This window comes from Mesorhizobium sp. M7A.F.Ca.MR.245.00.0.0 (genome assembly GCF_003997415.1).
Taxonomy (GTDB): domain Bacteria; phylum Pseudomonadota; class Alphaproteobacteria; order Rhizobiales; family Rhizobiaceae; genus Mesorhizobium.
In genome coordinates, this window is the sequence record NZ_RZTE01000045.1 from 1 (window position 1) to 50553 (window position 50553).

Below are 50553 nucleotides of genomic sequence, written 5' to 3' on the forward strand. Positions count from 1 at the left end.
TACGCGAGACGACCCCCTCTGGCCTGCCGGCCATTTCCCCCTCAAGGAGGGAGATCGCAGCTACCCCACAAACCCCACCTTCTTGTGCGTCCCATCGCAGAACGGTTTGTTGGCGGAATGGCCGCAGCGGCAGAGGAAGGCGCGTTGCGTACGGTCGACCGTATGGCCGGTTCCGGTGACGATCTCGAAATTGCCCTCAAGCTTGAGCGGGCCATTGGTGGTCGGCGTCACTTTCAGCGGACCATTCCTCGTTTCGAGCGCCGGCGTGTCCTTCAGCGGCGGCTCGCCGGTGGCGGCAAAACCGGACTTGTTGTGGCTGCCGTCGCAAAACGGCTTGCTTTCCGAAGCGCCGCAGCGGCAGAGCGTGGCACGATAAGAAGTCTCGCCGTCGAGCACGATCTCGGCGTGTACCGCCAGCGGGCCGTTTTCCCGCAGCCGCACCGTGTTGACCACCGGTGATTGCTCCTGCGGCCCGCCATCCTTCCTGACATAGGTGATGGCGCCCGACGGGCAGCTTTCGGCGATGGCGACGATCTTCTCGACGCTGGCCGCTTCGGGATGGATCCATTGGCCCGGCGCGTTGGGCACGAAGACATGCGGATCGCCGAGCACGCAGTTGCGCGAATGGATGCAGCGCTTGCCGGAAAACCCGACGTCGATCTTGTCGCTTTCGACCATGCCGGCCATAGCTGGGCTCCTTTTGCCTGAAGCACGTCGCGTCTGAACAGTTCGAGGCGGCGCGCGCTGGGTATTTGCACAGGCTATGGCTCCGGCCCGAAGACCGTCAAGCTGGCAAACCGTCAGGGGACCAGTTCGATCTCCTCGGTCTCGCCGCCGCTACACGTGTAGCAGCAATCCTCGCATTTTTCCGTGTTGCCGGGACCGACGCCCCAATAGGTGCCCTCGTCGCCATCGACCCAGGCGCCGTAGCAGATCGATTCGCCCGCGTTGCAGGATATCGGCAGCTGCTTGGTCTCGCCGTCGTCGAGGAAATAGTCCTTGTCCTCGCCCGGCCAGACATAGTCGCGATCCTGGCTGTAGAGCTCGACGCGCATGGCGTTCGGGTGGCTGTTCTTGATGGCGAAGGTGACATCGTCGGCTTGCGCCGCCGACGCAACCAGCATGACGAAGGACAGCGCGGCCAGCATTCGGCGCGCATAGGCATGAAACATGATAACCCCCCGAATAAGCGGCCCACCCGGCCGCGGGGCGACCATTGCATGCAGCGCTGAATCGCGGAAGTGGACCGGACGAAGCGATCCCTGACTTAATTTGGGTCCAACGACACTTCCGCGCTCTAGGGCACCAGATCGATCGTCTCGGTCGAGTGTTCCACGCAGATGAAGCAGCAGGTGTCGCAGGGCTGGTCATTGTCCGGCCCGACGCCGGCCGAGAGGCTGTCATTGCCGTCGGCCCAGGCGCCATAGCAGATATGTTCGCCCTGATTGCAGGACAGCGGCACGGATTTCTGCGACTCGGGCTCGATCAGGAACACCTTGTCATTGCCCGGCCAGACCGTCTCACGGTCGCGGCTGAACAGCTCGACCGCGACAGATTCCTTGCGCAGGTTCTTCACGAAGAAGGCCATGTCGGCGGCCTGCGCAGAGGCGGTGAAGACAAGCGCCGCCAGTGCAACCATACGAAACAGCGTCACGGCCTGGATCTCCCGAATCATCGCGGCAGAATCGCATGCCTGCCCGTAACTAGGAAGGCGCGGAACCCTGCGTTGCGATGTCTTGCCCCAGCCGCACCGTTTCATGCACCAGAAGGTCTAGATCCTCGCGCCGTGTGCGATGATTGGTGATCGCCACGCGCAACCAGTGCTCGCCATGCACCGTGGTGTCCGAAAGGGCCGCAATGCCCTGTTCCTGCAGCCGCAGCATGATCTCCGTGTTGAGCGCCTTAAGAGCCTCGCCTGTCAGACCGGGCTGATAGCGGAAGCAGACGATGTTGACGGTCGGCGATGCCGCCAGCTGCAACTGTGGCGCGGCCTCGATCAAGCCGGCAAGGTAGACAGCCTGGGCAATGTTCTGGTCGATCAGGCGGCCGAATTTCTCGACACCGTGCTCCTTCAGCGCCATCCACACCTTCAGCGCGCGAAAACCGCGCGACGTCTGCAGGCCGTAATCATGCAGCCATTCGCCGGAGGCGAGGCCGCGCGGCGTCGATTCCAGATATTCCGGCGTCACAGCGAAGGTTCCGCGATGCGCGGCGGCATCCCTGACCAGGGCGCAGCCGACCTCGAACGGCGCGTGCAGCCATTTGTGCGGATCGAGCGCGACCGAATCCGCCCGTTCGATGCCGGCGACGCGATGCGCGTTTTCAGGCGCAATGGCGATCAGTGCACCGATGCAGCCGTCGACATGGAACCAGAGGCCTTCCTCATGTGCCAGCTTCGCAAGCGCCTGCAAATCGTCGATCGCCCCGGTGTTGACGGTGCCGGCCGTACCGATGACGCAGGCCGGCTTGAACCCTGCCGCGCGGTCTTCGGTGATCGCCGCACGCAAGGCAGCGATATCGATGCGCAGCCCGGCATCGGTCGGGATGCGGCGCAGTGCCCGGTTGCCGAGGCCGAGTGCCTCCATCGCCTTGCGGTGGCACGAGTGTATCTGCTCCGAGCCGTAGAAGCGCAGCGGCTTCTCGATGGCAGCAACGCCATGCTCGCGCACGTCGATGCCGGCCTTGACGTTGCGCGCCACGGTCAGCCCTATGATGTTGGCCATCGAGCCGCCGCTGACCAGCGTGCCGCCGGCAGAAGCCGGAAAGCCCAGCATCTCCTTGCACCAGTTCACCACCTGGCTGTCCATCAGCCCGGCGGCGTGGTTGCCGCCGCCGAGGTTCGAGCCCTGGATGGCCGCGAGGAAGTCGCCGAGCGCGCCGGTGAAGTTGCTCGACCCCATATACCAGGACCAGAAGCGCGGATGGATGTTGCCCATCGGATAGGACATCACCGTGCGCGAGACCTCGCCATAGACGGCGGCAAGCGGCGCCGGCGAGCGCGGCAGCGGCGCCGAGAAGGCCTCTCTCACATCGGCCGGCATCTCCCGCCAGACCGGGCGGTCGCGCACATCGCGGAGATAATCGACCGCATCGTCGATGACGCGGTGCGACAGGGCCTGCACATCGGCCCAGTCCAGGGGATCGAGCGTTTCCTCGGCCACCAGGCCGAGGTTTTCTTGCATGGCGTCCATACCAGATCTCCCGTCAAGCCGCGGGAAACTGACAGCCGGGCGTCGAGCGCGACAGGGCGATCTCGTCGGCGTCCATCTCGGCCTCGATGCCGTCGAACAGCGGCGTCGACATGTAGCGCTCGCCGGTGTCGGGCAGCATGCACAGGATCACCGCGCCGGCCGGCGCCTTCTCCGCGACCTGCCGTGCCACGGCGAAGGTGGCGCCGCCGGAAATGCCGGTGAAGATGCCCTCTTTCCGCGCCAATTCCCTGGCCCATTTGATGCCCTCGGGTCCGGCGATCGGCATCACCTCGTCATAGAGGCTGGTGTCGATCGCCTCCTGCAGCACGTTGGGGATGAAATCCGGCGTCCAGCCTTGGATCGGGTGCGGCTCGAAGGCCGGATGGCTGGCGGCCGGGGCACCATCGGCGCCGCGCTGCTGGACCTTGCCGCTGCCGATGAGCTGCGCGTTGGCCGGCTCGGAGAGCACGATGCGGGTTTCCGGACGCTCGCGGCGCAGCACGCGCGCCACGCCTACCACCGTGCCGCCGGTGCCATAGCCGGTGACGAAGCAATCGAGCCGCGAGCCGGCGAAATCATTGACGATCTCGCGCGCCGTCGTCGCCTCGTGGATGGCGGCATTGGCGGCCGTCTCGAACTGGCGGGCGAGGAACCAGCCATTGGCCTCGGCCAGTTCCACCGCCTTCTTGTACATGCCGAAACCTTTTTCGGCGCGCGGCGTCAGCACCACCTTGGCGCCCAGCATGCGCATCAGCTTGCGGCGCTCGACCGAAAAACTGTCGGCCATGGTGACGACCAGCGGATAGCCCTTCTGCGCGCAGACCATGGCGAGGCCAATGCCGGTGTTGCCGCTGGTCGCCTCGACAACTGTCTGGCCCGGCTTCAGCGCACCGCTGCGCTCGCCCTCCTCGATGATGTTGAGCGCCAGCCGGTCCTTCACCGAAGCGCCGGGATTGAAGTACTCGGCCTTGACGTAGATCGTCGCGTGGGCCGGTCCGAGATTGTTGATGCGCACCACCGGCGTGTCGCCGACGGTGTCGAGAATGCTGTCGAACAAGCGGCCGCGCCCGGCCGTGGTTCTGATCTTCTGCTGCTGCAACATCTTGGTCTCCTTGATTGTCATCGCGTTTTGTCTTCACGGGCCGGTTACAAACCGGCGGGTTGGGCGACGAGGTTTGGTGACCTTGCCGCGCTAGGACTGACATGCCGCACAGCGGCAATGGTGCATCCGGCGCTGAAATCCGCTGCCGGATGCGCCGTGTCGTGTTTGGTGATACAGGAGAGGCCGACAGGCCAGCGTGGGAGCAGGCGTGGAAACGCACGTGGAATCCAGCCGATCGAGGCCGGACGGCGACATGCCGGTCCTTTCCGTGCGCCTGCTCGGAACTCTGGCGATCTCCCGCAATGATGTGCCGGTTACGTTGCCGTCGTCACGCAAGCTGCGCGCTCTGTTGGCCTATCTGGCGCTGGCGCCGCATCCTGTCAGCCGCAGCCGTCTGTGCGAGTTGCTGTGGGATGTGCCGAACGATCCAAGGGGCGAGCTGCGCTGGTGCCTGAGCAAGCTGCGCGGCGCACTCGACGCGCCGGGCCGACACCGGGTCGTGACACAGGGCGACACGGTAGCACTCGATCTGAGCGACTGCCTGGTCGATGCGCTGGAGGTGAGCAAGGCCGCCTCGCAAGGGCTGGGCAGCCTTGATGTCGACCGCTTGCGGGCGCTGGCCAAACTGTTTGCCGGCGATTTCCTCGACGGGCTGGAGCTCGAGCGCAGCCCGCATTTCAACAGCTGGCTGATCGCGCAGCGCCGCCGCTTCAGCGCTTGCCATGCCGCCGTGCTGGAACGGCTTGTCGCGAGCCTGCCGGCGCATAGTGACGAGGCGATCGCCCATCTCGACACATGGGTGGAACTGGCGCCGTTCGACACGCGCGGACATCTGGCGTTGCTGTCCAATCTGGCCGGGCGCGGCGAGGTCGCCACGGCAGAGCAGCACCTGGCTTCGGCGGAGCGATTGTTCCGGTCGGAGGAGCTCGATTTCGCACCGCTTCGCGCGGCCTGGCAGGCGATCCGTGAACAACGGCCCGGAGCCTCGCTACGGACACAGCCGGCCGGCCTGTCCACGCTATCGCCACTGGTGGCCACCACGCCCACCGCACCCGGCCCGGTCGAGCCCAGCCACGCTTCGCTGGCGGTGATGCCGTTTGTCGAGGAGAGTGGCGGCACGCGCGGCGGATTGGCCGACGGTTTCACCCACGACATCATCACCCGCCTGGCCAAGCTCAGGGATTTCTTCGTCATCGCGCGCGGATCGGTGTTTGCGCTGGCAGAGCAGAACATCGCGCCCGAGGATGCCGGCCGCCGGCTGAATGTCGACTATGTCGCCACCGGCACCGTGCGCAGCCCGTCCGGCCGCCTCATCGTCAGCGTCGAACTGATCGAGGTGCGCAGCGCCAGGATCATCTGGGCCGAGACCTTCGAGCGCAGGCCCGATGACATCTTTTCCGTGCTCGACGACATCGGCAACAGCATCGTCTCCTCGATCTCGGCCGAGATCGAAACCGTCGAGCGCAACCGCGCCATGCTGAAGGCGCCCAGCTCGCTCAACGCCTGGGAGGCCTACCATCGCGGCCTCTGGCACATGTACCGCTTCACCCAGGCGGAAAACGAACAGGCGCGGCATTTCTTTGCCCAGGCCTTGCAGCTCGACCCGACCTTTGCCCGCGCCTATGCCGGCCTGTCCTTCACCCACTGGCAGAACGCCTTCCAGCGCTGGGGCGACCGCGACCGCGAAAGCGCGCTGGCCTTCGAGAGCGCCGGACACAGCCTGCTGGTCGACGACCACAATCCGGCCGCGCATTGGGCGATGGGCCGGGCGCTGTGGCTGCGCGGCGAGCAGGACGGCTCGCTGCTCGAACTCGAGCGGGCTGTCGATCTCAGCCCCAACTTCGCGCTTGGCCACTACGCGCTGTCCTTCGTGCATTCGCAGTCGGGCGACCCGCGAGCGGCGATAGGCTCTTCGGATCATTCGCGCCATCTCAGCCCGTTCGACCCGCTGCTGTTCGGCATGCTGGGCGCACGCGCCATGGCGCATGTCCGGCTCGGCCAGTTCGAGGAAGCGGCCGAGTGGGCGCTGAAGGCGGCGGCGCGGCCCAACGCCCACGCCATCATACTGGCGATCGCCGCGCACTGCCTGGCGCTGGCCGGACGGCTCGACGAGGCGCGCGGCTTCGCCGCCGCCATCCGCAAGACAAGGCCGGACTATTGCGCCGACGATTTCATCGGCACCTTCCGCTTCGAGCCCGACGCCGTGGCGCTGTTCCGGCAGGGCGCCAGGCTTATCGGGCTGAACTGAAGCCTGGCATCGCCATCTCTGGGATCGCCTGGGAATTTCGCCTCAAATCCGCCGGGTTAACGAAGTCGGAAGGAGTTGTTTAACCGTTCGCGGCTATGTCACCGCGTGGGGGACCGACAAAGTGAGTATGATGAGCAACAGCCCCGACAAGCGCAATGAATGGCGCGCCATCTTTTACGTGCAAGCTCGCGTTGCCATCCTGTTTGTCCCGGTGGTTGCCAGCCTGCTGATCATAGCGGCGCTTGCCGGCAACGAACGCAAATCCGTTCCCAGCATGATCGACCCGACCGTCACCGGCTCCGTGCGGTAGACCGGCGGTCATCGGCTCTTCGAGATGCTGTCGGAGGCGGGCGCCTGGCGTGCGCTATCGGCGGTTTTCATTTGGCGCTAAAATCATCCGATGGCACTGAATGAGTGGGCCCGAACGATCAAGCGCGATGTGCATGCGCTCTACCTCGCCGCTCGCGATCCCCGAACGCCCTGGTACGCCAAGGCGCTTGCCGTGTGTGTTGCAAGCTATGCCTTGTCGCCAATCGACCTGATCCCCGATTTCATTCCGGTGATCGGCTATCTCGACGACGTCATCCTTGTCCCTTTGGGCGTCCTTGCCGTGGTCAGGATGATACCGCCCGAGGTGATGGCGGAACACAGAAAGACCGCCGCGCTGGCCGCCGACAGGCCGGTGAGCCGCTACGCGGCGGTGATCATTGTTTGTATCTGGACTGCCTCGATCGTGCTGGCCGGGTGGCTGGGATATCTGTATTTCGCCGACTGACTGCCAGGCCGTTCAGCAGGGGAAACCGCCGCCAATGAAGCCCGGACGGATCGCGCTTTTCTCGGGATTCCGTCGCCATGCGGCGCCGCTCAAACAAAGCGCGGGATCGGGCCGTTCTGCGGGGTCACGTCGTCGCCGAGGTCGACAAACACCTCGTCGACATAGCACCATGCCCAGCCTTCCGGCGGATCGTAGCCCTCGATGATCGGATGCTTGGTGGCGTGGAAATGCTTGGTGGCGTGACGGTTGGGCGAGTCGTCGCAGCAGCCGACATGGCCGCAGGTGCGGCAGAGCCGCAGATGCACCCATTGCGACCCGCTCTTCAGGCACTCCTCGCAGCCGAGGGCGCTCGGCGTCACCTTCCTGATGTCGCGCGTATGCCTGCATTCATCCATCATGGTCTCCCTGCTGTTTGAGGTGCGTCCGCGCGCGCGAGATAGGCGTGCAATGCCGCGACCACCTGGGCGCCTTCGCCGACAGCCGCCGCGACGCGTTTGACCGAACCGGAACGGACATCGCCGATGGCGAACACGCCGCTGCGGCTGGTCTCCATCTGCGCCGATCCCAACTCCGATCCGGTGCGCACGAACCCCCTGGCGTCCAGCGCCACATCGCAATTCGCCAGCCAATCGGTATTCGGGTCGGCGCCGATGAAGAGAAAGAGATGGCGGATCGGGCGCGTCGTTTCCGCGCCGCTGGCGCGGTTGCGCCATCGCACCGAGCCAAGATTGCCCTCTTCGCCGTCCAGCGCCTCGATTTGGGTCCCGGTCAGCACCTCGATGTTAGGCTGCGCCTTGATGCGTTCGACCAGGTAGCGCGACATGCTGGCATCGAGACTGCCGCCGCGCGCCAGCAGCGCCACTTTGCGCGCATGACTGGCCAAGTAGACAGCCGCCTGCCCGGCCGAATTGCCGGCGCCGACCAGCGCCACTTCCTGGTCCGCGCAAAGCCGCCCTTCGATGGGCGACGCCCAGTAATGCACGCACGTTCCCTCGAACCGCGCCAGATTGGCGATGTCGAGGCGGCGATAGCGCGCGCCGCTGGCGATCACCACGCTGCGCGTGCGCACGGTCTCGCCATCGCCGACATCGAGCAGATAGCGGGCGCCTGACGCGTCGGAGGCGGCGCTCAAAAGCTTCGCCTCGTCCGGGATGACCATTTCGACGCCGAATTTCTGCGCCTGGTTGTAGGCGCGCGCCATCAGCGCCATGCCGGTAATGCCTGTGGGGAAACCAAGATAGTTCTCGATGCGCGAGGAGGCGCCGGCCTGTCCGCCGAAGGCACGGCAGTCGAGCACGATCGTCGATAGGCCTTCGGAGGCCGCATAGACCGCCGCCGCCAGCCCCGCCGGGCCGGCGCCGACGATGGCCACGTCATAGACCGTCTCGGCATCGATCGGCCGCAGCAGGCCGATGCAGCGGGCGAGGTCCTTTTCGCCGGGGTTCATCAGCAGCCTGCCGTTTGGACAGAGCACGATCGGCAGGTGGTGCGGATCGACCTCGAAGCGTTCTACCAGGGTTTTGGCGCAGGGATCGCTGCCGGAATCGAGCACGCGATGCGGCTGGCCGCTGCGGGCGAGGAAGCCCTGCAGGCGCAACACGTCGGCATTGTCCTGGGGTCCGATGATGATCGGCCCGCTGGTGGCGCTCTCCAAAAGCCCGACGCGGCGCAGGATCAGCGCCCGCATGATGCGCTCGCCGAGATTGGCCTCCTGCACCATCAGGTCGCGCAGTCGCTGCGAGGCGATGACGAATGCCTCCACCGGTTCGGCGGCCTGCGCATTGACCAGCGAGGGCCGGGCCGAAAGCTGCGCCAGCTCGCCGACAAAGCTGCCTGGGCCATGCGTGACGATCGTCTCGCGCCGGCCGAGCCCGCCGTCCTGGGTGATGTCCACGCTGCCCGACAGCACGACGATCAGACCGGGCGCCACATCGCCTGCTTCGATGATGTGCTCGCCGGCGGCATAGGCGCTGGCCTCGCCGAACCGGCGCATGCGGTCGATATCCACCTCGGCCAGCGTGGGGAACGCCTGGTCGCGGCGGGCACCGAAGATCTGGGTGGTGGATTGAGCCATGGCTTTGAGCGTAGCGAAGCGGGCGCGGAGTTTGAAGCGGTTTGTGAGGGGACTGGCCGGAAGGGGAGGTTGGCTGAAGAGAAAAAGCCCGGACGAGCCGGGCTTTTTCTCTAAGTTTCTGAACCGGCGAATGGTTCGAAACGGGAATTTGGTGCCCAGAAGAGGCGAGACAGGGCAGTATCGAACCGCCTGCCGATCTGGCGCAAAGCCTTACGTGCCAAGGGATTGAGGCGTCCTAGCGTCTCCGGGGGTCCGGGTTGGGGTGGACCTCCAAGATGGCTGATCGGTGGACCTCGGTCAAGCCTGCCCTCGCATGTCCTCAACGTACCACTGGAGGGCCTGCCACGGGTCATCGTCGAGCAACCTTACCGCCTCGGCATAGGCCTCGCCCTCGCCGCAGTATTCCTTGACGCGCTCAACGTGGCTCTTGATCCACTCGGCCACGTCCGCTTCAAGGGTGCTGTAGTCGATGCTCCTCATTGGTCCCTCTCCTCTGGTCGTCTCGCCCGCCCGGCGTGACTGAGGATCGGATAGCGGGCAGCCGCCAAACTCGTCAAATCAAATAAATTCAATGCATTAGCGGAACTGCTCCGCTGGAGGAGACGTCTCCCCAGTGGGGGTGATTTCTGCCCGCTGAAGGACCGCCCCTCGACGCACCTCTTGGGGCGATGCATCGAGGGTGGTCAGGGTCTCAGTCGCTGCTGTACGCGGAACCGTTCTTCCGGGCGGCAGCTATCGCTTGGGCATGCCCATGGAAGACGTGCCACTCACCCTTTGCCGCAGCCCTGCGCAGCGCCGGGAGGTCAGCCTCGTCGACGTGCTCAAAATACGTCTGAAGGTTCAGCCCATGCTGCCGAAGCACATTGCGGTCCAGATGCTGCTCGAAAGCAACCATGACCACAGCCGCCTCAACCTCTTCGATGCCGAAGGCTTCACCGGTCGGTATCTCTCCGGTCTCGACGTAGGCGTCCACAATGAATTGTTGTTGGGCCTCGCTGTGGGTGTCTCTGAAGCGGTCAAGGCTCTGGTCGGCCATACGCACAAACTCGGCATGCTGCTTCTCTTCCTTCTCATCGTCGGTCTCGGTCTCATCTTCCCCGGCGGGCAACTCAGGGGCCGAAGCCCCCTCGTCACTCTCGGCCCCCGAGGCTACCCGAAAGACTTCGGCGCGGCGTAACCGCGTGCCGCCAGCCCGTCGACCACAGCCTTGTTGAACTCGGCCTGTGTGATCTGCCCGACCTCGGCCATGTCCCTGGCTTGGGCGTAGCTGACCTCGATACCGCCGAGAACCCTGACCGTGGTCTTCTCGACCTCAGCCATGGGCGGGACAACCCCGACCTCCTGAGACCGGATCGCCCCTTGGGTCTTCACACCCATGCGCTGAGCCTGAAGCTGGGCATTGTTCCGAACAGAAAGCTCGACGGCGCGCGCAATCTCTTCCTGCTTTGCTCGCTCCGTCGCCTCGGCGGCAAGCGCATCGTGCTTGGCCCTGTCAGCTTCGGCCTGTGCAGCCTGAGCCCGCATCATGGCCTGCCCGAGGGCGGTCTGGTCGGTCTGGTACTTGTTCGGGTTGTCGATGTAGTCGGTCATTTCGTTTCGTTCCTTCATTGTTGGTGTGAACCCCCGGAGCGGCATTGCTCCGAGGCTTGGTCTGCTTGGGATGGTATGGTGGTGGTGATGGACGCGGTCAGCGACGAGGCGTGAACCCATAGGTGGCCATCTGGGGGCCTTCAGGACGCGCGCTAGGGGTTGCTGGCGTAGATGGTTCGGAAAGGCCGCCGCTGCCTCCGGCAGACTCTGTACGAGGCGCTGTGGGTCTCATCGACACCTCAGCAAGTCGCCTTCCCCACGCAGCGGCATCCAACTCAGGATAGCCATAGACTTCGAAACATCGCGCTACTGCCGCGTTGAAGCTGGTCGTCCACGTGATGCCGATCCCTTCGAGGCGCTTGTCGAGTTCGTAGGTGGTCTGCCAGTCGTCGGCCTTGATCCAATCGACCAAGGCAAGGGCCGCTTCCCGCGTCGGGTAGGTCGCAACCCAATCCCGCCGCCTGATCTCGTCCCACCTCATGCCCGGTCGCCCTTTGAGGTCATCCGACCCATGCGATAGAGATATGCAATGGGTGATCCCTCGGGGTTCTCGACCTCATCGACCGCGAACGGATCGAGGGTCCCCATCGTCACCAGCCGGTCTATGGTCTGGTGATACTCCCTGACCTGTTCAGGGCTCATCGCGCGCCACTCTGCTTTGCGCGGCTGGACTACGATTGGCTCCGCTGTCTTTCGTCTCAAGTTCCTTCTCTCATGTGCTGCCTTCAGTGACTTCGTTCGGCGCATCTTCGCGCGCTGTGGAAGGGCCTCGTCGGGGATCACCCGCTGACCCGGTATGTGGTCGAGCGTCAGCCGCTCTCGGCCTCCCCGCTCGGCTCTGTCGTCGAGGTCGAGCTTATGCCGCTTGCTTCGCCGCTCTTCGTCCTGGCGGACCTTGGCTGCGAGCCTCTTGCCCTCAACCATCTGGTCCCAGTCGTCTGCGGTGTAGCTCTCGTTGTCGGTCGACGTCATCACCAGATGCACCACCTGTATGGGCGTAAGGCGACGGGCTTCGGCCACGGTGTCAAGGATTGCCCATAGCGACGGGAGGTAGGTCTGGTCGCCGGCTGCGTTCCTTGGCCCCTGCCACGGGGCAACCGGGCTGCTCTTCTGGTACATCGGTCGCCCATCTGGGTGCCGATCGAGGTATTGCGCCATGAACGCCGCGACGGCCTCATGGGTGACGTAGTTATCAACGTGGTCGTTCGGGTCCCATCTGGGCGACCTCAGCGTGACCAACGCTTTCTCATCTGGGCTCATCGTCTCCTTTCGTGCCTCTGAAATGGAAAGAGCGCCCCGGCTGGAACGCTCTGCCTCCCTAAAGTAGGGAGCGTAGTGATTAGGGAGGTCAGGCCTCAGAACTCGTCATTGTCGACCTCAATGGCCGTTCTGTCGTACTCGCTCAGATGCTCCCTGAGGAACCCGTAGACCTCGGGCAGCTTCCGCCCGAAGTAGCTCGCCAGGGCCATAGCAGCGACTTCAGGGTTAAGTGCCAGCTTGGTCGAGAACTTCTTGGTCAGCTCATCAGCGTACCTGTCCGCGAGTTGTTCCATCCATTCGTCCTTCTCGTTGGGGTCAATCACAAGGTCCTTTCCGTTGGCCGCAAGGCGGGCCCTGAACCACGTCGCATGGTCCCCCGCCTGTTCCCCCAAGGTCTTCTTAGCGCGTCGCATGATGGTCACTTGAGCTGCCGAGATGCCTGAAGCTCTGGCCACCTTCGCAATGCTATGCCGGTCGATCAGCACCAGCCGCCACGCGAAGTTCTGACGGTCGGTGTTGTCCATCGGCAGCTTGGCCTTGGAGTTGGCCTCTCCAGCCGCCAGAACGGCCTCTTCAGGGGTCCCCTCGAAATACCTGACGGGAACGGGTCGGACCCATTGAGCGGCCCCGTAAGCTTCCATGCGGTGGTGCCCGTCGATCAGGACGAACCTTGATCCGACCATCAAGACGGTCACCGGGTCGAGGGCTCCAACTGCTTTGATTGCCTTGACCAGTTCCGACACATGCCGCTCGCTGATCCCGCCTCTCGGTTGGAACAACGCGGGCATTGTCTCGATGTCCTGTAGGTGCAACTCCGGGGGACCTGTGACGGCTCCTGTGAACTGATCTGTCAATTCCTGGAGGTCATCTCCAGCACTCATTCTCGCTCCTTCTGTTGTGGTCGTCGACCCACCTGTCCACCGGGAAAGACACGGATAGGCAGACACGCGCCGAGACATTTCTAAGCTCGCACCTCACCAAGACCGACCAACCCAAACGCGCAGCGAGAACGCTTTGCGGCGACACCTCCAAGCGCCCCCGGAAGGAGCAACGGGGTGCCCGTCGGGTCTGCACAGGGTCGGTCGGTCTGGGGGAGGAGCGTTGCGTAGTCCTAGTAGGGGGGTTATGCCCCTGCGTAGGTCCAAGTGGGATATGAAGTCGCCTTGGTAGTGCCAGTGGAGGGGGAAGTCGCCTCCGTAGCTCTAGTGGTGTGGCTTGTCGTCAGCCAGCGGCTGAGAGGACCTTCTGGACCGCTGAAGGTGAACACCCGGCCTCCTTAGCAATCTGCCTCACAGACCGTCCCTCGGCCTTCAAGGCCTTTATCAGGTCATGGTCGAGCGTCACGGGCCTGCCGGTCTTCCACGGCTCGCCTTGGGCCTCTGCCTTGGCCTTCGCCTTGGCAATGCCTTCCATCTGGCGTTCCTTCCGAAGAGCGGTCTCAAACTCGGCGATGCTGGCGAGGATGCCGAACACCAGCTTGCCTGTCCGGGTGGTCGTGTCCAGTGAGGCGTCGTCCAGCACCTTGAAGCCGACCGCCTTCGTATCGAGGTCCTTGACGATCTGGTGAAGGTGCGCCGCTGAGCGGGCCAAGCGGTCCACTTTGGTGACCACGAACACATCACCCTCGCGGGCAAACTCCAGCGCCTTCTCAAGCTCGGGCCTCGTCTCGTCCAAACCAGACCGCTTCTCGCTGAAGACCTTCTCGGCCCCGGCAGCCGTGAGCTTCTCAAGCTGGGTGTCGAGGTCTTGGCCGGTGGAGCTAACGCGGGCATAGCCGATGATCATGGTGTTCACTTTCCTCTAAGAGCGTTGGTGGACGACACTTAGTGGACGATTAGTGTACATGTCAAGCGGCATGTTCACGAACGTATAGGTTTGTGCACAGCGCGTTCCAAGTGGCGGCAGACGCGCGGAGCTAAGGACCGAACAAGCGTGGCCTGAGAGCGAGACCTAGGCGCACATGGTGCCGGCGCGCGGCGTCGTCCCTCACTTGCATGCGAATTTCAGCAAGAGCGGCGCGCGCTCGAACCATGTCGACGCGGGTTTGAATGAGAGTGTGGCGAAGCACGCCAGATAGGACGATGTGGACGCATGGGTCGTCAATCATGGATCACCCTACACGGTTTGCCAGACAAAACCATCTCGCGCCAAGCGTGGCGACAAAGGGGGCAGGGGGGACAGCGCGCAGGCCTGTTATCCGATCACCCGCGCGAAGATTTTTCCGAAACATTTCCCGACCTCTCGCGGTAAGCTGACGCTGAGCGAACGGGGGCCACCATGCCGAACTTCTTCTTTCCGTGTATCGGAATAACCAAGGGTCCGCTCATCGAAGACACTGCCGCGAGCCCCCCTTACCTGCTGAAACGTAAGTGGGAGACCACCACCTTTGACATTGCAACGCTTGCCGCCAAGCACAGCCTTAACTTCTCTTGGCACCTGATGGACGCGTTCCTGTCCCACGTTAACTATGAGTTGGTGGTGATGGCCGGTGATCGCACTCAGGCCTGTGAGCAAGCAGACCTATGTCAGGCGATGCTATACGTCGATGGCGCTTCCCCGTTCATCATGGCGTTGGTCTGTACGCATTCGGTCAACGAATACTCGGGCATTAACTCCCGTGACAGCATCTCCGGCGGGGCCAAGCTCCCAGAGGAACTGCGCGTCGGCCTGACCAGCAACGATGGCAAGGTCGAGGCGTGGCTGCACCAACCTGCCTTGGCATGTCTCACGCTACCCGACGGACGCATACCAGACGGTGGGGCAGCGGGGGCAATGAACGCCGCCTCCCTTTGGCCAAGTCTGGAGAAGAAGCAGCCCCGTCTGAAGACCGCTCGGGTGGCCCTTCAGACGGCGCCAATGATCATGCATAGGGGATCGTCGCTCCTCCACATCTGGCAGGGCATAGAGGCCTTGTTCCCCGATGTCCGGACCGAACTCTCGTTCCGGCTAGCCCTGCTGATAGCACAGCTTGCGAAGGACATAACGCCGCGCCGAGAGACCTATCAGCGGTCCCGCAAGAGCTACGACCAGCGATCAAAAGCGGCCCACGGCGGGGAACTTCAGAACGGCCCCGAAGCTTGGGTGGAGGGGTGGAACCTCCTATGCCTGTGCATGAAGGCGATCATGGCCCGTGGTGGTCTTCCCGACGAACAAGACCTGATCGGCGAAGCTCTCACCTGATCGAAGGTGGGTTTGATGGTTCGCCCTCGCTGGTGGGCTAGGGTCCCCGAAGGGCCTGTGTCACCGACAGAGGGTCCGGGTTGCCTCGCTCAAGGCGTCTCTACGTTCCATCATCGGTCATATCTGCGGGTTTTGTGACCCAGACCTTGTTCCCCTGATCGGAGAGTGGCCCTCAAACATTTGCAGACCGTCAGCCTACCAGAGCCTTCGGCACATTTCGACCTTAACCCGGCCCCCGTTAGAGACACCTCAAGCAGCTGGTACAGCCTGCCTTGAGAGTGGGGGCTTCAAAAAAGCTTCCAACACGGAAACTCTCCCTTCTGCCCCCTCGGATGAGGGCTCCCCGACATGTGGTGAGAGTCGCGTCCTGCGTCAAGCCGCCGCATCAAGTTTTGCCCAGCGCCTTCCGCAGCGCTTTCGTTGCCACCTCAAGCCGGGCCTCGGGTCCACCGTAGGCCTCACTCACAGCCCCTGACGAGTGCCCAAGGATCATGTTCTGCACTGCTTCAGGCACGTCAGCCCTGACCAGCCTGTCCTTAAGCGTGTGCCTCAACGAATGCACCGTGACCTTCGGATCAGACACCACCTTGCGGACATGCTTCATGAGAACCTGTGAGGCCGCCGTAGCGCCACCCTCACGGGCGTAGGTCGGGAACAATAGGGTTCGATCTCCCGCCGCCTCGTGGGCTTCCTGAGCGGCCTTTAGCGCATCCTCGACCAGCGGCACCCGGCGCACACTTCCGGCGTTCTTCAAGCGCCTGTGCGGGTGAAACCTCAAGTCGAGGTAGGTGGACTCTCCGTCAAGGTGAACGTCCTCGACCATGAGTCCTGTGACCTCGGCCAGCCGGCAGCCGGTCTGCTCCAGCATTCGCCAGATGCGCTGAAGGTCTTCCGAAGCGTGACCCAAGACCCTTGCCCGTGCGGCCTTGAGTTGCCCTTCGGTGAACGGCTTGCGGTCCTCTTTGGCCAGCGTCTCCCTTTTGACCTCCAGCCCATTGAATGGATTGACCGCGCCCCGGAGGTCTAACTCCTTGATGGCATGGGTGATGATCGCCCGGAGGTCGTTCAGATACCGATGGACCGTGGCGGGGGACATGTCACCATCAGCCAGCATGTGGTCCCTGACCTCTCTGGCGTCGGTCCGGGTCAGCGATCTGATCTGCGGATCACCACGGCTCAGGGCCTTCTCGACATGGCCCTTCACTCGCTCGACACGTTGCCGCTTCTTGGTCTCATCCGGTGTCCCCTCGACCTTGTCCTTGAGGTAGAGCTTGACGGCATCTGCAAGCGTTGGCTCGGGTTTCCTGTCGGGGACCACCAGGGCGCGATAGAGGTCGCCCTGCCCAGTCTCCTCCAGATGGTCGGCCAAGGCATCAGCCGCCTCGTCACTCATCGGCCCCAAGGCATTCCACTCAGCCACGTGTCGAGTAGCCCACTGGTAGCGCTCAAGCTCGGTCTTCTGCCCGGGCTGTTTGGGTTGGCCCTTCATCGCCCCCTTCAGCTCGGCCTCAGCCTGCTTGTGCACCTTGTCGTAATGTCGCAGCACCTCGGCAGGCGTTCTGCCCAACGGGAGGATGATCTCGGTCTTTCCGAGCGCCTGCCTCAGGAAGGCCGGAACTTTGCGCCGGTAGCGATAGTGCTTCTTGCCTGAGGGCTGTTGGACGTAGGGCAGATCGATCTGCATAGACGGTGGTCCTCCGGGGGGCCTCTTGGGTGGACCTCCGGGGACGCTCAACGCCTTAGTTTCCTTGGATTTCACGCGTTTGCGTGAGGTAGATGGTGCCCAGAAGAGGACTCGAACCTCCACTCCTTGCGGAACACGGACCTGAACCGTGCGCGTCTACCAATTCCGCCATCTGGGCTGGTGCGGGGTCATGTAAGCGGGCAAGCGATTGCTGTCAACGGGCTTTTTTCGCAGGTGCTCCGTTCGCCGGCTCAGTCGTCCAGCACTTCCTTCGAAGCGACGGTGGAATCGGCGTTGAGCTGGTAGATGACCGGCACGCCGGTGCCGAGTTCCAGCTTGACGATCTCCTCGCCCGACTTGCCGTCGAGCGCCATGATAAGCGCGCGCAGCGAGTTACCGTGCGCAGCGACCAGCACGGTGCCGCCGCGCAGCACATGCGGCTGCAAGTCGTGCAGGTAATAGGGCCAGACGCGGGCGCCGGTGTCCTTGAGGCTTTCGCCGGCCGGCGGCGGCACGTCGTAGGAGCGGCGCCAGACATGCACTTGGTCTTCGCCCCATTTCTTGCGGGCGTCGTCCTTGTTGAGGCCGGAGAGGTCGCCATAGTCGCGCTCGTTGAGCGCCTGGTCGCGGATGGTCTTCAGGTCGCTCTGGCCGACCGCGTCGAGAATGTACTGGCAGGTCTTTTGCGCCCGGATCAGCGCCGAGGTGAAGGCGATGTCGAATTTCAGGCCGCGCGCCTTGAGCTTCTGGCCGGCGGCCTTGGCCTCGGCGTGGCCCTGCTCGGTCAGATCGACGTCGCGCCAGCCGGTGAACAGGTTCTTCAAATTCCATTCGCTCTGGCCGTGGCGCACGAGCACGAGGGTTCTCGACATGTTTGCTCCCTTCAGGTTGGCAGATTGGCCGCTCAGCTGAGGCCGAGCACGTCCCGCATCGAATACAGTCCCGGCTTCTTGCCGCGCGCCCAAAGCGCCGCCTTGACGGCGCCCCGAGCGAAGATGGCGCGGTCCTCGGCATGGTGGGCAAGCGTGATGCGCTCGCCGGTGCCGGCCAGCATCACGCTGTGGTCGCCGACGACAGAGCCGCCGCGCAGGGTGGCAAAGCCGATCGAGCCCGCCTTGCGCACGCCGGTGTGGCCGTCGCGGACCCGCACGTCGTTGCCGGAAAGGGGGATACCGCGCCCGGCGGCGGCAGCTTCGCCGAGCAGCAGCGCTGTGCCCGATGGCGCGTCGACCTTGTGCTTGTGGTGCATTTCGAGGACCTCGATGTCGAAATCGTCGGCGTCGAGCGCGCGCGCCGCCTGTTCGACCAGCACCGCCAGCAGATTGACGCCGAGGCTCATATTGCCCGACTTGACGATCGTCGCATGGCGCGCCGCCGCCGCGATTTTCGCATTGTCGTCGGCCGTGCAGCCCGTCGTGCCGATGACGTGGACGATGCGCGCTTGCGCCGCGTAGCCGGCGAATTCGACCGTCGAAGCAGGCGTGGTGAAATCGAGCACGCCGTCTGCCTTGGCGAAGACCGGCAGCGGGTCGTCACCGATCGGCACATTGATGATGCCGATGCCCGCCAGTTCGCCGGCATCCTTGCCCAGATAGGGCGAACCCGCCCGCTCGACCGCGCCGATGACCCGCGCGCCGGGGATGGTATGGATGGCACGGATCAGCGTCTGGCCCATGCGGCCGGCAGCGCCCACCACCACAAGGCCCATATCGCCTGCTTCGCTCATGTGCTCCTCACAGCAGTCTTCTTCGCACGCGTGGCCCGGACCGGAGTTTGGATCGGCTCGTGGTCCTCGACAAGCCCCAGTCCCTTCTTGCCCTGGATGCGGTGGAAGCGGGAATAGATGCTGTCCGGGTCGGCCATCAGCGTCGCATGGGTGCCTTCCTCGACCAACCGTCCCTCTTCCAGCACGATGATGTGGTCGGCATTGACCACCGTCGACAGCCGATGCGCTATGACGATGGTGGTGCGGCCTTGCATGACTTGGGTCAGCGCTTCCTGGACGCGCGCCTCCGCCTCGTTGTCGAGCGCCGATGTCGCCTCGTCGAGCAGCAGGATCGGTGCCTGGCGCACGATGGCGCGGGCGATCGAGACGCGCTGGCGCTGGCCGCCGGAAAGGGTCGAGCCGCCTTCGCCGACCGGCGTGTCGTAACCTTGCGGCTGCTGGCGGATGAACTCGTCGGCTGCCGCCTGTTTCGCCGCCTGCTCGATCTCGGCGTCCGTGGCCGACAGACGGCCGTAGCGGATGTTGTCGCGGATCGTGCCTTCGAACAGATAGGGCGCCTGCGCCACATAGGCGATCGACTGCCGCAGCGAATGCTTGGTTACCTTCGAGATGTCCTGGCCATCGACCTCGATGCTGCCCCGGTCGACGTCGTAGAAGCGCTGCAAGAGGGCCACCAGCGTCGATTTGCCGGCGCCCGACGCACCGACGATCGCCGTCACCTTGCCGGCCGCGGCGGTAAAGCTCAGGTCCCTAAGCACCGGCATGTCGGCGCTGTAGCCGAACGTCACATTGTCGAAACGCACCTCGCCGGTGGTGATCCTCGCCTCGACGGCATCGGGTGCGTCGCCCTGTTTCGGCTCCAGGTCGAGCAACTCGTAGATCATGCGCGCGTTGACCAGGGCACGTTCCATGCCCACCTGTGTGCGCGCCAAGCGTCTTGCCGGATCGTAAGCCATGATCAGCGCGGTGATGAAGGAGAAAACCGCGCCCGGCGGCTGCCCAAGATACAGCGCCCGGTAGCCGGAATAGGCAAGTACGGAGGTGATGGCGAGACCGCCCAGAATCTCGGAAATCGGCGACAGCCGCTCCGAGACGCGGGCGATCTTGTTGTTACGCTGCTCGGCCGTGTCCGCCATGATGCCGATGCGGCGCGCCAGCTCGGCCTCCAAGGTGAAGGCCTTGACGATGGCGATGCCTTGCGTGGCTTCCTGCACGGACCCGTTCAGCCGCGAATTGATCAGGACGGATTCCCGGTTGATACGCCGCAGTCGGCGGGTGATATAGACGACGGCCCAGATCAGTGGAGGGCCGATCAGCAGCGAGCTGAGCGACAACACCGGATCCTGATAGATCATCACGCCGACGAGAGCGACCAGCGTGACCGCGTCGCGGCTGATGGAGGTCAGTGTCAGCGACAGCAGATCGCGAACGCCGCCGACATTCTCGCTGACCTGTGCCGCCAGCCGACCGGAACGCGTATCGTTGAAGAAGTTGACGCCGAGCTTCATCAGATGGTCGAAGCTACGCTTCTGGTAGCGCGCGACCAGATTGTTGCCGATACTGGCCAACGCGACTGCTTGGCCGTAACCGGCGAAGCCGCGCAGCAGGGAGGCCCCCATGAAACCGGCGCAGATCAACCAGAGCATATCGCCGCGTCGTTCGTAGAAGATCTGGTTGATCATCGGGGCCATGATCCACGCCGTGAAGGCAGTGGTGCCGGAAACGATCAGCAGGCAAGAGACGGCGACGACATAGGTCCAACGATACTCTTTGCCGTTTTCAGCGAGGATGCGGCGGAGCACCGCTGTGACCTCGCCGGGCCGGGCTTTTTGTTTGTTTGGAGCTTGAAGTGTCAAATCGGGAGCGCTTTGTGGTTTTCCGCCTCGTGGGACCGGGGCTGCAAATTCGGCACCCCTCTTAACGCCCTGCGGCCTGATTGCCTATGCCCGCACCTGATTAACTTCGTCGCGGGGCGCGAGCGCTTCGCTGGCTTTCAGGCCTGCCAGCGCCGGCCCTCCGTCTGGACACCGAACAGCAAGGGGTTCCTGGCATAGGCGGCAAGGCCCAGAAGTGCGGCCAGCGGGTGGGTGATGACATAGACCGGCATGGTGCGCATCATCGCGCTGTGCGGCGCCTTGTCCTCGAAAGCGGCCCGGAAATTGCCGGCTTTCAGCGCCGGCACGATCTTCTGCGCGATGCCACCGGTGAGGAACACGCCGCCGCGGCTCATGAATACCAGAGCAAGGTCGCCTGCGGTGCGCCCAAGGCAGGTGACGAAGATCTCCAGCGCTTCCTCTGCAACCGGATCGGTTTTCGCAAGTGCCGCGGCAGTGATCTCGGCCGGCGTGGTGAAGGGCGACGGCTTGCCGTCCGCCTTGGCCACCGCCCGGTAGACATTGACCAGACCGCGTCCGCACAGGATCTGCTCGCCCGAAACCCGGCCTTCGAGCTTCTCGATATGCGGAAAAACCTCGAAATCTCGCGGTGTGCGCGGGCCGATGTCCATATGGCCGCCCTCGCCGGGGACCGGTATCCAGTGGTGCAGCGCGTGGACCAGCCCGGCGACGCCGAGCCCGGTTCCTGGACCGAGCACGACGCGTCCGGCATTGGGCTCCGGCGTGCCGCCGCCGATCTTTTCCATGTGCTCCTCGCCGAGCGCGACGACGGCCAGCGCCTGCGCCTCGAAATCGTTGAGCACGACGATGTCGCTCAGGCCGAGGCTGGCGAACATTTTCCTCGGCTTGACGATCCAGGGGCAGTTGGTGAGTTCGATCTCGTCGCCGTCGACCGGGCCAGCCACCGCCAGCACCGCCGAATTGGGGCGCACCGACGAGCGGTCGAGCACGGCCGCCTGGATCGCCTCGTCGATGGTGTTGTAGTTCGCCGTCTGGACAATGGTCGGCTCGCCTGCCTCGGAATTGGCGTCGAGCACGATCGAAAAGCGCGCATTGGTGCCGCCGATGTCGCCGATCAGGATCGGAAACCGCAACAAAGTATCGTCGTCGCCTGTGCGTGGCATGCTCTCGTCCGTCTCCGGCGCCCCCGACGGCATCTGGCCGTTCTTCCGTTGACTAGCGCATGGGTTTGAAAAGGGAAACGGTTTTCGACCCGGGCGGCGCGCTGAGGCCGGCTCTGCGGCCAAACCGCCACGGTTTCGCAAAATGAGGCGCTGAACCGATTGAGTCTGCCTATAAGCTATAAGCCGTGATCGTCAGTTTCCAGGCGGCCGCGGTCGCGGCAGCGGCACGCCGATCTCGGGCGTCGCCGTGAAAGCGTTCATCGTGCTTGGCAAGCCGGCGGCGGCCGGAGTGGCGGGCAATGACGGCGTTTCGGGTTCGGGCGCGGCAGCCGCGACCGGCACGCCGCCGCCATGGTAGGTCGCCGCATCGGCCGACGACGGCCCCGGCGCGTCGAGCACGGCGCGGCACTCGCTCGGCAGGTTCGCCATCGTCATCAGGTCGCGCGCCTTGGGCGCATCGGGGTTCTTGTTGGGCCGCCACGGCTCCTGCGTGAACCACCAGGCCAGCGGCTTGCCGCAACCGTCATCGTCCGGCGTCGCTTCCTGCGCCTTGCAGCCGGGCGATCCGGGCTGGCAGCCGATGCGCATGTGGAAATGATAGTCGTGGCCCCAGAACGGCCTGACCTTGCGCAACCAGAAGCGGTCGCCCTTGACGGTGTCGCAGAGCTTTTTCTTGATGCCCGGATTGACCAGGATGCGCTCGACCTGGCCGTAGCTCGCCGCCCGCTTCAGAAGCTTTGTGTGCGCCGGCGTCCACAGCGCGTCCTTCACCAGATGGGTCTTCTCATCGACCATCAAGGTGGCGCTCATCGATTCGCGCTGCGCCATCGACAGCGGGCGGCGGGGCATCGGCGTCAGCCAGATGTCGGCGTCGAGCCCGATCTGGTGCGAGGCATGTCCTGTCAGCATCGGGCCGCCGCGCGGCTGCGAAATGTCGCCGATCAGCAGGCCTGGCCAACCATCGGCCGCTGCGTCGCGCGACAATTTCTCGACTACCGCGATCATCGCCGGATGGCCCCAGCGGCGGTTGCGCGACGGCCGCATCACCTGCCAGGTCGGACCGTCCAAGGGAATGGCGACGCCGCCGGCAAAACAGCCCTTGGAATAGAATCCGATCGACCGCGCCGCGGTCGCGGCCGGCAGTTTCTTGGCGCCGAACAGGTCTTTTGCCCGCTCCTCGGCGCTCGCCGGCTGAACGGCTAACCCAAGCACGGCAAGCAGGCCGAGCGCAGCGGCCAACAGGGGCGTTTTGCCTAGAGATAGCCTCATCGCTGTCTTCATGAACCCGGTTCTCCACCGCAATCCCAAGGCCGAATCATAGCACGCCGCACCCGCGGCTTCGATGGTCAGCGCTTCATCGGGCTGCGCGCTTCGCCGTCACGCCAATCGCCGCTTGCCCACATATGATCGAAGGCGGCGCGGTAGTCTGGAAACCGCAGGGAATAACCCGCCGCCTTGATCGCCGCGTTGGCGACACGCTTGTTCTCGCCATAGAAGGACCGCGCCATGGGCGAAAGTTGGGCGGCGTCGAAGGGAATTTCGGGCGGCGGTTCGATACCCATTAGCGAAGCGGCATAGGCGACGACATCCTGCGGCGGCGCCGGCAGGTCGTCGGTGACGTTGAAGATGCCGCCTGTATTGCCTTCGATGAGCTGCCACAGGGCGCCGGCAATGTCGTCGCAATGGATGCGGTTGAACACCTGGTCCGGCTTGACCAGCCGCCTTGCAGTGCCGTTTTCCAGATTGACCAGCGCGTTGCGGCCGGGGCCGTAAATGCCGGACAGGCGCAGGATCGCCCCCGGTCGGCCGATCTCGCGGCCCAGCTCCAGCCAGTCTCCTTCGGCGGCCACCCGCATCACCGAGCGCTTCGACACCGGCCGGCATTCCGCCCTTTCATCGACCCATGCGCCGTCATAATTGCCGTAGACGCCGACGGTGGAGAGATAGCCGATCCATTCAAGCACCGGCATTTGAGTGAGGATTCCCGCGCGGGCGGCATTCAGCACAGGATCGCCGGCCTCTTCCGGGGCGACCGAAATCAGCAGATGCGTTGTTTTTCCCAATGCATCGCCGATTTCGCCGGTCATCGCGCCGTCGAACAGAAGCGGCGCGACACCGGCCTGCCGTAGCGTCTCGAATTTTTCCGGCGAGCGTGTCGTGCCGAAGATCGTCGCGGCGCCTTTGTTAGCCCGAGCAAAAGCCCTGCCGGAATAGCCGGCGCCGAAGATGAATATCTGCTTTTCGCTCATGCATTCGCCCTGGTTGGCCGCGCCAGACGCCATTCGTCGCGCACGGCTTCGTCGCTTTCGGTTTTCAGGCCGATCGCTGCCCGTTCTGAATATTCGGCGTCGGGCACCAGCTGCGCCAGCGCCCATATTGCCGCGCCCCGCACCAGCGGCGAGGCATCGTCCAGCAAGGCGCGCACGGTGTCGGCAAGAGAGGCATCGCCGGAATTGCCGGCGGCGATCAGCACGTTGCGGATGAACCGGTCGCGGCCGATGCGTTTTATCGGCGAACCGGAGAAGAAAGCGCGGAAGGAAGCGTCATCGAGACCCAATAGGTCGGCGAGCGGCGGCTCGCGCAAATCATCGCGCGCGACGAGTTTTGCTTCGGAAGCTGCCCGGGCGAATTTGTTCCACGGGCAGGCGGCAAGACAATCGTCGCAGCCATAGATGCGGTTGCCGATCTTTTCGCGGAATTCGTGCGGAATCGGCCCCTTGTTCTCGATGGTGAGATAGGAGATGCAGCGCCGCGCATCGAGCCGGTAGGGCGCCGGAAAGGCATCGGTCGGGCACGCGTCGAGGCAGGCACGGCAGGAGCCGCAATGGTCGATCTCGGCGCGGTCGGGCACGAGTTCGGCGGTGGTGAAAATGGTGCCGAGGAACAGCCAGGAGCCGTGCTCGCGGCTGACCAGATTGGTGTGTTTGCCTTGCCAGCCGAGCCCGGCGGCCTCGGCCAGCGGCTTTTCCATCACCGGCGCGGTGTCGACGAATACCTTCACATCACCCCCGGCGCGCGCCACGATCTTGCCGGCGATCTCCTTCAGCCGCCCCTTCATCACATCGTGATAATCGCGGTTTTGCGCATAGACCGAGATCGCGCCGGAGTCGCGCTTGGCCAGCACCCCGCGCGGATCATGGTCGGGGCCGTAGTTCATCGCCAGCACGATGATCGAGCGCACCTGCGGCCAGAGGGCCGTTGGTTCACTGCGGCGTTGGAGCGTCTCGGCGATCCAGTCCATTGAGCCGTGAAAGCCATCGGCGACGAATTCGGCCAGGCGCGCCGGCGCCAGCGGGATCGCATCGGGGGAAGTGACGGCAACGGCATCGAAGCCGGCGCGCTGCGCCTCCGCGTCGATCAGCGCGCGCAGTTTTGCGGCGTCAGAAGTCGAGGTCCGCATAATGCGACACCGGTGACAGGCCGCGCACCCGGTCGGTCAAAAGCGGCCGGAAGGAGGGCCGCGACTTGACCCGCGTGTACCATTCGCGTGCAGCGCTGTGCTCGCGCCAGTCGATCTCGCCGAGATAGTCGAGCACCGACAGCGTCGCCGCGGCCGCGAGATCGGCATAGGTGACCCTCGAACCGGCCAGCCAATGGCGGGTGCCGGCCAGCCAGTTGGTGTATTTCATGTGCTGGCGGATGTTGGCGCGCGCGGCACGGATCGCGCCCGAATCGGGCGAGCCGCCGCCAGCCGTTTCCGGCATGACCGGCTTGAGCACGCGCTCGCGCACCAGATGGCGGGTGACTTCACTTTCGGCCTTGTTGAGATACCAGTCGATGAGCCGGCGGATTTCGGCGCGCTGCATCGGGTCCTCGGCGAACAGCCGCTTGTCGCGCTTCAGCACGCCGCGCGTTTCATCGAGATATTCCGAAATCACCGTCGCGCCGACGATCGGCACGTCGCCTTCTGCCAGCAGGATCGGCAGCGTTCCGGCCGGGTTCAGCGCCAGGAACTCCTTGCGCCGGGTCCACGGCTTTTCCTCGATCAAAGCCAGCTCCTCGCCATACTCGCCGAATGCGAGGCGGACGAAGCGACAGGTGGCGAACATGGGATGGTGGAAAAGCGTCAGCATGGTTCCGCGATGATAAAGCGCACTGGCGAATCGCAGGGCGCACCGGTAAGTCTTGGCCGCCCGGTTAGCGGGCCGTCAGGGTGTTGCGACCTATAGGGGGACTTCAACGCCATGACAAGCAAGCCCTTCTGTCAGCCGTCACGCCAATGCCGAGGTAGCCATGGAAAGCCAGACCATCGTCGAAGCCCTGCTGCTCGGCCTGCTGGAGGGGTTGACCGAGTTCATCCCGGTGTCGTCGACCGGCCATATTCTGCTTGCCGGTCATTTCCTCGGCTTCCATTCGACCGGCAAGGCCTTCGAGATCCTGATCCAGCTCGGCGCCATCCTGGCGATCCTCAGCGTCTATTTCCGCCGCCTATGGAAGATGCTGCTCGAACTGCCGCATGACCGGCTGACGCGGCATTTCGCCATCGGCATCCTGATCGCCTTCCTGCCGGCGGCGATCATCGGCGCGCTGGCGCATGATTTCATCAAGACGGTGTTGTTCGAATCGCCTAGGCTGATCTGCATCATGCTGATCATCGGCGGCGTCGTGCTGCTGGCGGTGGACCGCATGAACCTCAAGCCGGTCTACCGCGATGTCGAGCGCTTCCCGACCCGGCTTTACCTGCAGATCGGGCTTTTCCAGTGCCTGTCGCTCATTCCCGGCACATCGCGTTCGGGCTCGACCATCGTCGGCGCCCTGCTTTTGGGCGTCGATAAGCGCGCTGCCGCTGAATTTTCCTTCTTCCTTGCGATCCCGACCATGGTCGGCGCCTTCGCCTTCGACCTGTTCAAGAACCGCAACGTGCTGAGCAGTGCCGACCTACCGATCATCGCCGTCGGCTTCGTCGCCGCCTTCGTCACGGCACTCATCGTCGTGCGCTTCCTGCTCGATTACGTCTCGCGCAACGGCTACTCGCTGTTCGGCTGGTGGCGGCTGGTGGTCGGCGGTGTCGGCTTGGTGGCGCTGATGATCTGGGGGTGAGGAGTGGTCCGCGAAGCGGACCCTACGCTTCGTCATCCACGGGCGGAGCAAGGAGCGTAGCGACGCAGCGCAGACCCGAGGATCCATGCCGTGACGTGGATCGGAGGGTTCGGCGATCGAGAATAGCCATCGCCAAGCTCGCCAAATCCGGCGAAAAGTCTCCCAATTCCTGCACCGTAGAGGCGCTTAGAGGTCGCGGCATGGATCCTCGGGTCTCCGCGACGGAGCTTCGCTCCTGCTCCGCCCGTGGATGACGGATGAAGGAGGGCCGCTCCCTCAACTCCTCCCGTAAAATGCGTTCTCGACATGCACCGGCCAGCGCCAGGGCAGCACCGCGACCATGTCGAAGCGCATCGACAATCTGCCGTAGTCCGCTTGGCGCGACAGCCAGATGTCAGCCGCGCCTTCTATGCGACGCTCCGATTCGTGACCGATCGCCTCCATGGCTTCCATCAGCGTGCGGCGCGCCTTGACCTCGACGAACAGCACCAGATCGCCGCGCCGCGCGATCAGGTCGATCTCGCCGAAGCGTGTGCGGTGGCGGCGCGCAAGGATCCGGTAGCCCTTCATCATCAGGGCTGCCGCCGCCAGCCATTCGCCGCGATGGCCGCGCCGATAGGCCTTTTGGCGGCTGACGCTTGGGCGCTCAGCCACCGCCGCTTTCTCCCGAAGCATCCTTGAGCTCCAGCAGCCGCCGATAGAGCGCCTGTTTCTGGCCGCCGGTCATCTTCGCGGCTTCCGCCGCCGCCTTGGAGGCCGGCATTTCGGCGGCAAGCGACAGAAGCAGACGGTCGATGTCGGCGGGTTCGTCGACCCTGGCCTCGGCCGGACCGACGCAGACGACGATTTCGCCCTTCGGCGTATCGGCCGCGGCATAGTGGTCGGCCAGCGCCTGCAGCGTGCCGGTTCGCATCTCTTCGAAGGTCTTGGTCAATTCCCTGCCGATAGCGGCCTTGCGCTCGCCGCCGAGCGCTTCGACCATGGCAGCCAGGGAGTCAGCCAGCCGGCGCGGCGATTCAAAGAAAATCAATGTCGCCGGCACGGCCTTCAGTGCTTCCAGCCGTGTCAGCCGCTGCCCTGATTTGACCGGCAGGAAGCCGGCGAACAGGAAGGCATCGGAGGGCAGGCCGGATGCCGTCAGGGCCGCCAGCGGCGCTGACGGGCCAGGGATAGGTACGACGCGAATGCCGTGGTCGAGCGCCTCGCCGACCAGCCGGTAGCCGGGATCGGATACCAGCGGCGTGCCGGCATCGGAGATCAGCGCCACGCTCTGCCCGGCCTGAAGTGCCGATATCAGCTTCGGCCCGGCCTCGCCGGCATTGTGTTCATGATAGGCCGTGGTGCGGCGGCGAATGCCGTAGCGGTCGAGCAGCACGCGCGACACCCGCGTGTCTTCGCAAGCAACGATGTCGGCGGCGGCCAGCGTCTCCAACGCGCGCAGCGTGATGTCGGCGAGATTGCCGATCGGCGTCGCCACCAGATAGAGCGCCGGCTCCAATGGCCGTGCCGCGATCTCGGTCTGCCCGACCACATAGCTGCGCTTGCTCGTCTCTGCGGTCACCGATGACTTCTCCATTCAGCCCTGTTTGGCACGGCTGACGCGGGCTTGCAAAAGCTGACGCCGATGTAAGGAATTCGCCTTTCCTTTGCCACAGTGGGGAACCAAACCGGCGTTGGCAGATTAGCCCCCTGATTCCGGAGGAGGACAGGATGGACAGCCTGAAGATACAGGACGCTTTCGAGCCCTACTATGCCGGCCGCAAGCGCGGTGCCGCGCCCAGGGACAAGCGCCTATCTGCCAAGACCGAGCACAGCCTGGCCAAAGAGCGAGCCGTGAGCGCTTTGCCGACCAACGTCAGGCTTTCCGACAACAAACCCGATAGCACGACGGAGCACTGACCGGACGATGCCCAATCGCTTCGATATCTTCATCACCCGTCTTGAAACAAAGAATGCCCGCAACGGCGCGCAACTAGCCTCGATAGGCGACCAGCACCGCGCCCGCCGCGATAAGGGCGACGCCAAGCCAATTCGCTCCGGACAACCGCTCGCCGAGAAAGGCCGCGCCAAACACCGCCACAAGCACGACGCTTAGCTTGTCGATCGGCGCCACCTGCGCCGCATTGCCGATCTTGAGCGCCCGAAAGTAGCAGAGCCATGACGCGCCGGTCGCCAGACCGGACAGGCCTAGGAAAGCCCAAGTCTTTGCCGAGATCGTGGCCGGCGACTGGAACTGGCCGCTGGCAAGCAGGATCGCACCGAGCACGATCAGGATGATGACCGTGCGGATGAAGGTGGCGAAATCGGAATTGATGTTCTCGATGCCAACCTTGGCGAAGATCGCCGTCAGGGCAGCGAACGCAGCTGAGAGCAATGCCCAGAATTGCCAGGAGGATACGGTCAGGTTCATGCCGATGGCCTTTGCGGATGTTCTTAACCGAGATACCGTGAAACGCGTGCCTTCAGAAGTGCAATCCTAAGCTTCGGAGATTGGACGAGGCTTCCCCACCTTCGTCATCCACGGGCGGAGCAGGAGCGAAGCGACGTCGCGAAGACCCGAGGATCCATTCCGTGACTTCTGAATTTCGCTACGGTGCAGAATTTGGAAAGCTGGCGTGGAGAAGATGCGCCGGCAACGAAATCTATTGTTTGAACGGGACAAGTGGCAGAGCAGGCATGCCCATTCTGGACCGTGACGCCCCGCAGCAGCCGTCGCGGCATGGATCCTCGGGTCTGCGCGCCGCTTCGCGTCGCTCCGCCCGTGGATGACGAGGCGGGAGGAGCTTGGCGCAGGCAAAGCTACCTGCCTACCGCGCCAGATCGGCGACCACGGCGTCGAGCACGATCATGCCGGCGGCCGTGGCGCGCAGGCGCGCATTGCCGATCGGCGCCACCAGCCCCTCTCCCTGCAGCATCGACAGCCGTGCTGACGACAGGCCGCGTCCGGAGAACGCCTCGTAGCGGGAGAGGTCGATGCCTTCGGCGAGCCGCAGGCCCATCAGCAGGAATTCGTCGGCCTCTTCCGAACGCGTCAGGATTTCGCCGCCGGTGACGCCATGGCCCTTGGCTTCGACCAGATTGGCCCAGGTTTCCGGCATCCGCTCGGCGATCGTCACCGTGCGGCGACCATTCTCGACGAAGCGGCCATGCGCGCCCGGCCCGACGCCGACATATTCGCCATAGCGCCAATAGGTGAGGTTGTGCCGGCTCTCGGCACCCGGCCTTGCGTGATTGGAAATCTCGTAAGCCGGCAAACCATGCGCCGATGTAATCTCCTGCGTCAGCGCATAGAGGTCGGCGGCGTGGTCATTGTCGGGAATGATGAATTTTTTCGCCGCATGCAGCGCGTGGAACGGCGTGCCCTCCTCGATGGTCAGCTGGTAAAGCGACAGATGGTCGGCGGCATGGCCGATCGCCTGTTCCAACTCCGATGCCCAAGCCTCCGGCGTCTGACCGGGGCGGGCGTAGATGAGGTCGAAGGACAGCCTTGGGAATATTTCCCGCGCGAGGCCGATGGCGTGCAGGGCCTCTTCGACATTGTGCAACCGGCCGAGGAAGCGCAAATCCTTGTCATTCAGCGCCTGCACGCCGAGCGACACGCGGTTGACGCCGGCTGCCCGGTAGCCGCGAAAGCGTTCGGCCTCGACCGAGGACGGATTGGCCTCCAGCGTCACCTCGATGCCGTCAGGCACAGTCCAGTTCTTCGCCACGGCGTCCAGAACCCTGGCCACGGTTTCCGGCTTCATCAGCGAGGGGGTGCCGCCGCCGAGAAAAACGCTGGTCACCTCGCGCGGCCCGGTGCGCTCGCGCATCGTCGCCAGTTCGGCCTCGAAGGCGGCGGCAAAGCGCTCCTGGTCGACCGGCTGGTGGCGGACATGGCTGTTGAAGTCGCAATAGGGGCATTTGGCCGCGCAGAATGGCCAGTGGACATAGACGCCGAAGCCGGGCGCCCGGTCGAGCAGCATGCTCATGCCGAGCCCAATCTCGCCTCGGCGAATTTCTGGAAGGCACGCGCGCGGTGCGACAGCGCCGTGGCCTGGCCGGGCTTCCAGCCATGCTTTTCCTCAGCGCTCATCTCGCCGAAGGTTTTCTCGAAGCCATCGGGCAGGAACACAGGATCATAGCCGAAGCCGAGTTCGCCGCGCGGCGGCCAGACCAGCGTGCCCTCGGCCTCGCCGCGATAATATTCGGCCTCGCCGTCGGGAAACGCCAGGCAGATGACGGCGACGAAGCGTCCCTTGCGCTGTTGCGGCAAGGCCGCTCCGACTTCCTGCAGCGCCACTTCGGTGCGTTGCATGGCCATGCCGAAATCTCTGCTGCCATCCGGGGTTTCGGCCCAGTTGGCGGTGTAGACGCCGGGCGCGCCGTCGAGCGCGTCGACGCACAGGCCGGAATCGTCCGACAGCGCCGGCAGGCCGGTCGCCTTGGCGGCGGCGAGCGCCTTGATGTAGGCGTTCTCCTCAAAGGTGGTGCCGGTCTCGTCCGGCTCCGGCAGGCCATACTCCTTGGCTGACTTCGCTTCGAAGCCGAACGGCCCCATCAGGTCGGCGAATTCGCGCAGCTTGCCTTCATTGTGGCTGGCGACGACGATCTTCTTGCCATCAAGAGAATGCATCAAAGGCCCCAGATTCGTGGCTCGGCGAATTCGATCGAATTGCCCGAGGGGTCGCGTATATAGATCGAACGGCCGCCCTGCGGCCACTCGAATTCGCTTTCGATGGCGATCTTCTTCGCCGCGAGATGGGCTTTCCAGCCGGCGATTTCATCGCCGGTCGCCGTAAAGCACAGATGACCTTGGCCGACCGCGCCATGCGGCGGCACCGGCAGCCTGGCGTCAGGCGCCGGCGGCACTTTCGTCGCCTCGGCGTTGAAGACGAGCAGCACGCCCGGCCCGCAGCGGAAGAAGAGGTGGCGGCCGTCGACCTTGCCGAGGAGATTGAGGCCGAGGATGTCGGTGTAGAAGGTTTCCGCTGCGGTCAGGTCTGTGACGTAGAGGGCCGATTCCAGGATGGCCGAGGGCGTCACGAGGCCCCCCCCTCTGGCCTGCCGGCCATCTCCCCCTCAAGGGGGGAGATCGGATGCCATTTCGGTATTCGCCAATCTCCGGCGTTGCAGGGTGCGCGACAACGCAGAAGTCGCCAATCTCCCCACTTGAGGGGGAGATGGCCGGCAGGCCAGAGGGGGGCGCTCAAACTCGACATCGAAAAACTAAGCCACCGCCATCTGCTGCAGACTCACCAACCTCTGGATGCCTTTCTTGGCGAGGCCCATCAAGTCCGCGAACTGCTCTTCCGAAAAAGGCTCGCCCTCGGCGGTGCCCTGGATCTCGACGATGCCACCCTTGCCGGTCATGACGAAATTGGCGTCGGTGCCGGCCGCGGAATCCTCGATATAGTCGAGGTCGATGACCGGCTGGCCGTCATGGATGCCGCAGGAGATCGCCGCAACATGATCCTTCAGCACCTTCGCGACGCTGGCCATCTGGCGCGCTTCCATCCAGCGCAGGCAGTCATACAGCGCCACCCAGCCGCCGGTGATCGAGGCGGTGCGGGTGCCGCCATCGGCCTGGATGACGTCGCAGTCGACGGTGATCTGCTGCTCGCCCAGCGCCTGCAGGTCGACCACGGCGCGCAGGGAGCGGCCGATCAGCCGCTGGATTTCCAGCGTGCGGCCGCCCTGCTTGCCGGCCGAAGCCTCGCGGCGCATGCGCTCGCCGGTCGAGCGCGGCAGCATGCCGTATTCGGCCGTCACCCAGCCCTTGCCGGAATTGCGCATCCAGCCCGGCACTTTTTCCTCGAGGCTGGCCGTGCACAGGACATGCGTGTCGCCGAACTTCACCAGGCATGAGCCTTCGGCATGCTTGGAGACGCCGCGCTCGAAGGAGATGGCACGCATTTCGTCGAATTGGCGTTTGGAAGGGCGCATTCAGGCTGCTTTCTTGTCATTTTTCGGAATCTTGGCCGGCTTGTAACCGCATGGGACGCGTGGCGCAAAGGAAAATGGCCTGACGATCTGACACAGACACCGGGTGATCCCACAAAGACACCCGGTGATCTCACACAGACACCGGGTTGCGCGGGTGCAGTGTAAGTCTGTATCCTTGGGCCGGAGGTTTTTGGCCGTATGACCAAGGCAGTCGATCCCGCTTCGCAGTCGCCCGCGCTCCAGTCGCTCGACATGCGTTCGCGCGACATCTTTCGGCGCATCGTCGATTCCTATCTCAAGGACGGCGAACCCGTGGGCTCGCGCAGCCTGTCGCGCATCCTGCCGTCTTCGCTGTCCCCGGCCACCATCCGCAACGTCATGAGCGACCTCGAGCATCTCGGCCTGATCTACGCGCCGCACATTTCGGCCGGCCGGCTGCCGACGCAGGCCGGCCTGCGTTTCTTCGTCGATGCCTTCATGGAGCTTGGCGATCTTTCCGACGAGGAGCGCCGCGCCATCGAGGCACAGGTTCGGGCGTCCGGCTCGGGCGCGACGCTGGAACACATGCTGACCGAGGCCAGCCAGATGCTGTCGGGCATGTCGCGCGGCGCCGGCCTGGTGCTGGCCGCCAAGAACGAGGTGGCGCTGAAGCACATCGAATTCATCCAGCTCGAACCGACCAAGGCGCTGGCAGTGCTGGTGTCGCAGAATGGCGACGTCGAAAATCGCGTCGTCGAGCTGCCCGCCGGCATCACCGTCTCGCAACTGCACGAGGCCTCGAATTTCCTTAACGCCCATATACGCGGCCGCACGCTGGCCGAGGCGCGGATCGAGATCGCCCGCATCAAGGAAGAAACCAGGGCCGCGCTCGACACGCTGTCGCAGGACCTAGTCGAGAAGGGGCTGGCGGTGTGGGCCGGCGCCGATAGCGGCCTGCCGGCACGGCTCATCGTGCGCGGGCGCGCCAATCTGCTCGAAAACGTCACCGCCCAGGCCGACATCGAACTGCTGCGGCATCTGTTCGAGGACATGGAGACGCAGGACGGGCTCATCCAGTTGCTCGACCTCGCCGAGGAAGGCTCGGGCGTGCGCATCTTCATCGGCTCGGAAAACAAGCTGTTTTCGCTGTCGGGCTCGTCGCTGGTGGTCGCCCCCTATCGCGACAAGGATGCCCGCGTCGTCGGCGCGCTCGGCGTCATCGGCCCGACCCGGCTGAATTACGCGCGCATCGTCCCAATGGTCGACTATACGGCGCAGCTGATTTCCCGCATGCTGCGCTGAGCTGATCCAACCGAGGAGACGATGATGGCGCTCGAAGAATTCAAGGCCCGGATCAGCCTCCTGCTGGAGGAGATGGTCAACCAGCCGGAAGACCAGCACGAGATCCAGGAGCAGTTGCGCGAAAAACTGCAGGAAATGCGCGCCATGGGCCTGCCGCTGCCGGCCGATCTCGTCGAGTTGGAAAAACGCCTCGACGACGATTTCTACGCCGCCGGGACCTGAAACGGGAAACCGGGAGCTTCCTTCACCTCATCGTGTGCCGTGGAACGATCGACGAAACCGGTCGTTCCTGTTTTCACGCCAAACATTGGAGGACCGAATGATGCGTTTTGCCGGCCCCGCACTTTCCGCCGCACTGTTTCTCTCGACCGCTTCATTCGCCCAGCAGGCGGACGAGCCGGCGCTGAAAGGTGCGGACGCCTTCGGCGACTGGCGAGCGGACAAGCCGGGCACACGCCGGCTGATCAGGTCGGATGATCTGCCTAAACCCTATGCCAACAGATCGACCTCTAACAGCGCCGGCGTTGCGGACATGCCGGCAGACGCGAAGCTGCAACTGCCGCCGGGATTCTCGGCCGAGCTGGTTGCATCCGGCATCGACAATCCACGCGTCGTGCGCGTCGCGCCGAACGGCGACCTGTTCGTCGCCGACAGCAAAGCCAACCAGGTCCGCATCTATCGCCTCGCCGAAGGCGGTGCGAGCCCTGTGCAGGACGGCATCTTTGCCGGCAGTCTCAAACGGCCCTATGGCATTGCCTTCTATCCGCCGGGCGCTGACCCGCAATGGGTCTATGTCGCCAATAGCGACAGCATCGTGCGCTTTGCCTACCGCAATGGCGACCTGAAGGCCTCCGGCGATCCGGAAACCATCGTCGGCAACATCCCGGCCAATCATCACTGGACCCGCGACATCGCCTTCTCGCCTGATGGCAAGACGCTTTATCTGTCGGTCGGCTCGGGATCGAATGTCGCCGAGCGCATGGGCAAGGAACCGAAGGGCGGCCTCGATGCCTGGGCGAAGTCGCAGCCGCTCGGCGCCACATGGGGATCCGAGGACGGCCGCGCCGGCGTCCTGGCCTTCGATCCCGATGGCAAGAACGGCCGCATCCTTGCCACCGGCCTGCGCAACTGCTCGGGTATGACCGTGCAGCCGGCGACCGGCGCGCTGTGGTGCGTCGTCAACGAACGCGATGCGCTTGGCGACAATGTGCCGCCCGAATACGCGACCGTGGTCAAGGAGGGCGCCTTCTATGGCTGGCCCTGGTACTATATTGGCGACAATGAGGATCCGCGCCACAAGGGTGAGCGCCCCGATCTTGCCGGCAAAACGACCGTTCCCGATGTGCTGATGCAGGCGCATTCGGCTCCGCTCAACATCGCCTTCTACGAAGGGAAGAGCTTTCCGGCCGAATACAAGGGCGATGCTTTCGTCGCTCTGCACGGTTCATGGAACCGCGGCAACCGGACCGGCTACAAGGTGGTGCGATTGCTGTTCAAGGACGGCAAGCCGACCGGCGAATATGAGGATTTCATCACCGGCTTCGTCGTCTCCAACGGCGAGGTCTGGGGCCGGCCGGTCGGCGTAGCGGTGGCGAACGACGGCGCGCTGATCGTCAGCGAGGACGGCAACGGCACCATCTGGCGTGTCACCCATGGCGACGGTCGCTCCTGAGCAATTTTACCTGGACCGCACAGCCCCCTCACCCGGATTGCCAAAACCGAATTGCAACAGCAATTCGGGGCAATCCGACCTTCTCCCCGAGGGGAGAGGAGTCAGCAGGCGCTGGCGCCCGTCTTTCTCCCCTCGGGGAGAAGGTGGCCGCGAAGCGGCCGGATGAGGGGCTTCGTAAGGCGAGGCCCCCGATATCTGGTGCAATAGAATCCGACCCCAGGGAATTCAATCTTGGCCGATCCCATGCGATAAGCGCTCTGATCTGAGACGAATGCCATGACCCTCACCGGATTCCTCGCCTACAGTGCCGCGCTCGGCATCGCCGCCGCAATTCCCGGTCCCGGTATCACCGCGCTTGTCGCGCGTGCGCTCGGCTCCGGCTTTCGCTCATCGCTGGCGATGTCGTTTGGCCTGATGGTTGGCGACATCACCTACCTGACCGCCGTGGTGTTGGGCCTCGCCTTCGTCGCGCAGAGTTTCGGCATGGTCTTTCTCGCCATCAAATGGCTCGGCGTCGCCTATCTCGCCTTCCTCGGCTGGCGCTTCTGGAACAGCGGCATCACGCCCGAGACCGTCGAGGCCCGAACGGGCAGGGCGGGATTGCTGTCGAGCTTTGCCGCCGGCCTGACTGTCACGCTCGGCAATCCGAAGACGATGATCTTCTATCTCGCCATCACGCCGACCATCGTCGACCTGAAAACCATCACGCTGGCAGACTACGGTATCCTCGTCGCGCTGACCGTTGTGGTGCTGTTGGTGGTGCTGGTGCCGTATCTTGCGCTGGCTGCCAAGGCGCGCTGGTTCCTGAAATCTCCGCGCGCGCTCAAGGCGCTGAACCGCACGGCTGCCGGCTTCATGGTCGGTGCCGCTGCAGCGATTGCCGCCCGCCAATAGCGAGCTTTCGGCCAAAGCATTTCGCAAACAGGCCTTTGCGGGAAATGCTTTTCCGAGACGGCACTGTTTTAGACACAGGTCCCACTCGGATATTTTCAAGCGACAGTCTATCTTGCACGGTCGAAGGTCCTATCTTGCCTGCAATTCCACTTGCCTGAAATCCTTACTCGCCTGAAGTTCTGGGAGCGAAACAAATGAAGAAGCCCGCCACATCAGCCCGCGTGCCCGGCCGCGGCCGCGTCTACGATTCCATCACCGACACGATCGGCGATACGCCCCTGGTGCGGCTCGACAAGTTCGCCCGGGAAAAGGGCATCGTCGCCAATCTCATCGCCAAGCTCGAATTCTTCAACCCGATCGCCTCGGTCAAGGACCGCATCGGCGTGGCGATGATCGAGGCGCTGGAGGCGTCGGGCAAGATCTCTCCCGGCAAGACCACGCTGATCGAACCGACGTCGGGCAACACCGGCATCGCGCTTGCCTTCGCCGCTGCCGCCAAGGGCTACAAGCTGATCCTGACGATGCCCGAAACGATGTCGATCGAGCGCCGGAAAATGCTGGCGCTGCTCGGCGCGGAGCTGGTGCTGACAGAAGGCCCAAAAGGTATGAAGGGCGCCATCGCCAAGGCCGACGAACTGGCAGCGACGATCCCCAATGCGATCATCCCGCAGCAGTTCGAGAACCCAGCCAATCCGGAAATCCACCGCACGACGACGGCCGAGGAAATCTGGAACGATACGCAGGGCGAGGTCGATATCTTCGTCGCGGGCATCGGCACCGGCGGCACCATCACCGGCGTCGGCCAGGTGCTGAAGAAGCGCAAGCCCTCCGTGCATGTCGTCGCCGTCGAGCCGGACTCCTCGCCTGTTCTGTCGGGCGGCCAGCCCGGCCCGCACAAGATCCAGGGCATCGGCGCCGGCTTTGCGCCCAAAATCCTCGACACGACGATCTATGACGAGATCGTCAAAGTGTCGAACGAGGATTCCGTGGCCAATGCCCGCCTCGTCGCCCGCCTCGAAGGCGTGCCGGTCGGCATCTCTTCGGGCGCCGCCCTGCAGGCGGCCATCGTCGTCGGCTCGCGGCCGGAGAACAAGGGCAAAAATCTTGTGGTGGTCATCCCGTCCTTCGCCGAGCGTTACCTGTCGACAATCCTGTTCGAGGGGCTGGGATCGTAATCCGACGCTTCTTCGTGACCAAGCTGGCCCGCTGAAAAAACACCCGTGGCCGCCATCAGCGGCTTGAGCGCCACACCGCTTCCGGTTCATATCTCCCCCGGCCTGCTTTGCGCGCGGGCCGGGGGAGAATTTATGTACAAGCTTTATACCCGTCCCGGCAGCGGCGGCTTCGTGGTCGAGGCGGCGCTGGCGCTGGCCAATGTACCATTTGAGCAGATCGACGTGCCGAAGACCGACCGGCCCGATCCCGCCTTCCTCGACATCAGTCCGTTGAACCAGGTGCCGGTGCTGACCTTGCCCGACGGAAGCTCGATGACCGAATCCGCAGCGATCTGCATCGTGCTTGCCGAGCGCCACCCCGACGCCAATTTGGCGCCGGGAGCAGAAGCGCCTGCCCGCGCGGATTTCCTGCGCTGGATGGCCTTTATGTCGTCTGTGCTCTATTCGGCGGTGCTGCGTTTCTACTACGCATACCGCTACACTGCCGATCCCGAAGGCACCAAGGCGGTCAAGCAGGCGGCCGTGGCCGAGATGGACCGCGGCTTTGCCGTTCTCGATGCCGCGCTCGAAGGCCGTGACTGGCTGGTCGGTGACCGGATGTCGCTGGCCGACATCTATCTGGTCATGCTGGCGGCCTGGTATCCCGACATCGACAGCGCGCGGACGGCATGGCCGAACATCGAACGCCTGTGGGCGCGGCTGCGCGACCATCCGCTGATGAAGACGCTCAACACCTCGCACGAGATGTGGCCGGGCTGAAGCTCAATTTCTGAGCACCGCTCTTTTTCCTTGCAGGAACCGGCGCACCGCCGGGTCGCGCTCGAGGCCGATCGCCCGGTCATAGGCTTCGCAGGCTTGCGGTACCTGACCAAGCCTGGCCAGGAGACCGGCGCGTGCGGCCCAATAGGGCTGGTACTCGTCAAGCCGCTTGTCGTCGCCCAGCACGTAAAGAGCCGCCAATCCGGCCACTGCGCCCTCGGCCTCGGCGATCGCCACCGCGCGGTTTATCGCCACCACCGGCGATCCTGCGATCGAAAGCAGCGCGTCGTAGAGTTCCTGGATTGCCACCCAGTCGGTGCGGCCGGTGAGCCTTCGTGCCGCATGCGCGGACTGCACGGCCGCCTCAAGCTGGTAGCGGCCGATGACGCCCTTGGCCGCTGCGTGGGAAAGCAGCGCTTCCGCCTCTTCGATGAGGGCACGGTCCCATAGAAGGCAATCCTGCTCCGCCAACGGCACGAAGTCGCCTTCGGCGCTGCGCCGTGCGGCGCGGCGAGACTCGGCAAACAGCATCAGCGACAACAGGCCCAGTGCCTCCGGTTCCTCCGGCATCAGCGAGGCCACCAGCCGGCCGAGCCAGATGCCTTCGGTCGCCAGGTTGCGGCGCCGCGTTTCGGTGCCGGCCGGATCGGACCAGCCTTCGGCGAAGGCGGCATAGATCGCCTCCAGCACCGCGTCCAGCCTTTCGCCGAGTTCGGCCCGCTCCGGCACGCGGAACGGAATGCCGGTTTCACGGATGCGGCTCTTGGCCCGCACCAGGCGCTGGCCCATGGTTGCGGGCGAGACCAGGAAGGCGGAGGCGATCGTCGCGGCGTCGAACCCCAGCACCGTCTGCAGAATGAGCGGCGAACGCACGCTCGATTCGATCGCCGGATGGGCGCAAGCGAACATCAGCCGCAGCCGATCGTCGGGCAGGTCTTCCTCGGTCATGCGTGCCTCCGCCTCCTGCGCAATCAGCTTGAGATGCTCGCGACCGGCCTCGCTGGTGAGCCGCCGCCGCACCGCATCGACACGGCGCCGCCGCGCCACCGCCAGCAGCCAGGCTTCCGGCTTTTCCGGCACGCCGGTTCGCGGCCAGCGCTCGAGGGCGGCGGCAAAGGCATCGGCCAGCGCGTCCTCGGCGGCGGCCACGTCGCGCGTACGCGCAGCGAGCCAGGCGACCAGCTTGCCGTAGCTCTGCCGGGCGGCAGCCTCGGCGGCCGCCCGGGCGGTCTCGGAGCGACTGTCCATCACATCGTCATTTCTCAGACAGGTACTCGGTCAGTTCCCAGATCGGCCGCAGCTCGACAGTGCCGGCGCTGGCCGCCGGGCAGCGCGCCGCCCAGGCGATCGCGGCGTCGGCATCCGCGGCCTCGATCATGTAGAAGCCTGCAAGCTGCTCCTTGGTGTCAGCATAGGGGCCGTCGAGGACGTTGGTCTTGCCACCAGCCACCCTAACCGAGGTGGTCGCCTGACTCGGGCGCAGCCGGTCACCGGCCAGCCACGCGCCGGATTTCTTCAGGGCCTCAGTATAGGCGCCATAGGCGGCACTCATCTGGTAGGTCGCCTCGGCCGGGGCATTCGCCATCGCGGCTTCGTCGGCGTAAATCAAAATCATGTATCGCATGGTCTTCTCCCGTTGTTTCGAAGGCCGCGTCGTTGCGAGCCGGACGTATGTCGCGCGGCAGCATCCGATTTCGACAGGCCGCTCGAAAAAACTTTCGACTCCGATGGCTTTTAGCGCAAGCCGCCATCTCTTTCCGGATCCGTCACCCTGATCCCTCAACCGTTCGTCTAACGAGCACAATTGCGGGTTGGCATTTGCGGCCCGCTGTCTAAACTCGCCCCGGTTCGCATCCAGGGAGGCGGTGCGGTCGTCGATATTCCAGGGAGGAGATCAGATGTTGCATTTCAGAACGAAATTCGTTGCGGCCGGCGCGGTGGCGCTTTCACTTGGCCTGGGCGCTGTCTCAGCCAAGGCCCAGGAATTCATCAACGTGCTGACCGGCGGCACATCCGGCGTCTATTATCCGCTCGGCGTGGCGCTTTCGGAAATCTACGGCAAGGGCATCGAAGGCGCGCGCACCCAGGTGCAGGCGACCAAGGCTTCGGTTGAAAACCTCAATCTGCTGCAGCAGGGCAAGGGCGAGATCGCCTTTGCGCTCGGCGATTCCGTCAAGATGGCCGCCGAAGGCAATGCCGAGGCCGGTTTCCCAGGCAAGCTCGACAAATTGCGCGGCATCGCCGCCATCTATCCCAATTACATCCAGATTGTCGCCAGCCAGGAGTCCGGCATCAAGACGCTGGCCGACCTCAAGGGCAAGAGCCTGTCGGTCGGCGCACCGGCGTCGGGCACCGAACTCAATGCGCGCGCGATCTTCGCCGCCGCGGGGCTGAAATACGAGGATCTCGGCCGGGTCGAATACCTGCCCTTCGCCGAATCGGTCGAGCTGATCAAAAACCGGCAGCTCGACGCCACGCTGCAATCGGCCGGGCTCGGCGTCGCCTCGATCCGCGACCTCGCCACCTCCGTGCCGATCAATGTCGTGGCGGTGCCGGCCGAGGATGTTGCGAAGATCGGCTCGCCCTATCTTTCGGTGGTCATTCCCAAGGGTACCTATGAGGGCCAGAGCGAGGATGTCGCCACCGCCGCCGTCGGCAATTTCCTCATCACCCGCGCCGATGTCTCCGACGAGACCGCCTATCAGATGACCAAGCTGATATTCGACCATCTCGACCAACTGGCCGCGGCCCATGCCGCCGCCAAGGCGATCGACCCGGCCAAGGCGCTGGCCGGCATGCCGGTGCCGCTGCACCCCGGTGCTGAGCGTTATTACAAGGAGAAGGGCTTGTTGAAGTAGCGGAGCATGGCTCGGCGATCTGAGATGCACTCGCCAGGCGCCCCCCTCTGCCCTGCCGGGCATCTCCTCCTCAAGGGGGGAGATTGGCCGTCACCACACCTTTCGCCAATCGCTAACGTTGCAGAACGTGCGCAGACACCAACGCTGCTGATCTCCCCCCTCGAGGGGGAGATGTCCGGCAGGACAGGGGGGGGCGCCTCGCACTACACTTCGCTCCTTCTGGGGACCGTTGGATGAGCGAAGCATCGTCTGGAATAACGACCGACGGCAAATCCGCCACCTTCCATCTGCCTGCCGTCGAAGAACAGGTCGAAGGCCTGCCACCCGGCTTCGGCGACGGCATCGCCGGCAAGGCCGCCTTTCTCATCGCCGTCGCCTTTTCCGTGTTCCAGATCTATGTCGCCGCCTATGGCAGCATTCCGAGCCAGGTGGTGCGGGCGATGCATGTCGGCTTCCTGCTGCTGCTCGGCTTCGGCCTGATCGCCAATCTGCGAACCAAGAGCCTGCCGGCCAAGGCCATATTCTGGTCGCTCGGCGCGCTCGGCTTCGGCACCGGCCTGTACAATTGGGTGTTCTACACCGACCTCATCCGCCGCTCCGGCTTCCTGACCACGCCGGATCTCATCGTCGGCGCGGTGCTGGTGGTGCTGGTCTTCGAGGCGGCGCGGCGGCTGATGGGGCTGCCGCTGGCGATCATCGCCTTCATCTTCCTCGCCTACTGCTTTTTCGGCAACCATCTGCCGCCGCCGCTCGTCCATCGCGGCTATGATTTCGCCCAGCTGGTCGACACCTTCGCCTACGGCACCGAAGGCATCTACGGCACGCCGATCTATGTCTCGGCCGCCTACATCTTCATCTTCGTTGTCTTTGCCGCCTTTCTCGAACGCGCCGGCATGATCGCGCTGTTCAACGATTTCGCGCTGGGCCTTGTCGGCACATGGCGCGGCGGCCCGGCGCAGGTCTGCGTGCTGTCGTCGGCGCTGATGGGCACCATTTCCGGCTCGGGCGTCGCCAATGTGGTGGCCAGCGGCCAGTTCACCATCCCGCTGATGAAGCGCTTCGGCTTCCGCTCGGCCTTTGCCGGTGCCGTCGAGGCGACCTCCTCCATGGGCGGCCAGATCATGCCGCCGGTGATGGGCGCGGTCGCCTTCATCATGGCCGAGACGCTGAACGTGCCTTATGCCGATGTGGTCAAGGCGGCGATCATCCCGGCGCTGCTCTATTTCGGCGCGTGCTTCTGGCAGGTGCATCTGGAAGCCGGCAAGGCCGGCCTGCACGGCATGGCCAAGGCCGAGCTGCCCAACCCGTGGGACGCGGTGCGGCAACACTGGCCGCTGGTGCTGCCGCTGGCAGCGCTCATCTACCTGCTGTTTGCCGGCTACACGCCGATCTTCGCCGGCACGATGGGCCTGGCGCTGACCATCGTGCTCATCCTCGGCACGCCGCTGGCGGCAGCGATCGGACCGCTCGCCTTCCGCATCGTCTTCTGGATAGCGCTCGGGCTTGCCGCCGCTTCGTTCATGAAGTTCGGCGTCAACCTCCTCGGCCTGGTGATCGCCGCACTGGTCGTCGCCTGCTTCACGTTCAGGGGCGGCCGCGAGACGTTGCAAATCTGTGTCGACTCTCTCGCAGAAGGGGCGAAGAACGCGCTGCCGGTCGGCATTGCCTGCGCCATCGTCGGCATCGTCATCGGCACGCTGACGCTGACCGGCATCGCTTCGACCTTCATCGGCTGGATCATCTCCATCGGCGAGAACAATCTGTTCCTGTCGCTGTTGCTGACCATGCTCACCTGCCTGGTGCTGGGCATGGGCATCCCGACCATTCCCAACTACATCATCACCTCGTCGCTGGCCGGGCCGGCGCTGCTCGAGCTTGGCGTGCCGCTGCTGGTCAGCCACATGTTCGTCTTCTATTTCGGCATCATGGCCGATCTGACGCCGCCAGTGGCGCTGGCCGCCTTTGCCGCGGCACCCATGGCTAGGGAAAGTGGCCTGAAGATCGGCATCCAGGCGACTAAACTCGCCATTGCCGGCTTCGTCGTGCCGTTCATGGCGGTCTACACGCCGGCTCTGATGCTGCAGGACGCCGGGCCGATCGCCGCCCAGTTCGGCTATCCCGTCGAGGTCGCCTACATCGTCGCCAAGGCCTGCATGGGCATCGTGCTGTGGGGTGCCGCCGCCGTCGGCTTTCTCGCCCGCCGCATGGCGGGGTGGGAACGCCTGCTTGCCTTCGCCGCCGGCGTGCTTCTGGTCGCCGCGGTACCGCTGACCGACGAGGCCGGCTGGGCGCTGGCGCTGGCCTGGATCGGCTGGCACTGCTTTCGTGCGCGGCAGGCTTCAGTCAAAACATGAGCCTTTGCATCCTGGCCGCCGGCAAGATGGTGACGTTCTCCGTCGCCGCCTTTACGCTGTCCTGGACGCATTCGGTGGAACGGACGCGTTGGGAGGAAGACTGGAAGGTCACGCCTATCGGCCTGCAGTTGGTCGAGGCGCGGGTCAAGGGCTCGGGCGCCGGCATGGAGCCACCGGAAGGCGCGGTGCTGAAGAATAGCTGGTGGGCCTATACGCCCACGGTCGGCCCACAGCGGCGCGTCATACTCGCCGCCTCCGGCGCAACCGGCGACGGCTGGACGCTGTGCTCGGTTCAAGGCTGCCGGGAATTGGGCAAGGGGGCCGGCGACGCGATCGTGCTGAAGCCGTGCGAATCCACCGGTTCGAGCCAACCGCGATAACGCCCGATCAATGCGCTGAGCGGCGGCTCGTTCTCCAGCAGCCACATCCTCAGTCAAGGAACCGCTCGCGCAGCTCCGGAGAAGGAACCTCGCAGCTGTCCTTCCTGCCGAACAGCGCGTTGCGATTCCTGGCAACGCGCTCATAGAGCCAGTCGCGCAGCGGGCGCGGCAGCAGCAGCAGCGTTTTTGCCGCCCGCCAGGGCCAGCCGAGTTCCGCCATGACAGCGACGAAGCTGTCGAGCCGCGTGAAGGCGACGCCGTCGATCAGGACGAGGTTGGTTTCGTAAGAGTCCGTGCGCAGTCCATGCTTCCGAAACAGCGTTTCACCGAAAAGCGACTGCGCGGTGGCGAAGCGGAAACGGCCTTGGCGATCGAGCCTGACCACCATGCGCACGAAGCCTGAGCAGAGCACGCAGACGCCATCGAAAACGATCAATCGATGGCGTGCGTCGAGAGTTGTTCCGGAGGGACGATTTGACTGAAGTCGACTGGGTTGGGAATGGTCGGTCACGCTGGCCTCGGCTGCTCGTGTCCTATGACACTAAGCCGGCCAGCGTCGGTATCAAAGCCGTGGCGATGTCGCACGGCGCCTGTCGGCGAGAGCGGGACGCTCGGCGCGATAGGTGGTGGCGCGGGTAGAGGCGGCCGGCCTGCAGATCCTGCTGTTGTGGCGATTTTCGAAAGCCATGATCAGTGCGCGCCCAGCGAGTTGCCGCGACGGGCGCAAGCAGGGCCGGGGCCGCGCATGTAATAGCGCTCGGGCCGATAGGTCGGCGCGACGAATTCGCGGATGGCGGCGGCATAGCCGATGAGGTGCGCGAGGAAGTTCATTACCCTTGTCCCTGTCCCGATTTTCGGATGTCCCTTCCGAATTGCGGTCATCATAGCGTCGAGGCGTGAATAGTCGGTGAACGTGATGTTAATATCTGGTCGAAAATGCCTTGCTTCGTGGCTGGATTGCGGCTGATTCGGGGTCTTTCCGTGCAGTTGGCCGGCATTCCGGCCAATGTGACTTTTGCATCACATATGTTTCGTTTGAATGTCGCGCGCACGCGGTTCTGTTTCAACTTTTGTGGCGTCGCGAAATTTCCATGCTGGCAGCCAGAACCACTCGAAGCGGCCCTTGGAATCCAAACCGGCGCCGGAGCGCGGAACTGGAGCGCGGTCTGTCCGTTCTCACCTGCATCTGGTTCTGGAAGGGAAGATATCATGGCGCCGCGTCCGGCCTGGAAAGGCTATTTGAAGCTTTCGCTGGTCACCTGTGCCGTCGAACTCACCAATGTCGTCACCCACACGGAGCGGGTCTCGTTTCGGATTCTCAACCGCACGACCGGCAACACGGTGAAGCGCCTCTATGTCGATGCCAAAACCGGCAAGCCTCTGGGGGAGGATGACGAGATCAAGGGCTATGAACTCGACGATGGCGATTTCATCCATATCGAGGAAGACGAGATCGAGGCGGTGCAGATCGAATCCTCGCACACGATGGCGCTCGACGGTTTCGTCGACAAAGCTTCGATCCAGCAGATCTATCTCGATACGCCCTATTATGTCGCCCCGGCCGACAAGGTGTCGGAAGAAGCGTTCGCCGTCATTCGCGACGCGATGGCGGGCAAGAAGATGGCCGGGTTGGCGCGTATCGTGCTCTACCGACGCGAACGGCCGCTGGTTATCGAGCCGCTCGGCAAAGGCATGGTGCTGACGACGCTGCGCTACGACAACACGGTGCGCCAACCGGACACCGTCTTCGGCGACATCGAGTCGGTGAAGACCGATCAGGAGATGACCGACCTCGCCGAGTTGATCATCGACAAGAAGAAGACGAAGTTCGATCCCTCGAAATTTGACGACAAATACGAGGACGCGCTGCTGGAACTGATCCGCGCCAAGAAGGCCGGCCACAAGGCGCCGAAGGCCAAGGCGGCGCCCAAACCTTCCAATGTCGTCAATCTGTTCGACGCGCTGAAGAAGAGCCTGTCGGATTCCGGATCATCGAAAACGTCTTCGTCGGCGAAAGCCAAGCCGGCGGCCAAACGCGCCAAGCCGAAAGCCGGCGCGCCGAAACGCAAATCGGCCTGAGGACACCAACGAATGGCCAGCCTAGAACAATATCACTCCAAGCGCGATTTCAAGAAAACCGCCGAACCGGCCGGCAAGGTCGCCCGGACCAAGAAGAGCGAGGTCGGCGGCATCTTCGTCATCCACAAGCATGCCGCGACGCGGCTGCATTACGACCTGCGGCTCGAGCATGACGGCGTGCTGTGGAGCTGGGCGGTGACGCGCGGCCCGAGCCTTGATCCGCATGAGAAGCGACTGGCCGTGCATGTCGAGGATCACCCGATCGACTATGCGCCGTTCGAGGGCACCATTCCCAAAGGCGAATATGGCGGCGGTTCGGTCATCGTCTGGGACGAGGGCACCTGGACCCCCGAGATCGACCCGGCGAAGGCGATGAAGAAGGGCCATATCAGCTTCGAGCTCAAGGGACACAAGCTGCATGGTCTCTGGCACCTGGTGCGGCTGAAACCCCGCGCGGGTGAAAAGCGCGACAACTGGCTGCTGATCAAGTCGGACGATGCCGCTGCGCGTCCGGGCGAGGACATCCTCAAGGAGGCGCCGGAATCGGTGAAATCGGGTCTGACCATCGAGGAGGTCGGCGAGGGCAAGACCGCGAAGGGTGAGAAGCCGAAAGTCTGGCATTCCAACAAGCCGGCCGCCGGCAAGACGAAGGCCGCGGGCAAGAAACTCGACTTCATCGAGCCGCAGCTGGCCACGCTGGAGCGCGATGCGCCGCCGGGCAAGGACTGGCTGCATGAGGTGAAGTTCGACGGCTATCGCATGCAGGCACAGATAGCCGGCACCGACGTGCGGCTGCTGACCCGCACCGGCCTCGACTGGACGAAGAAATTCGGAGGAGAGATCGTCGCGGAGCTGGCCGGGCTGAAGTGCAGCGACGCCATCATCGATGGCGAGGTGGTCGTGCTGGCCGACAGCGGCGTCTCGTCTTTCGCGCTGTTGCAACAGGATCTGTCGGCGAAGCGGACAAATCGCTTCATCTATTACGTATTCGATTTGATGCGCCTCGATGGACGGGATTTGCGCCGCGAGCCGCTGGTCGAGCGCAAGCAGGCCTTGCAGGATTTGCTCGGCAAGCACTCCGACAATCCGGCGGTCCGCTTCAGCGACCACTTTTCCGAACCCGGCAAGATCATGCTGGAGCATGCCTGCCGGATGGGCCTGGAAGGCGTTGTCTCTAAGCGTGCCGATGCACCCTATCGCAGCGGCCGCGGCCCGACCTGGGTCAAATCGAAATGCACGGCGCGGCAGGAATTCGTCATCGGCGGCTACCTGCCGTCGGACAAGACCGGGCGCGGACTGCGCTCGATCCTGGTCGGCTTCCACGAGGGCGGCAAGCTGCATTATGCCGGGCGCGTCGGCACTGGTTTCTCCGGCAAGGGCGCCAATGAGCTGAAGGCAAAACTCGATGCATTGACGGCAAAAACATCGCCCTTCTCCACCGCGGTGCCGAAGGGCAAGGGCCTGGTCTGGGTCAAGCCCGAACTTGTCGGCGAAGTGGAGTTTCGCAGCTGGACCTCGGACCGTATAATACGCCACGCCTCGTTCCAGGGATTGCGCGAGGACAAGCCGGCGGAGGAAGTCGTGCAGGAAAAGCCCAAAGCGTCGACAGGCAAGCCATCGACAGGCAAGAGCACGGCCAAGCCGGCATCGGGTGGCACAGCCGCCGGATCGATGACGACCACGGTAAAACTCTCGCATCCCGACAAGCTGCTGTGGCCGGACGAAAACATATCCAAGCAGGGCCTGCTCGACCATTACGCGCAGGTTTGGCCGCGCATGGAACAGTTTGTCGTCAACCGGCCGCTCAGCCTGGTGCGGGCACCAGACGGCGTCGGCGGCCAGCGTTTCTTCCAGAAACATGCCTCGGCCGGCATGAGCGGCAAGATCGCGCGCATGAAGGACCCGACTGACGGCGAGGAGATCCTGTACATCCGGGATTTCGATGGTGTCGCCGCATTGGTCCAGTATGGCGTGGTCGAGATCCACATCTGGGGGTGCACGATCGACGAGATCGAAAAGCCCGACCAGATCATCTTCGATCTCGATCCCGATGAAGGTGTCGACGTGAAAGCGGTCCGCGAGGCGGCACTCGATATCAGGGGCAAGCTCGACGAGCTGTCGCTGCCGAATTTCGTCAAGACTTCGGGCGGCAAGGGTTTTCACGTCATGGTGCCGCTGAGACCAGCGGCGGATTGGGAGGAGGTCAAAACCTTCGCCCATGATTTTGCCCGTGCGCTGGAGCAGGGTGCTCCCGACCGCTACACGGCGACGCTGTCGAAAAAAGCGCGCACGGGAAAGATCTTCGTCGACTATCTGCGCAATGGCAGGGGCTCGACGACGGTCGCGCCCTATTCGTCACGCGCCAAGAAGGGCGCCACCGTGTCGATGCCGGTGACCTGGCCAGAGATCGATGCCGGCTTGGCGCCGAACGCTTTCCCGATCGGCGGCAAGACTACGCTGAAACAGCTGGCGAAAGCCGATCCGTGGTCGGATTTCTTTAAGCAGGGCAAGGCTCTGAGGCGGGGTTAACGCTTCGCCCGTTCAAGACAGAAACACCCTCTCAAACGCCTGTCTACCCGGCGGCGAGAAGATCACCGCGCGGCTGTCCTTCTCGCGGCGCGCCCATTTCTCGGCCAGGATCTTCTCGAGGATGGCGGCGCCCAGCGTGCCGGCGAGGTGCGAACGGCGCACGCTCCAGTCGAGGCAGGCGCGGCACACCGGCCGGCGCGGCTTGGTATAAACGTCGATGCCGATCGCCGCGAAATGCGAAGCCGCCGATGGCCCGAGCCTGATCTCCTGTTCGTCGCGGACCAATACGTTTTTGGCGACGAGCCGATCGAGCATCGCCACCGCCTGCTCGCCGGCGAGGTGATCGTAGCAGACGCGCGCCACGCGCATGGCGCCATCGCGCGGACCCGGGCGCACACGCTTTGGACCGACGGCTTCCGCGACGCCTGTGATGGCTTCGATCATGCCCGCCACCTGCGGTCCGGCGAGGCCGTAATAGCGATGCCGGCCCTGGCTCGCCACCGTGAGCAGCCCACCTTCCATCAGTTTGCCCAGGTGCGAGCTGGCGGTCGGCAGCGAAACGCCGGCCTCGAGCGCCAGTTCGCTCGCCGTCAGCGCCGTGCCGCCCATCAGGGCATTCAGCATGTTTGCCCGTGCCGGGTCGCCGACCAGGCTGGCGATGCGGGCGATGTCGGGTCCTTCACGCATAGTTCGTTCCTCATCGAAGCGTTCTTGTCAGATAATCACTATTCTCAGGTGAGATCAAGGAGACGACGATGGCCGAACGAACCGCTTTCCCCTCAGCCCCGCTCCCCAGCCGTCAATTCTTCCCGTTCGTCAGCTGGCTGCGTTCGCGGCTGCTGGCCCGCTGGTATGACCGCCATTTGCAGCGTCTGGACCTTGCCGAGATCGATGATCATCAGCTGCGCGATCTTGGGCTAACGCGGCAAGACGTGCGCCGCGAATGCGCGAAGTCCTTCTGGCAGCCCTAGCAGACCAGACGACACAACGTTTCGATGCCGCTCGAACTATCGACGCACCCCAAGGAGACCACAATGACCATCACCTGCTTCATCCGCTACGAGATCGACCCGTTCGGCAAGGCGGCCTTCGAGGAGTATGCGCGCAATTGGGGCCAGGCCATTCCACGCTGCGGCGCCGATCTGATCGGTTACTACGCGCCGCATGAGGGCTCGGCGACGACCGCGTATGCCGCCTACAACATCGAGAGCCTGGCGGCCTACGAAGCCTATCGCGCCCGGCTTGCCGCCGATCCCGCCGGCAAGGCAAACTACGAATTCGCCAAGCGCGAGAGATTCATCCTGAAGGAGGATCGCATGTTCCTGAAACTGGCCTCAGGCCCGCACGCGAAACTGGTGCTGCCGTGATTGCCGTGATCTTCGAGGTCGAGCCGGCGGAAGGCCGGCGCGACGCCTATCTGAGCATCGCCGCGGACCTGCGTCCACTGCTCGACGGCATCGACGGCTTTCTTTCCATCGAGCGTTTCCAGAGCCTGGCCGATCCGACCCGCATCCTGTCGCTGTCATTCTGGCGCGACGAGGAAGCCGTGAAGGCCTGGCGCAACACCGAGGAACACCGGCAGGCGCAGAAGGCCGGACGTGGCGGTATCTTTGCCGGCTACCGATTGCGCATCGCCCATGTGGTGAGGGACTATGGGCTGACGGAGAGGGACGAGGCGCCTAGGGATAGCCGGGCGGTGAATGGGTGAGCGGCAAGTTTCTTCCTTCTCCCCCTGTGGGAGAAGGTGTCGCCGAAGGC

At 64.2% G+C, this 50553-nt stretch carries 54 protein-coding genes and 1 tRNA gene; 21 read left to right on the plus strand and 34 right to left on the minus strand.

The genetic code is table 11. The features are described 5' to 3' along the window. Nucleotides 1-60: 60 nt before the first annotated feature. From EOB80_RS29045 to cysK (EOB80_RS29065), 5 genes are all read right to left on the minus strand, one after another. Nucleotides 61-687: a CDGSH iron-sulfur domain-containing protein gene (locus EOB80_RS29045; protein ID WP_127331300.1), complete on the minus strand. Its 627-nt coding sequence runs from the start codon at nt 685-687 to the stop codon at nt 61-63. Nucleotides 688-800: 113 nt separating this feature from the next. Next, a complete protein-coding gene (locus EOB80_RS29050) occupies nt 801-1172 on the minus strand; it encodes a hypothetical protein (RefSeq protein WP_027040247.1) in 372 nt (123 codons plus the stop codon). 125 nt (nt 1173-1297) lie between these two features. Beyond that, entirely contained in the window at nt 1298-1654 is a 357-nt protein-coding gene (locus EOB80_RS29055) for a hypothetical protein (protein WP_127318989.1), read from the minus strand. 49 nt (nt 1655-1703) lie between these two features. Beyond that, nucleotides 1704-3191 (minus strand): aspartate aminotransferase family protein, encoded by a 1488-nt coding sequence (locus tag EOB80_RS29060; protein WP_127331302.1) that lies wholly within the window; start codon nt 3189-3191, stop codon nt 1704-1706. Between the two features lie 13 nt (nt 3192-3204). After that, on the minus strand, nt 3205-4293 hold the full coding sequence (gene cysK / locus EOB80_RS29065; RefSeq protein ID WP_127331304.1) for a cysteine synthase A: 1089 nt from the start codon (nt 4291-4293) through the stop codon (nt 3205-3207). 253 nt (nt 4294-4546) lie between these two features. Here cysK (EOB80_RS29065) and EOB80_RS29070 point away from each other — a divergent pair, with 253 nt between their 5' ends. The 3 genes from EOB80_RS29070 to EOB80_RS29080 all read left to right on the plus strand — a co-directional run bounded on the left by EOB80_RS29070 (nt 4547) and on the right by EOB80_RS29080 (nt 7316). Continuing rightward, nucleotides 4547-6541: a transcriptional regulator gene (locus EOB80_RS29070; protein WP_127331306.1), complete on the plus strand. Its 1995-nt coding sequence runs from the start codon at nt 4547-4549 to the stop codon at nt 6539-6541. Nucleotides 6542-6668: 127 nt separating this feature from the next. Next, entirely contained in the window at nt 6669-6851 is a 183-nt protein-coding gene (locus EOB80_RS29075) for a hypothetical protein (protein ID WP_013528612.1), read from the plus strand. Nucleotides 6852-6941: 90 nt separating this feature from the next. Continuing rightward, a complete protein-coding gene (locus EOB80_RS29080) occupies nt 6942-7316 on the plus strand; it encodes a YkvA family protein (protein WP_127269768.1) in 375 nt (124 codons plus the stop codon). 89 nt (nt 7317-7405) lie between these two features. Here the strand turns inward: EOB80_RS29080 and EOB80_RS29085 are convergent, their stop codons facing one another. The 3 genes from EOB80_RS29085 to EOB80_RS29095 all read right to left on the minus strand — a co-directional run bounded on the left by EOB80_RS29085 (nt 7406) and on the right by EOB80_RS29095 (nt 9870). After that, nucleotides 7406-7714 (minus strand): UBP-type zinc finger domain-containing protein, encoded by a 309-nt coding sequence (locus EOB80_RS29085; RefSeq protein ID WP_027161196.1) that lies wholly within the window; start codon nt 7712-7714, stop codon nt 7406-7408. Further along, nucleotides 7711-9390 (minus strand): cyclic nucleotide-binding domain-containing thioredoxin-disulfide reductase, encoded by a 1680-nt coding sequence (locus tag EOB80_RS29090; RefSeq protein WP_127331308.1) that lies wholly within the window; start codon nt 9388-9390, stop codon nt 7711-7713. Before EOB80_RS29090 ends, EOB80_RS29085 begins: the two co-directional genes overlap by 4 nt. A 297-nt stretch (nt 9391-9687) precedes the next feature. Beyond that, on the minus strand, nt 9688-9870 hold the full coding sequence (locus EOB80_RS29095) for a hypothetical protein (protein WP_127331310.1): 183 nt from the start codon (nt 9868-9870) through the stop codon (nt 9688-9690). 271 nt (nt 9871-10141) lie between these two features. Between EOB80_RS29095 and EOB80_RS29100 the strand changes: the two genes are divergently transcribed. Further along, the gene (locus tag EOB80_RS29100; protein WP_127331312.1) at nt 10142-10567 is read left to right on the plus strand and encodes a hypothetical protein; all 426 of its coding nucleotides are present in this window, start codon (nt 10142-10144) and stop codon (nt 10565-10567) included. On the opposite strand, the gene EOB80_RS29105 is transcribed toward EOB80_RS29100, so the two are convergent. From EOB80_RS29105 to EOB80_RS29120, 4 genes are all read right to left on the minus strand, one after another. Beyond that, nucleotides 10540-10980: a hypothetical protein gene (locus EOB80_RS29105; protein ID WP_127331314.1), complete on the minus strand. Its 441-nt coding sequence runs from the start codon at nt 10978-10980 to the stop codon at nt 10540-10542. The two genes, EOB80_RS29100 and EOB80_RS29105, sit on opposite strands and share 28 nt — an antisense overlap. 477 nt (nt 10981-11457) lie before the next feature. After that, nucleotides 11458-12240, minus strand: a complete 783-nt coding sequence (locus EOB80_RS29110; protein ID WP_127331316.1) for a hypothetical protein — start codon at nt 12238-12240, stop codon at nt 11458-11460. A 95-nt stretch (nt 12241-12335) separates the two neighbouring features. Continuing rightward, complete coding sequence (locus EOB80_RS29115; RefSeq protein ID WP_164762760.1) at nt 12336-13121, minus strand: ParB N-terminal domain-containing protein; 786 nt, start codon at nt 13119-13121, stop codon at nt 12336-12338. A gap of 340 nt (nt 13122-13461) precedes the next feature. Then, on the minus strand, nt 13462-14025 hold the full coding sequence (locus EOB80_RS29120) for a recombinase family protein (RefSeq protein ID WP_127331320.1): 564 nt from the start codon (nt 14023-14025) through the stop codon (nt 13462-13464). Between the two features lie 492 nt (nt 14026-14517). Between EOB80_RS29120 and EOB80_RS29125 the strand changes: the two genes are divergently transcribed. Further along, entirely contained in the window at nt 14518-15420 is a 903-nt protein-coding gene (locus EOB80_RS29125) for a hypothetical protein (RefSeq protein WP_127331322.1), read from the plus strand. 385 nt (nt 15421-15805) lie between these two features. Here EOB80_RS29125 and EOB80_RS29130 read toward each other — a convergent pair whose 3' ends face one another. The 10 genes from EOB80_RS29130 to EOB80_RS29175 form a co-directional block, all read right to left on the minus strand. Beyond that, nucleotides 15806-17104 carry a site-specific integrase gene (locus tag EOB80_RS29130; protein ID WP_127331324.1) on the minus strand — a complete coding sequence of 433 codons (1299 nt, stop codon included), beginning with the start codon at nt 17102-17104 and terminating at the stop codon, nt 15806-15808. Nucleotides 17105-17197: 93 nt separating this feature from the next. Further along, a tRNA-Leu gene (locus EOB80_RS29135) sits at nt 17198-17282 on the minus strand. Between the two features lie 73 nt (nt 17283-17355). Further along, entirely contained in the window at nt 17356-17976 is a 621-nt protein-coding gene (locus EOB80_RS29140) for a 2,3-bisphosphoglycerate-dependent phosphoglycerate mutase (protein ID WP_127331326.1), read from the minus strand. A 32-nt stretch (nt 17977-18008) separates the two neighbouring features. After that, nucleotides 18009-18830 carry a 4-hydroxy-tetrahydrodipicolinate reductase gene (gene dapB / locus EOB80_RS29145; RefSeq protein WP_127331328.1) on the minus strand — a complete coding sequence of 274 codons (822 nt, stop codon included), beginning with the start codon at nt 18828-18830 and terminating at the stop codon, nt 18009-18011. Beyond that, nucleotides 18827-20686 (minus strand): ABC transporter ATP-binding protein, encoded by a 1860-nt coding sequence (locus EOB80_RS29150; RefSeq protein ID WP_127331330.1) that lies wholly within the window; start codon nt 20684-20686, stop codon nt 18827-18829. The genes dapB and EOB80_RS29150 overlap by 4 nt, the downstream gene beginning before the upstream one ends. 137 nt (nt 20687-20823) lie before the next feature. Then, nucleotides 20824-21849, minus strand: a complete 1026-nt coding sequence (locus EOB80_RS29155; protein WP_127321173.1) for a glucokinase — start codon at nt 21847-21849, stop codon at nt 20824-20826. Between the two features lie 192 nt (nt 21850-22041). Next, nucleotides 22042-23130 carry a penicillin-insensitive murein endopeptidase gene (gene mepA, locus EOB80_RS29160; protein WP_127331332.1) on the minus strand — a complete coding sequence of 363 codons (1089 nt, stop codon included), beginning with the start codon at nt 23128-23130 and terminating at the stop codon, nt 22042-22044. Between the two features lie 65 nt (nt 23131-23195). Beyond that, on the minus strand, nt 23196-24098 hold the full coding sequence (locus EOB80_RS29165; protein WP_127331334.1) for an SDR family oxidoreductase: 903 nt from the start codon (nt 24096-24098) through the stop codon (nt 23196-23198). Further along, nucleotides 24095-25249, minus strand: coding sequence for a tRNA epoxyqueuosine(34) reductase QueG (queG, locus tag EOB80_RS29170; protein ID WP_127331336.1), 1155 nt, complete (start codon nt 25247-25249; stop codon nt 24095-24097). Before queG ends, EOB80_RS29165 begins: the two co-directional genes overlap by 4 nt. Continuing rightward, a complete protein-coding gene (locus EOB80_RS29175; protein WP_013528622.1) occupies nt 25230-25922 on the minus strand; it encodes a glutathione S-transferase family protein in 693 nt (230 codons plus the stop codon). Before EOB80_RS29175 ends, queG begins: the two co-directional genes overlap by 20 nt. Nucleotides 25923-26082: 160 nt before the next feature. Between EOB80_RS29175 and EOB80_RS29180 the strand changes: the two genes are divergently transcribed. Next, nucleotides 26083-26889, plus strand: coding sequence for an undecaprenyl-diphosphate phosphatase (locus EOB80_RS29180; protein ID WP_127331338.1), 807 nt, complete (start codon nt 26083-26085; stop codon nt 26887-26889). Between the two features lie 276 nt (nt 26890-27165). Here the strand turns inward: EOB80_RS29180 and EOB80_RS29185 are convergent, their stop codons facing one another. Both EOB80_RS29185 and rsmI read right to left on the minus strand, forming a co-directional pair. Beyond that, on the minus strand, nt 27166-27543 hold the full coding sequence (locus EOB80_RS29185; RefSeq protein WP_127269758.1) for a YraN family protein: 378 nt from the start codon (nt 27541-27543) through the stop codon (nt 27166-27168). Beyond that, a complete protein-coding gene (rsmI, locus tag EOB80_RS29190) occupies nt 27536-28465 on the minus strand; it encodes a 16S rRNA (cytidine(1402)-2'-O)-methyltransferase (protein WP_127331342.1) in 930 nt (309 codons plus the stop codon). The genes EOB80_RS29185 and rsmI overlap by 8 nt, the downstream gene beginning before the upstream one ends. A gap of 134 nt (nt 28466-28599) precedes the next feature. Between rsmI and EOB80_RS29195 the strand changes: the two genes are divergently transcribed. Then, complete coding sequence (locus EOB80_RS29195; RefSeq protein WP_127269534.1) at nt 28600-28788, plus strand: hypothetical protein; 189 nt, start codon at nt 28600-28602, stop codon at nt 28786-28788. Between the two features lie 73 nt (nt 28789-28861). Here the strand turns inward: EOB80_RS29195 and EOB80_RS29200 are convergent, their stop codons facing one another. From EOB80_RS29200 to rph, 5 genes are all read right to left on the minus strand, one after another. Beyond that, on the minus strand, nt 28862-29299 hold the full coding sequence (locus EOB80_RS29200; RefSeq protein ID WP_127269533.1) for an EamA family transporter: 438 nt from the start codon (nt 29297-29299) through the stop codon (nt 28862-28864). A 397-nt stretch (nt 29300-29696) separates the two neighbouring features. After that, nucleotides 29697-30860 (minus strand): radical SAM family heme chaperone HemW, encoded by a 1164-nt coding sequence (gene hemW / locus EOB80_RS29205; protein WP_127331344.1) that lies wholly within the window; start codon nt 30858-30860, stop codon nt 29697-29699. Continuing rightward, nucleotides 30857-31504: an RdgB/HAM1 family non-canonical purine NTP pyrophosphatase gene (gene rdgB / locus EOB80_RS29210; protein WP_127318509.1), complete on the minus strand. Its 648-nt coding sequence runs from the start codon at nt 31502-31504 to the stop codon at nt 30857-30859. Before rdgB ends, hemW begins: the two co-directional genes overlap by 4 nt. After that, the gene (locus tag EOB80_RS29215) at nt 31504-31914 is read right to left on the minus strand and encodes a VOC family protein (RefSeq protein WP_127331346.1); all 411 of its coding nucleotides are present in this window, start codon (nt 31912-31914) and stop codon (nt 31504-31506) included. The genes rdgB and EOB80_RS29215 overlap by 1 nt, the downstream gene beginning before the upstream one ends. 183 nt (nt 31915-32097) lie before the next feature. After that, nucleotides 32098-32814 carry a ribonuclease PH gene (gene rph / locus EOB80_RS29225; protein ID WP_013528632.1) on the minus strand — a complete coding sequence of 239 codons (717 nt, stop codon included), beginning with the start codon at nt 32812-32814 and terminating at the stop codon, nt 32098-32100. 198 nt (nt 32815-33012) lie between these two features. Here rph and hrcA point away from each other — a divergent pair, with 198 nt between their 5' ends. The 6 genes from hrcA (at nt 33013) to EOB80_RS29255 (ending at nt 38595) form a co-directional block, all read left to right on the plus strand. Further along, nucleotides 33013-34095 carry a heat-inducible transcriptional repressor HrcA gene (gene hrcA / locus EOB80_RS29230; RefSeq protein ID WP_127331348.1) on the plus strand — a complete coding sequence of 361 codons (1083 nt, stop codon included), beginning with the start codon at nt 33013-33015 and terminating at the stop codon, nt 34093-34095. 24 nt (nt 34096-34119) lie between these two features. Continuing rightward, nucleotides 34120-34317, plus strand: a complete 198-nt coding sequence (locus EOB80_RS29235; RefSeq protein ID WP_023814156.1) for a hypothetical protein — start codon at nt 34120-34122, stop codon at nt 34315-34317. A gap of 97 nt (nt 34318-34414) precedes the next feature. Continuing rightward, nucleotides 34415-35767: a sorbosone dehydrogenase family protein gene (locus tag EOB80_RS29240; protein ID WP_127331350.1), complete on the plus strand. Its 1353-nt coding sequence runs from the start codon at nt 34415-34417 to the stop codon at nt 35765-35767. 276 nt (nt 35768-36043) lie between these two features. Continuing rightward, the gene (locus EOB80_RS29245) at nt 36044-36661 is read left to right on the plus strand and encodes a LysE family translocator (RefSeq protein WP_127331352.1); all 618 of its coding nucleotides are present in this window, start codon (nt 36044-36046) and stop codon (nt 36659-36661) included. Nucleotides 36662-36855: 194 nt separating this feature from the next. After that, nucleotides 36856-37836, plus strand: a complete 981-nt coding sequence (cysK, locus tag EOB80_RS29250) for a cysteine synthase A (RefSeq protein ID WP_127331354.1) — start codon at nt 36856-36858, stop codon at nt 37834-37836. Nucleotides 37837-37968: 132 nt separating this feature from the next. Beyond that, nucleotides 37969-38595: a glutathione S-transferase family protein gene (locus EOB80_RS29255; protein WP_127331356.1), complete on the plus strand. Its 627-nt coding sequence runs from the start codon at nt 37969-37971 to the stop codon at nt 38593-38595. Nucleotides 38596-38598: 3 nt separating this feature from the next. On the opposite strand, the gene EOB80_RS29260 is transcribed toward EOB80_RS29255, so the two are convergent. After that, nucleotides 38599-39843 (minus strand): RNA polymerase sigma factor, encoded by a 1245-nt coding sequence (locus EOB80_RS29260; RefSeq protein ID WP_127318519.1) that lies wholly within the window; start codon nt 39841-39843, stop codon nt 38599-38601. Nucleotides 39844-39850: 7 nt separating this feature from the next. Then, complete coding sequence (locus EOB80_RS29265; RefSeq protein WP_127267556.1) at nt 39851-40219, minus strand: YciI family protein; 369 nt, start codon at nt 40217-40219, stop codon at nt 39851-39853. A gap of 274 nt (nt 40220-40493) precedes the next feature. Here EOB80_RS29265 and EOB80_RS29270 point away from each other — a divergent pair, with 274 nt between their 5' ends. The 3 genes from EOB80_RS29270 to EOB80_RS29285 all read left to right on the plus strand — a co-directional run bounded on the left by EOB80_RS29270 (nt 40494) and on the right by EOB80_RS29285 (nt 44187). Continuing rightward, a complete protein-coding gene (locus EOB80_RS29270) occupies nt 40494-41453 on the plus strand; it encodes a TAXI family TRAP transporter solute-binding subunit (RefSeq protein ID WP_127331358.1) in 960 nt (319 codons plus the stop codon). A 233-nt stretch (nt 41454-41686) separates the two neighbouring features. Continuing rightward, nucleotides 41687-43807, plus strand: a complete 2121-nt coding sequence (locus tag EOB80_RS29280) for a TRAP transporter permease (protein WP_127331362.1) — start codon at nt 41687-41689, stop codon at nt 43805-43807. Next, on the plus strand, nt 43804-44187 hold the full coding sequence (locus EOB80_RS29285) for a DUF1850 domain-containing protein (RefSeq protein ID WP_127331364.1): 384 nt from the start codon (nt 43804-43806) through the stop codon (nt 44185-44187). The genes EOB80_RS29280 and EOB80_RS29285 overlap by 4 nt, the downstream gene beginning before the upstream one ends. A 49-nt stretch (nt 44188-44236) precedes the next feature. Here EOB80_RS29285 and EOB80_RS29290 read toward each other — a convergent pair whose 3' ends face one another. After that, entirely contained in the window at nt 44237-44623 is a 387-nt protein-coding gene (locus tag EOB80_RS29290; protein ID WP_281058120.1) for a DCC1-like thiol-disulfide oxidoreductase family protein, read from the minus strand. A gap of 254 nt (nt 44624-44877) precedes the next feature. Next, nucleotides 44878-45018 (minus strand): hypothetical protein, encoded by a 141-nt coding sequence (locus EOB80_RS29295; RefSeq protein ID WP_013528645.1) that lies wholly within the window; start codon nt 45016-45018, stop codon nt 44878-44880. A gap of 378 nt (nt 45019-45396) precedes the next feature. On the opposite strand from EOB80_RS29295, the gene EOB80_RS29300 reads away from it, so the two are divergent. Both EOB80_RS29300 and ligD read left to right on the plus strand, forming a co-directional pair. Beyond that, complete coding sequence (locus tag EOB80_RS29300) at nt 45397-46266, plus strand: Ku protein (RefSeq protein WP_127331368.1); 870 nt, start codon at nt 45397-45399, stop codon at nt 46264-46266. A gap of 12 nt (nt 46267-46278) precedes the next feature. Continuing rightward, the gene (gene ligD / locus EOB80_RS29305) at nt 46279-48795 is read left to right on the plus strand and encodes a DNA ligase D (protein WP_127331370.1); all 2517 of its coding nucleotides are present in this window, start codon (nt 46279-46281) and stop codon (nt 48793-48795) included. Nucleotides 48796-48807: 12 nt separating this feature from the next. Here the strand turns inward: ligD and EOB80_RS29310 are convergent, their stop codons facing one another. Then, nucleotides 48808-49482 (minus strand): winged helix-turn-helix domain-containing protein, encoded by a 675-nt coding sequence (locus EOB80_RS29310; RefSeq protein WP_127331372.1) that lies wholly within the window; start codon nt 49480-49482, stop codon nt 48808-48810. Between the two features lie 68 nt (nt 49483-49550). On the opposite strand from EOB80_RS29310, the gene EOB80_RS29315 reads away from it, so the two are divergent. The 3 genes from EOB80_RS29315 to EOB80_RS29325 all read left to right on the plus strand — a co-directional run bounded on the left by EOB80_RS29315 (nt 49551) and on the right by EOB80_RS29325 (nt 50503). Continuing rightward, nucleotides 49551-49766 (plus strand): DUF1127 domain-containing protein, encoded by a 216-nt coding sequence (locus EOB80_RS29315; RefSeq protein ID WP_127321960.1) that lies wholly within the window; start codon nt 49551-49553, stop codon nt 49764-49766. A 63-nt stretch (nt 49767-49829) separates the two neighbouring features. Further along, on the plus strand, nt 49830-50162 hold the full coding sequence (locus tag EOB80_RS29320; protein WP_013528650.1) for an NIPSNAP family protein: 333 nt from the start codon (nt 49830-49832) through the stop codon (nt 50160-50162). Beyond that, on the plus strand, nt 50159-50503 hold the full coding sequence (locus tag EOB80_RS29325) for an antibiotic biosynthesis monooxygenase (protein ID WP_127331374.1): 345 nt from the start codon (nt 50159-50161) through the stop codon (nt 50501-50503). Before EOB80_RS29320 ends, EOB80_RS29325 begins: the two co-directional genes overlap by 4 nt. The last annotated feature ends 50 nt before the right edge of the window (nt 50504-50553 follow it).

What these genes read in the sequence shown, in the direction of transcription:
- EOB80_RS29045 (WP_127331300.1), bottom strand. Translation starts at nt 687, where the DNA reads ATGGCCGGCATGGTCGAAAGCGACAAGATCGACGTCGGGTTTTCCGGC.
- EOB80_RS29050 (WP_027040247.1), bottom strand. Translation starts at nt 1,172, where the DNA reads ATGTTTCATGCCTATGCGCGCCGAATGCTGGCCGCGCTGTCCTTCGTC.
- EOB80_RS29060 (WP_127331302.1), bottom strand. Translation starts at nt 3,191, where the DNA reads ATGGACGCCATGCAAGAAAACCTCGGCCTGGTGGCCGAGGAAACGCTC.
- cysK (WP_127331304.1), bottom strand. Translation starts at nt 4,293, where the DNA reads ATGTTGCAGCAGCAGAAGATCAGAACCACGGCCGGGCGCGGCCGCTTG.
- EOB80_RS29070 (WP_127331306.1), top strand. Translation starts at nt 4,547, where the DNA reads ATGCCGGTCCTTTCCGTGCGCCTGCTCGGAACTCTGGCGATCTCCCGC.
- EOB80_RS29075 (WP_013528612.1), top strand. Translation starts at nt 6,669, where the DNA reads ATGATGAGCAACAGCCCCGACAAGCGCAATGAATGGCGCGCCATCTTT.
- EOB80_RS29080 (WP_127269768.1), top strand. Translation starts at nt 6,942, where the DNA reads ATGGCACTGAATGAGTGGGCCCGAACGATCAAGCGCGATGTGCATGCG.
- EOB80_RS29085 (WP_027161196.1), bottom strand. Translation starts at nt 7,714, where the DNA reads ATGATGGATGAATGCAGGCATACGCGCGACATCAGGAAGGTGACGCCG.
- EOB80_RS29090 (WP_127331308.1), bottom strand. Translation starts at nt 9,390, where the DNA reads ATGGCTCAATCCACCACCCAGATCTTCGGTGCCCGCCGCGACCAGGCG.
- EOB80_RS29095 (WP_127331310.1), bottom strand. Translation starts at nt 9,870, where the DNA reads ATGAGGAGCATCGACTACAGCACCCTTGAAGCGGACGTGGCCGAGTGG.
- EOB80_RS29100 (WP_127331312.1), top strand. Translation starts at nt 10,142, where the DNA reads ATGGAAGACGTGCCACTCACCCTTTGCCGCAGCCCTGCGCAGCGCCGG.
- EOB80_RS29105 (WP_127331314.1), bottom strand. Translation starts at nt 10,980, where the DNA reads ATGACCGACTACATCGACAACCCGAACAAGTACCAGACCGACCAGACC.
- EOB80_RS29110 (WP_127331316.1), bottom strand. Translation starts at nt 12,240, where the DNA reads ATGAGCCCAGATGAGAAAGCGTTGGTCACGCTGAGGTCGCCCAGATGG.
- EOB80_RS29115 (WP_164762760.1), bottom strand. Translation starts at nt 13,121, where the DNA reads ATGAGTGCTGGAGATGACCTCCAGGAATTGACAGATCAGTTCACAGGA.
- EOB80_RS29120 (WP_127331320.1), bottom strand. Translation starts at nt 14,025, where the DNA reads ATGATCATCGGCTATGCCCGCGTTAGCTCCACCGGCCAAGACCTCGAC.
- EOB80_RS29125 (WP_127331322.1), top strand. Translation starts at nt 14,518, where the DNA reads ATGCCGAACTTCTTCTTTCCGTGTATCGGAATAACCAAGGGTCCGCTC.
- EOB80_RS29130 (WP_127331324.1), bottom strand. Translation starts at nt 17,104, where the DNA reads ATGCAGATCGATCTGCCCTACGTCCAACAGCCCTCAGGCAAGAAGCAC.
- EOB80_RS29140 (WP_127331326.1), bottom strand. Translation starts at nt 17,976, where the DNA reads ATGTCGAGAACCCTCGTGCTCGTGCGCCACGGCCAGAGCGAATGGAAT.
- dapB (WP_127331328.1), bottom strand. Translation starts at nt 18,830, where the DNA reads ATGAGCGAAGCAGGCGATATGGGCCTTGTGGTGGTGGGCGCTGCCGGC.
- EOB80_RS29155 (WP_127321173.1), bottom strand. Translation starts at nt 21,849, where the DNA reads ATGCCACGCACAGGCGACGACGATACTTTGTTGCGGTTTCCGATCCTG.
- mepA (WP_127331332.1), bottom strand. Translation starts at nt 23,130, where the DNA reads ATGAAGACAGCGATGAGGCTATCTCTAGGCAAAACGCCCCTGTTGGCC.
- EOB80_RS29165 (WP_127331334.1), bottom strand. Translation starts at nt 24,098, where the DNA reads ATGAGCGAAAAGCAGATATTCATCTTCGGCGCCGGCTATTCCGGCAGG.
- queG (WP_127331336.1), bottom strand. Translation starts at nt 25,249, where the DNA reads ATGCGGACCTCGACTTCTGACGCCGCAAAACTGCGCGCGCTGATCGAC.
- EOB80_RS29175 (WP_013528622.1), bottom strand. Translation starts at nt 25,922, where the DNA reads ATGCTGACGCTTTTCCACCATCCCATGTTCGCCACCTGTCGCTTCGTC.
- EOB80_RS29180 (WP_127331338.1), top strand. Translation starts at nt 26,083, where the DNA reads ATGGAAAGCCAGACCATCGTCGAAGCCCTGCTGCTCGGCCTGCTGGAG.
- rsmI (WP_127331342.1), bottom strand. Translation starts at nt 28,465, where the DNA reads ATGGAGAAGTCATCGGTGACCGCAGAGACGAGCAAGCGCAGCTATGTG.
- EOB80_RS29195 (WP_127269534.1), top strand. Translation starts at nt 28,600, where the DNA reads ATGGACAGCCTGAAGATACAGGACGCTTTCGAGCCCTACTATGCCGGC.
- EOB80_RS29200 (WP_127269533.1), bottom strand. Translation starts at nt 29,299, where the DNA reads ATGAACCTGACCGTATCCTCCTGGCAATTCTGGGCATTGCTCTCAGCT.
- hemW (WP_127331344.1), bottom strand. Translation starts at nt 30,860, where the DNA reads ATGAGCATGCTGCTCGACCGGGCGCCCGGCTTCGGCGTCTATGTCCAC.
- rdgB (WP_127318509.1), bottom strand. Translation starts at nt 31,504, where the DNA reads ATGCATTCTCTTGATGGCAAGAAGATCGTCGTCGCCAGCCACAATGAA.
- rph (WP_013528632.1), bottom strand. Translation starts at nt 32,814, where the DNA reads ATGCGCCCTTCCAAACGCCAATTCGACGAAATGCGTGCCATCTCCTTC.
- hrcA (WP_127331348.1), top strand. Translation starts at nt 33,013, where the DNA reads ATGACCAAGGCAGTCGATCCCGCTTCGCAGTCGCCCGCGCTCCAGTCG.
- EOB80_RS29235 (WP_023814156.1), top strand. Translation starts at nt 34,120, where the DNA reads ATGGCGCTCGAAGAATTCAAGGCCCGGATCAGCCTCCTGCTGGAGGAG.
- EOB80_RS29240 (WP_127331350.1), top strand. Translation starts at nt 34,415, where the DNA reads ATGATGCGTTTTGCCGGCCCCGCACTTTCCGCCGCACTGTTTCTCTCG.
- EOB80_RS29245 (WP_127331352.1), top strand. Translation starts at nt 36,044, where the DNA reads ATGACCCTCACCGGATTCCTCGCCTACAGTGCCGCGCTCGGCATCGCC.
- cysK (WP_127331354.1), top strand. Translation starts at nt 36,856, where the DNA reads ATGAAGAAGCCCGCCACATCAGCCCGCGTGCCCGGCCGCGGCCGCGTC.
- EOB80_RS29255 (WP_127331356.1), top strand. Translation starts at nt 37,969, where the DNA reads ATGTACAAGCTTTATACCCGTCCCGGCAGCGGCGGCTTCGTGGTCGAG.
- EOB80_RS29260 (WP_127318519.1), bottom strand. Translation starts at nt 39,843, where the DNA reads ATGGACAGTCGCTCCGAGACCGCCCGGGCGGCCGCCGAGGCTGCCGCC.
- EOB80_RS29265 (WP_127267556.1), bottom strand. Translation starts at nt 40,219, where the DNA reads ATGCGATACATGATTTTGATTTACGCCGACGAAGCCGCGATGGCGAAT.
- EOB80_RS29270 (WP_127331358.1), top strand. Translation starts at nt 40,494, where the DNA reads ATGTTGCATTTCAGAACGAAATTCGTTGCGGCCGGCGCGGTGGCGCTT.
- EOB80_RS29280 (WP_127331362.1), top strand. Translation starts at nt 41,687, where the DNA reads ATGAGCGAAGCATCGTCTGGAATAACGACCGACGGCAAATCCGCCACC.
- EOB80_RS29285 (WP_127331364.1), top strand. Translation starts at nt 43,804, where the DNA reads ATGAGCCTTTGCATCCTGGCCGCCGGCAAGATGGTGACGTTCTCCGTC.
- EOB80_RS29295 (WP_013528645.1), bottom strand. Translation starts at nt 45,018, where the DNA reads ATGAACTTCCTCGCGCACCTCATCGGCTATGCCGCCGCCATCCGCGAA.
- EOB80_RS29300 (WP_127331368.1), top strand. Translation starts at nt 45,397, where the DNA reads ATGGCGCCGCGTCCGGCCTGGAAAGGCTATTTGAAGCTTTCGCTGGTC.
- ligD (WP_127331370.1), top strand. Translation starts at nt 46,279, where the DNA reads ATGGCCAGCCTAGAACAATATCACTCCAAGCGCGATTTCAAGAAAACC.
- EOB80_RS29310 (WP_127331372.1), bottom strand. Translation starts at nt 49,482, where the DNA reads ATGCGTGAAGGACCCGACATCGCCCGCATCGCCAGCCTGGTCGGCGAC.
- EOB80_RS29315 (WP_127321960.1), top strand. Translation starts at nt 49,551, where the DNA reads ATGGCCGAACGAACCGCTTTCCCCTCAGCCCCGCTCCCCAGCCGTCAA.
- EOB80_RS29320 (WP_013528650.1), top strand. Translation starts at nt 49,830, where the DNA reads ATGACCATCACCTGCTTCATCCGCTACGAGATCGACCCGTTCGGCAAG.